Below are 48,380 nucleotides of genomic sequence, written 5' to 3' on the forward strand. Positions count from 1 at the left end.
CGTTGCTTGCCTTTCCTTGAATCCTTCTGCCTTCCTGGCCTGGCGGGCTACCCCGTCGAAGTGGTGCGCATTCTACAGTTCGACAGAAACAGATCAAGCGCTTTTTGCAAAAAACTTTCCGTTCGCGCAGATATTGAGCAAAACTTACTAAATAAGCTTGTTAAAGCGCATTCCACATCGCCTTAGTTGTTTAGTTGGCGTTATGTAAATTAATCGGTAACATAGCGTTGCCATATCATTTTTTAATTACATTTTAGGTAGTTACATGAAATCACCGGTTCTTCTTTATATAGTAATTGCAGGCATACTGGCCGTGCTCGGCTATTTCCTTCTGCCGGCACAAGCAGTAAATGCAAATCAGGCATTAGCTATCGGCTTGTTTATTAGCGGAATACTGACCCCACTGATAGCCAGCCAGTTCATGCGACAAGCACAGGCCACCACCAATGCAGATAATAACCAAGGTGACGATGCCAAGACTTTATATGTGGGTAATCTGCCATATCGGGTCAACGAGCAAGATGTGAAAGCCCACTTTGGAGTGCATGGTACCGTTATATCAGTAAGACTGATGAAAGACAGACGTACAGGTAAACGTAAGGGTTATGGTTTTGTGGAAATGTTGGGCGATGTCGAACAAATCGTCCGTACACTCAACGATACTGAGTTCCAGGATAGAACACTGAAAGTACGCATGGCCAAAGATAAGCAGGAAGAGTAGAAAACAAAAAAGGTCCGCAACGCGGACCTTTTTTATGCTTGCTGCCCCGGTTCTTTGGGCATAACAGGCTGGGACATAGGTAAGTTGTCCAGCAGCCGTTGATTAAAACTGTGAAATCTATTTATCGCCTGCAGCAGGTCTGGCGTATCGACTTCCAGCATTTGATTGACTAACCCCGTGATTAAGTTGTCATACGATGACGGGTCATATAGCTGTTGCTTAGTTTGCTCTACCACCTCAAGCATTCTTTCCAGGTAATGCGATACTGGCTTAGCGTAGCCTTCCATTTCTTTGAACTTATCATCCCCTAACTGAACAGCTTCATAAGTTTGGGTTACCTTGAATTGTTCCTGACGGCTCATTTGTAACGCATACCCGGTCAATTCAGTTTCATCAAATCCTAGCTTGAGTGCCTGCTCAAAAGCTTTCTCTACATCACCATTAAAGAATTCATCAGCCAGGTCTGCGGTCTTATCAACCAATTCACCTATAGCCCTGAGCTCATCTTCATCCAGTTCCCCTTCGACCGAGAACCCAAAGCCATTTTTCTCGTAGAACAATGCGTTCTGCTCAGCTCGGACAGCCAGGTTATTGGACTGGGAATCTCCAGCATGAGGTTTCTTATCCTCATCATTGGCCTCTGCCTCTTTCTCTGTCTGGCGCACTATCGTCAAATTGCGGTTCAATTCAAACTGCCGTAGCGCGTCAAAACTGATTCTGACTTCATCACCATCTCTGGTACGAATGGTCAGTTCGCTACTATCCTGACGGCTGTAACTCAAGGATTCAGAGTAATGAAGCGCCGACACCTCTTGCTCATCTTCCTCTTCCGAAGAACCAAAGATCTCTTTTTCCAGATCGCTGATCCCTTCTTCTATTAATTCCCGACTCTTCTTAATGCCATCGGCAATTTCGTCATTCATAAAGCCGGCCAAATCCTTTTCAGCCATTTGAATTCCCTTAAGCACACCGCTACGGGCCTGCTCAAACATCCCTGCCAGTTCTTCTTCTTCCATCCCCTTTGCCTGAGCGTGCCTTATGGCACCGCCAACAAAGCGCAAAACGTTCTTGGCAACTTCCTCAAAGTCAAACAGAGCGCTGTTGTCTGACTCAGGCTGACGTACAGGCAGGTTGGCTCGTTTATCATCAAGCACTAGACTTTGATTCAATGCGCCTGACAAAATCTTTAGGCCAATAATACGCCGCGACTCAGCCGAATTCGTTAAAGTGACTTCATTTGCTTGCTGATCCTTCGGTTGCCGAATCCCATTATCCTTGGATGGGCCATTTGGCTCCGAACGATCAACATGAGGCGCACGTTGTTCAAGCCGCGCCTTTAGTTCGCCTAGATTCATGTTGATATCCTCAATACCTCTCGACTTATTATCGACCAAAGATGCTCAACTTTTAGCCTACCCCAGCAAAAAGTTTACCTGAAAACCTCAAGCTATAATGCAGACAAGGTTTGCGCATCTATGTAAACACTTTACAATCTGCCGCCTTTACGTGGAGGTATCATGCGACCAACAGAAATAGATAGCCGTCAATATGAGGCCCAACTGGCAGAGAAAGCCGAAATATTGAGAAGCTTGTTCAAGCAACACGCTATGCCAGCGTTGGAGCTGTACCCATCCAATCCCCTCCACTATCGTATGCGTGCTGAATTCAGAGTCTGGCATGATGGTGAAGACCTCTACCATATAATGTTTGATAGCCAAACCAAGGAAAAATACCGGGTCGATCACTTTCCTCCGGCCAGCAAGCTTATCAATGAGGTGATGATTGATTTACTCGAACTGCTGAAACCCAACGACACACTCAGACGCAAGCTTTACCAGATCGACTACCTTAGCACCTTGAGCGGTGAAATACTGGTCACTTTGGTCTATCACAAGCCGCTTGATGAAGAATGGCAGCAAGAAGCACAAAAACTTCGCACCATCCTGCGTAACAAATACCAGCTAGATATAGTAGGACGAGCCCGCAAGCAAATGGTGCTCCTGGAACGCGACCATGTCATTGAAGCGTTGGACATAAACGGGCGCACTTATCAGTTTAAGCAAATAGAGAATAGCTTCACTCAGCCTAATGCCGGAGTGAACTGCCAGATGATTGGCTGGGCCCTTGATGCTACCAAGGATCTAAGCGCTGATCTGCTTGAGCTTTATTGTGGGTTAGGTAATTTTACGCTGCCTCTGGCACAAAACTTTGAACGGGTATTGGCCACTGAAATTTCCAAGGCATCGGTAGAAGCGGCCAATTACAACGCCAAACTGAACCAGATAGATAATGTCACTGTGATTCGGATTTCTAGTGAGGAATTTACCGAAGCACTACAAGGAAAACGCCAATTCAAACGTTTAGCAGGAATACAACTAGAAGCGTTTGATTGCCAAACCGTTTTAGTTGACCCTCCAAGAGCTGGGCTAGACCCAGATACCTGTAAGTTGGTCAGCCATTACCAAAATATTCTGTATATATCGTGCAATCCTCAAACCTTATTGGACAATCTTGAGACACTAGGGCAAACCCATGAAGTTACCCGCTTTGCCCTATTTGACCAGTTTCCTTACACCCACCATGCGGAATGTGGCGTCGTGCTCAAGAGAAAAGCCTGAACCTGTTACTTGCTTGCATAAAAGGCCGCCCCTCTGGCAATAAAGCGTAGCTGCTGATTAAGCCTTTGTGCATGTTCTTTCCGTTGTGCGACAGTGGCGTCGATAGCTTCGGCGCCGGCACTGAAAACCAACTTGACCATTGCTTCTGCTTGTAAACTCGCCAGTTGACGATTCAGCCCCGTGTGACTGGCAGTATAGTCGGTCAGCTCTTCGATGAAATGCTGGATCTCACGCAATACGGCTGCCCTGAAGGCAGGTGACGTGCCCGAATGCTCCCGGAGCAACAAGCGAAACTCATTGCTATTGGAGACGACAAACTCCATAAAAGTATTGACGGAAGTGCTAATGACCCCGCCCCCAGCATCAATTCTGGATCTGGCCTGACGCATAAGTTGTCTGAGAGCCAAGCCAGCTTCATCCACCAGCGTTAGCCCCAATTCATCAATATCTTTAAAATGGCGGTAAAAGGACGTTGGTGCTATGCCGGCAGCCCTGGCAACTTCACGCAAGCTAACACTGGACAAACTGCGCTGCTCATCTAACAAGTTAAACGCCGCATCTATAATAGCGCGGCGAGTTTTCTGTTTTTGCTGCTGACGGGTCATCATACTAACGGCAGGTTCAAAAGCATTTGAGTTTACCATTAATTTCGCCCTATCAAACTAGGTTGATTGTCAGCATTGGCTTGCCAAGACAACCTGAACTGGCTAAATTAGCGCACAACTGTACGCTCAAATTTTTTAACTGATGCAAAAACCCGCCTTGATTCTGACCAATGTATTGTTGTTTATCATTACCAGCCTGATCAGTCTGATATTGGTTCCCATGGAAGCTTACCTGCATGGCTTCGACGCTGTCGAGGTTGTGGCCTGTATTGTACTTATCTGGTTTTCGGGATTATCCATTACTGCGGGCTATCACAGACTGTGGTCACACAAGGCCTATGATGCTCATCCGTTTGTCAGGGTTATACTAGCAATCGGTGGCGCCCTGGCCCTGCAAAACAGCATCTTGCACTGGGCATCTGATCATAGAGTTCACCATAAGCACGTAGACAATAATGATAAGGATCCCTACTCGGCCGGTCTTGGCTTTTGGTATTCACATATTGGCTGGATGCTGCGCGAATACCAAGCGAGCCGTTATCACAATTACGATAATTGCCGGGATCTTCAGAAAGATAAGATTGTTATGTGGCAGCACAATCACTATCTGGCTATCACGCTTTCAGCCAACTTCGGCATCCCACTCTTACTCGGCTGGTTAAACGGCGATATCTGGGGCATGCTGCTGATTGCCGGAGTCCTGCGACTGGTAATCGTTCATCATGTCACATTCTTCATCAACTCACTGGCACATATATGGGGAAAACAAACCTATACCGACAAAAACAGTGCCAGAGATAATGGAATATTAGCCTTCTTCACCTTTGGTGAGGGCTATCATAACTTTCATCACATCTTTGAGTACGACTACAGAAATGGAGTGAAGTGGTGGCATTTCGATCCCACCAAATGGCTCATTCGCTTACTTTCCTGGTTTGGACTGACATATAGTCTACGACGCTGCCCTGAAGAGCGAATCGAAAAGGCCAGGGTTGAAATGCAACTTAAGAGAGCTCAACAGCAGATCGCCAGCCGACCCGACGCTCAGCTTCTCACCGAACGCGTACAGAACGAGTATGAGTTGTTGCTGCAGAAAATGTCTGACTACTACGCGGTCAAGAAGCAGCGTCTGGATGCCAAAAAGCGTGAACTGCTAGCCAATTATGAAAAACTGGAATTGGACTTCAAATATCAGGAGTTGAAGCAAACACTGGAATTAGCCAAACGTCGATGGCTGGAAGTCCATACCCTACGATTTGCATGAGACTAAAGTTGGCTTCCCTGGCAAAGGGAAGCCTTGCTTTCCACATCAATCTCGGTAAGGCTATGAATCTACTTCTGTTTGTCGGAGCCAGTCGTTGTCAGCCAGCACAATCAAGGGAAAAAAAGCCCAATCATCTTCATTTCAATTCGATGCCGTAGTTATCGGAACAGGCCCCGGCGGTGAAGGCGCCGCCATGCAATTGTCAAAGGCCGGTAAGCAGGTGGCCGTTATTGAACGACATGAGTCAGTTGGCGGCGGTTGCACTCATTGGGGAACCATCCCCTCGAAAGCGTTGAGGCACTCAGTTAGTCGACTTATCGAATACAATGCTAATCCCCTGTTCAATGATGCCGATCGCAGCCGCCACCTTACCTTCAGTGAAATACTCAAGCACGCTGGTTCCGTTATTCGTGAACAAAGCCGGCTGCGCGGCAGTTTCTACGATCGCAACGCGGTTAAAATTTTCCACGGCGAAGCGGCATTTGTTGATGCACATACGCTAAAAGTTACCAGAGAAGACGGCTCGATTGATCACATTACCGCCAAGCAGATGGTTATCGCTACAGGCTCTCGTCCTTATACCCCAGGCGATATCGATTTCTCGCACCCGCGCATCTACAACAGCGACTCTATCCTGTCGCTTAAACACGATCCTAAATCCATTATTATCTATGGTGCCGGCGTAATAGGTTCAGAGTATGCCAGTATTTTCAGAGGGTTAGGCGTCAAGGTCGATTTAGTTAACATGCGCGACCGTTTGCTTTCCTTTCTTGATGCTGAGATCTCTGATTCACTGAGTTACCACCTGTGGAATAACGGTGTGGTTATCCGCCACAACGAAACCTACGAAACTGTAGAAGGGCGTGACGACTCCGTGATCTTGCATTTAGCCTCGGGCAAAAAAATGCGTGCTGATTGTCTGCTTTTTGCCAATGGCCGCACAGGTAACACTGACATGTTGAATCTTAGCGCTTTGGGCATCAAGGCGGATTCACGAGGGCAAATCAGAGTAGATGAAAACTACAAGACCGAAGTGGACAACATTTATGCGGTAGGGGATGTCATTGGCTATCCCAGCCTAGCATCGGCGGCATATAACCAGGGCCGTTTCGCAGCCCAAGCCATGCTAAGCGGAACCTGCCCATCCAGCTTAGTAGAAGATATTCCCACCGGTATTTACACTATCCCCGAAATCAGTTCGGTGGGAAAAACAGAGCAAGAACTGACAGCAATGAAAGTGCCATATGAAGTTGGCAGAGCCCAGTTTAAACATCTGGCACGTGCACAGATAGCCAATACCCAGGTAGGCAGCCTGAAAATTTTGTTCCATCGTGAAAGTAAAGAAATACTGGGTATTCACTGCTTTGGCGAGCGCGCATCTGAGATTGTGCATATCGGGCAGGCCATCATGCAACAAAAAGGGGATGCGAATAGCATTGAGTATTTCATCAATACCACTTTTAACTACCCTACTATGGCAGAAGCATACCGGGTTGCGGCAATCAATGGATTAAATCGAATCTTCTAGCCAGGGTGCTATATGCCAAAAACAAAAAACCGGGCTTAGCCCGGTTTTTGTTTATCTATTAACCTTTACTTGCGGTTAGCGGCAAGTAAAGCTGCACCATCCAGCGCATCGCGGTGAGCTACCACTTCTATCAGATATTTTTCTGGATAGAATTTGACAGTCGCCATAACGTTTTCACTTTGCGATTCTGAACGCTGATAAATAGTCTGCTGTACATCTCGGTACTGCATATTCTGGTTGATTTTACTTTCAACGCAGTCGCTATTTATCGCCAGGGTATCACTAGCAACACAATCAAATAGCTTGTTTGACTGTTCTGCCGCTTGCACCATACTGCTTGCAGCTAATAATGAAATCAGGATTGTAGATTTACGCATAACAGACTCCTACAACAACTCAACTTAGAGCGTATATACATTTTTGCAGTTTTCTATCTTGAATGCAATTTATGCCAAGCACATTTTTATGACAATAATATGACAACCATTTAGGAAGAGGGGATCAGTGAAAGATAAAACCATCGCGCTATTACAGGAAGTACGGCAATGTCGCCTGTGTGAGCCAGCGTTGCCTTTGGGCGCCAATCCTGTGGTTAGAGGAACCCAGGAAGCAAGATTGATGATCATAGGCCAGGCTCCAGGCACTAAAGTACATCACAGTTCAATCCCCTGGAATGATGCGTCGGGTGAACGACTAAGAAACTGGCTGCAGCTACCTTCGGACAAATTTTATGACCAGAGCTTGGTGGCAATTATGCCAATGGGGTTCTGTTATCCTGGCAAAGGAAAAAGTGGCGACCTTCCTCCCAGAAAGGAATGTGCGCCAACCTGGCATAACGCTATACTGAATACCTTACCAGCACGCAGGTTGACACTGTTAATCGGCCAATATGCCCAGCAGTATTACCTTCAGGACAAAGTGACACTGACGACGCGTCTGCAAAACTATCGACAGTACCTGCCCGAGTATTTTGTGCTTCCCCACCCTTCACCACGAAATAATATCTGGTTAAAACGCCATCCTTGGTTCGAAGAAACGCTTTTGCCAGATCTTCGACAACGAGTCTCTTCGCTGTGGGAATCAGATTAACCTATGTCTAATTTCTGACCTGGTAATTATCCAAAAAGACCTGTAACTCGTCGAAGGGCATGGGTTTCGCGTATAAGAACCCCTGAGCTTCATCGCATCCCAAACGGAGCATGTAGCTAGCCTGTTCACGCTTTTCTACTCCTTCCGCAATGGTCTGCAATCCAAGCTTATTACCCAGGGTCACTATGGTTTCAGCAATAAATGCACTCTTGCCCGCATTGACCTCACTCACAAACGAGCGGTCGACTTTCAATCTGTCTAGCGGCAGTTTTTGTAGATAACTCATGGACGAAAAGCCGGTACCAAAATCATCGATAGCGATAGTGACACCAAACTCCTTAAGCGCTTTTAGCGAGTCCACCACGATTTGTGGCTCGTCCATCACAACACTTTCGGTGATCTCCAACTCCAGAGACTTGGGATCTATGCTGGTTTGAATCAGGCACTGTTTAACCAACGAGATAAACTGTGGGTCACGGAATTGCGGCATGGAGATATTCACAGCCACTCTCAGTTGCGGGAAGCCTCGTTCATGCAACAGCCTTAACTTATTGCACGCTTCTTCTAGTACCCAGGCACCAATATCAATAATCAACCCACTGTACTCAGCCAGGGGAACAAATACCGCGGGAGAAATGTAGCCACCTTCTTGAGCTGGCCAACGTAATAATGCCTCCATCCCAACTACGGATTCACTGACCAAATCCACCTGAGGTTGATACCAGAGCTCTAACTTTCGCTCGGCAAAGTCAGAACGAAGTTGCCGGATCATGCCCAGCCGCCAGGTTGTCTTCTCTTCCATTTCTGGCGCGTAGTACTCGTAATTGGCTGTCAGGCTTTTCTTAGCGCGATTTAACGCAATGTTGGACTGTTTGAGGATATTCAGACCATTATTTTCCTCATCCAGCAAACGACACAAGCCAACAGTGACGTTTACCGGCAAGGTATGATCGCCAGCCTTAAAAGGAGAGTTAAAAACATTGGTAATGTATTCAGGGCAAACCTTATTATCACGACCGATCAAGCCAAATACATCCGCACCAATTCGACCCATTTTTACTTCTGGGCCCATGGCACCTTGCAGTCGCTCTGCAATAGCAATCAATAATAAGTTACCCGCATCCTGGCCCAAGCCATCGTTAATATCAGAAAAGTGGTTCACATCCACCAGTGCAGCAACCTGGTTATCCAGCTCAAAACTGCTGTTCTGCATTTGATCCAGCATATTGATGAATTCGTTGCGATTGGGCAATTTGGTCAACATGTCCCGGAATGCAGCGTTACGGAGCTGGTGAAACAGGTTCACATTTTCATAGCCAACCGAGATGCTGGACATAAAGACTTCCAACAACTGACGATGCAGCACATTTATTGCAAAGCCTACCTGAACATACACTGCAGCCTCATACCCACTGCTGTTCATATACAAAACAGAAAAATCTTTTTCGTAGATGTGGTCTCTTTGTTTCAAGCACTTGGCCACTTGCTCGACAATTTTTTCGTCGTGGATGCTATCCAGACGTTCATTAATATAGGACGCAAAGGGACCAGCCGCCCCTAACACATAGACACTGTCGTCGTCTTTATCCAGCACTGAGCCAGCCCTGGCACATACCACTCCGCCAGCATCCAGCCCAATCAAGGAGCTGATTTGCGTCACTACGCCTTCGCAGAAGCCCTTGATAGAGTGCTCTTCCAACAGGTTAGCGGCCGATGCGATGATCTTCTCCAGTCCAACCCGACTTTGGTTAATGGTTAATATTTGTTGGTAAGAACGTAGAGAAGCGATGATAGTGGTGACAAGTTTGCTGCGAGTTAGCTCTGTTTTGGTTTTGTAATCATTGATGTCATATTCTTTAATCACACTTTCTTCTGGCGCATAACCGGGTTGCCCGGTTCGTAGAATAATCCTCGGCTCGTTAAGCAGTAGTTCTTCCCGCATACGCCTGGCTACCTGCAACCCGGCATCATCGGTTTCCATGACCACATCCAGCAGCACGATAGCGATTTCACTACCATGTTCACTGAGCACATTAAGAGCCTGCTCTCCTGAATAGGCATGCATAAAATTCAGGCGCCGACCATTCAGCACTAAATCCGCTAAAGCCAACCTTGTGACCGAGTGGATTTCTTCATCGTCATCAACAATAAGGACATTCCAAGCGTCGCTTGATTCTTGTTCATCTGCAGAAACTTCATCTTCTTCCAGAAAAATCAGCTCATCATTTTCGTAATTTATTTGACTCATCTGCCTTTCCGCGACCCGAACCAAGTGGCCAACTCATCCTCTCTTGACTAACAATATCCTAATATCCAAGAAAGAGAAACTTTAACCAAGGGGGAAGAAAGTATCTATCTGGGTGTTAAGGTTGGAAAAATTAGGAAGTGAAGAAGAAAAAATTTTAATTGGAGCTTAGAGCGTGTTGACCTTTTGAGTATAGATTTTGTTCAAATCCAGTCCCTTCTGGTCACGACGCCGGGCTGCAGGCTTAGTGGGCCTAAGTCAAAGCCCGGCAACACAGAGCAGGAGGGGCTGGGTTGTGACCCCTTCCGGCAGCGCTTGTGGGCCCTTTCTACGGCGTTTTACGAAATACCTCCTTGTATTTCGCCGAAGGCCAGCAAAGCTGTTCAAGTCCGTTCCATACGGACTTGTCACTCACTCATGTAGAATAACTACACCACGTTCGCTCTGCCTTGTATAAAGGGCCCACAAACTGCTGCAAAATCATACTCAAAAGGTCAACACGCTATAGGTAAACAACACAGACAACCATGTATAACTTAGCATCTACTGGCCAATCCCTGCTGTAGTCCCTATGATGACAAAGAATAACAGATGATGTGATTGGATAGAGTATGAATAAAATTGATCCTGCATCCAATGCGGCCCATATGGCACACATAACCACCAACACATCGTCAAAGCGTAAAGACCCTTCGACTTCTTCTGCACATCAACCTCAAGCGGCGTCATCAACGCTGAAAAACAAAATGCAGAACTGGTTTGCCCAGGCCGGTATCAGCCCACCAAATGCAACAGAGCTAGGATTGGATGCACAGCGCAAGGTGCAAAGACGTAAGATCATCCAACAGCAGCGCCAACTGCGTAACCTGGAGAGGATACTGTCACTCGCTTTAGAGTTTTCGCCCGCACAGGGACAAGAAGAAAACCTGGATCCCGACTGGTTTTTCAGCTTTATCAAGCTGGCCGAGGAGATCCACTCCCCTACCATGCAAGAGTTGTGGGCCAAGATTTTTGCCACAGAAATAGGCCAACCCGGCACATTCTCCCTTCGTAGCCTGAATATATTGCAACAGTTAACACAGCGTGATGCGCGGATATTTTCGCTGGCGGTCAGTTTAGCCAGCAGAAGGAGCGGCGATTACAGCCCAAGATTGCTGTTTGGTTATTACTATAAGCCCAGTTTGCTGTCGATGATGGGACTTAAACGCGGCGGCCAGCTGAACTTGGCGCAATTTGGTCTGACATACCCGGATTTACTGGCATTAATGGACTTAGGGCTGATTTATAACAGCGAAATAGAGTCTGGAGAACTAAGTACCCAAAAGCGCAACGAATGGCGGATTGGTGGGGAAACATTGCACATGACGCCGCGTAATCGCGGCACATTACTCAACTACTACAAATTTACCGCCGCAGGCGCCGAGTTATCCAGGCTGGTGCCCGTTAAAGCCCAGCCTGACTATATCAACATATTAAAGCGCACCTTTAACAGCGCATTTGATATTCACTAAAAAGATGCGTTAGGTTAAATACCATCCCCGAACTCATGTAACCCACACTCGCGCTTAAGACCAAAGAATCGGGTGTCCTCCTCCGTCATACCCGCCTCCAGCGGCCTTGATGTATGCCAGTCTCCAACAGACACATAACCTTGCTCCCACAGCGGATGATAAGGTAAGCCATTGTCCTGCAGGTAATAGTGCACGTCCTTATTACTCCAATCCAAAATAGGGAACACTTTGAAACGCCCCCCGGTTAGCTGTAAATAAGGCAACTTCTCTCGACTGCTGGACTGACTGCGACGCAAGCCAGAAAACCAGGTCCCCACCTCAAGCTCTTTTAAAGCGCGCTGCATAGGCTCCACTTTATTTAACTTGTTGTATGCCTCAATACCAGGCAGCCCCTGCTCCCACAGCTGGCCAAACTTGCGTTCCTGCCAAGCCGGTGACATATCTGCGCTGTAGACTTTCAGATTGAGGTTAAGGGTTTGGCTCAGCTCATCAATAAAGTCATAGGTTTCCGGAAACAAGTAACCAGTATCTGTCAGCACAACAGGAATATCAGGCTGTGCGTGGGTCACCAGATGCAACATCACGGCAGCTTGAATACCAAAGCTGGATGACAATACCGCCTGCCCAGGTAATTGTGTCAGCGCCCATTGCACCCGTTGCTGAGCCGTCATACCTTCCAATTGAAGGTTAATGTCAGCCAATTCTTCTCGGCTGATATCGGTACTCAAAGTAGACTGAGTTTTAAGTGCAGCATTAGTCATAAAAATCCTTAGCGGAATTTACCACCGGCTTAACCACACCAGCGCGAATCACAAAATCACCAAAACTTTCTTGTGTATGACGCTGAGCTGCCCATTGGCCAATCAGGTTATCCAGTTCCTGCATAATTTCCTGCTCGCTGATATTCTCGCGATACATTCTAGGAATGCGGGTACCAAAGCGATCCCCGCCCAGATGCAGGTTGTATTTGCCAGGGCCCTTACCCACCAAACCTATCTCTGCCAGCATGGCCCGGCCGCAACCGTTAGGGCAGCCGGTTACCCGAAAGACAATATGCTCTTCAGCCATACCATGCTTTGACAGGAGTTGCTCCAATTCAGTCACCGCGCCTGGTAAGTAGCGTTCAGCTTCGGCCATCGCCAAAGGACAGGTAGGTAATGCCACGCAAGCCATTGAGTTTTGACGTTGTACGGTAACATCCGGCTCAATTAAGCCATGCTCGCGGGCTATCTTTTCAATCTCAGCTTTTTGCTCTGGTGCAACACCGGCCACAATCAGGTTCTGATTCGCGGTTAAACGAAAATCGCCCTGATGAATTTTGGCTATTTCTGCACAGCCTGTTTTCAGTGGCTTGCCTGGAAAATCCAGAATACGGCCGTTTTCAATAAATAACGTCAGGTGATGTTTGCCATCCACACCTTCCACCCAGCCAAAGCGGTCACCACGACCAGTAAACTCATACGCACGACTTGGGGCAAAAGCGACACCCGCGCGTTTCTCAACCTCAGCCTTGAACGTTTCCACCCCCACTCGCTCAAGGGTGTACTTAGTTTTGGCATTCTTACGATCGCTTCTGTTACCCCAATCACGCTGCGTACTCACTACTGCTTCAGCCACAGCCAGGGTTTTATCCAAGGGGATAAAACCAAAATCGTCAGCTTTGCGCGGGAAAGTCGCCTTGTCACCATGGGTCATGGCCAAACCGCCACCCACCAGCACATTGAATCCAACGAGTTGGCCATTCTCGGCAATGGCTACAAAGTTCAAATCGTTAGCATGCACATCAACGTCATTTTGCGGCGGGATCACTACGGTAGTCTTAAACTTACGCGGCAAATAAGTGCTGCCCAAAATGGGTTCCTCATCTGTCGTTTCCAGCTTCTCTTCATTCAGCCAGATCTCAGCATAGGCGCGCGTCTTGGGTAGCAAGTGCTCACTGATTTTCACCGCCCACTCATAGGCTTGCTGATGAACCTCGGACTCCACAGGATTCGAGGTACACAGGACATTACGGTTCACATCTCCAGCGGTGGCAATAGAGTCAAGACCAATGCGATTGAGCATTTGGTGCATAGGCTTAATATCTGGCTTTAGCACACCATGGAATTGGAACGTCTGCCTTGTTGTCAAACGAATGCTGCCATACAAGGTGTGTTGCTCGGCAAACTCATCAATGGCCAACCATTGCTGAGGAGAAATAATGCCTCCCGGCAGACGACAGCGCAGCATCACATTGTGTAAGGGTTCCAACTTTTGTTTGGCACGTTCGGCACGAATATCTCGGTCATCTTGCTGATACATACCGTGGAAGCGAATCAACTGGAAATTGTCGCCGTTAAAGCCACCAGTCAAATCATCTTTAAGATCCTGCGCGATGGTACCGCGCAAGAAATTACTCTCCCGCTTGAGTCGCTCGTTGTCGGAAAGCTTTTGTTCCTGATTGTCACTCATTAGTACACATCTCTCTGATAGCGCTTCGCTTTGCGCAGGTCATTCAAATAAGTTTCGGCTTGTTCCGCGGTGAATCCGCCTTCTGCCGAGATAATCTTTAGCAAGGCATCATGAACGTCTTTGGCCATATGGTTAGCATCGCCACACACATACAGATGAGCGCCCTGCTGTAACCAGGCAAACACATCCTTGCCTTGTTCCAACAAACGATGCTGAACATAAATTTTCTCAGCCTGATCACGTGAAAACGCCAGACTAACTTTGTTTAGCAAGCCGTCTTTTACCCAACGCTGCCATTCCGTCTGATACAGGAAATCCTGGGTAAAATTCGGGTTACCGAAAAACAGCCAGTTTTTGCCTTCGGCTTCCTGCGCTTCACGCTCTTGCATAAAAGCACGGAAAGGCGCAATGCCGGTGCCAGGACCTACCATAATTACTGGTGTATTAGGGTCGGCCGGCAGCTTGAAGTTATCGTTGCTCTCCACAAAGACTTTCACAGCCTGGCCTTCTTCCAATCTGGAGGACAAGAATCCCGAGGCGCCACCTTGCCTGGTTTGGCCATCGTTTTCGTACTCCACCAAGCCGACGGTGAGATGTACTTCGTCCTCAACTTCTGACTGACTGGATGCAATGGAATACAGTCTCGGTGTGATAGGTCTTAGCAAAGCAGCCAATTGCTGCTCATCCAATTTGCCAGGATGGGCTTTAACAATATCCACTATCTGGTGGTTGGCCAGATAATCGCGCAAGACCCCTTTGTCTTCGATCAATTGGCGTAACGCCTCGCTTTGCACCAACTCAGCATAGCCTTTAACAAAGGTAGGATAGCTTTGGGTAAGCTCAAATTTGTCAACCAGTGCATCTTTGAGTGAAAGCTGCTCATCCCCGACCTTAACTTGAACTTCACCGTTCAAGTTAAGACTGTTTAACAATTCATCCACCAGCTTAGGATCATTACTGAACCAAACGCCCAACGCATCACCAGCCTGGTAACTCAGGCCCGAGCCTTCCAAAGAAATTTCTATATGGCGAATATCTTTTACCGAATTCCGGCCGGTAATCTTTTGTGATGTCAGTAACTCAGCAGTAAAAGGATTCTTCTTGCTGTAGTGATTTGCTTGCTGGCCAGCCAAGCTTAAGCCCGGCATAGCTACGACTTGCCCCTGATTGGCTGATTTCAATTCGTCTTTCAGCTGCTCGGTTAGGCTTTCACGCCAGGTTGTAACCTGGCCATCGTAGTCAACGTCACAGTCTACACGGTCAGTCAAACGCTCGGCGCCAAGCGCTGCCAAGCGTTCGTCAAAGTCCTTGGCTGTCTGACAGAAAAACTCATAGCTGCTGTCCCCTAGGCCTAGTACTGCATACTTAAGCTTTTGAAGTTTTGGCGCTTTTTTGCTGGCCAGAAACTCATGTAACTCGGCCGCATCATCAGGTGCTTCACCTTCACCATGAGTACTTACCACAATCACCAAATGAGTTTCATCTTTAAGACGCTTACTCTTAAAGTCAGCCATATTGAGTAATTCAACGCTCAGGCCTGCGGCTTCAGCAAATGCTTTGTACTCACTGGCAACACCTTTTGCATTCCCGGTCTGAGAGCCGTACAAAATAGTCAGCTTAGCCGCGGAAGCCGTTCCCACCGCTTGTGCCACTTGAGGTTGATGACCTTGAGCCAGCCCTGCTAGATAGCCGCTCACCCAGGTAAGTTGATTACCATTTAATGGCGCAATGGCCTGATGCAACGCTGACCACTGTGTATCGCTCAGGACTGAAACAGGCACGGATGCCTGAGATGTAGATGAAGACATAATTACGCTAATCCTATTCTCGTTGAGTGTAGGTTAGCGAGGTGGCTCAAGAACCGGAAAGAATTAAATCAAATTCGTTATTACGGAAAGTGATAAAATCAGTTTTTTATATAAAATTTTGTTGAACCTTCCCTGGTTCAATCAACACAAGAATCAAAAGTGCAGTTCTACACCGGCAAAAACGCCCTTGAACTCCATATCGGTATAAATGTCATCCATATCGTCCAGCTCGAGCAGGTAAACGCGATACCCCAGCTGCAAGGTCATATCCACGGCGATATTGTCCAGTAAACTATAGGTTACCGCGGCCTGATAGTCGTACAGCTTATTGTCATCCAAGGCCAGAAAGTTACCTTGTGCCTGTAGCGCCAATCCGGTTAACGGCATCCCGACTTCGACCTTTCCATAAAGCAGCGGCACGATACCAGAGAAACTCTGCTCGGTAATTTGGCTGCCAGCACTTGCCATCAGCACCCCATCCACATCCCGTCCAGTCAATCCGACATCCAAACTAAGGATATCGTTATCAAAGATTTCGTAATAAAGGGTGTAGTCAGTGCTATCCATATCCAGCGCACCATTGAGATCGGTACCAGCGGCAAAGCTCTCTCCTGCGAATGAAAAAGAAGAGCTTAGAAGGGAATTACCCTGTGTTTCGATATTCTGACGGCTGATTTTGATATTCGGGACCAGCGGGACAGGGTGTTCCAAAGCCACATAATAAGATGCTAAGGTTTTATCTTTAAAAGAAAAATCCGTCACCGATTGACTGTTAGCAAAGCCCCCTTCAGCTTCTGCTCGCCAGCCCTGCGCCCCAACATATAAACCCAGCAACGTATCTGCCTGGGCGGGCACTACAAAAGAAAAAAGGGCTAACGGCAATAACTTTTTCAACATGTTTTATCCTTGGCTAAGTAATTCATTAAGGTCGATAAGGGCCGCATCCGCACGCGAAATGTAGTTGGCCATAACCAGCGAGTGGTTAGCAACCAAACCAAAACCGCTACCATTGAGAATTATCGGGCTCCAAACAGTCTGTTGCGTGGCTTCTAACTCACGAATAATCTGCTGGAGGCTAACCGTAGCATTTTTCTTTTCCAGCACATCGGCAAAATCTACTTCCACCGCCTTAAGAAAATGCAGTAAGGCCCAACTGGCACCGCGCGCTTCATAAAACACATCATCCAGCTTCCACCAACTGGTCTTAAGATATTGAGAATTACGAGATGGCGTAGACTGGCGTGCATTTGGGTCGCCGGCCAGGTCGGTATTCAGTCGCTCCTGGCCAACGCTGGCACTGAGTTTTTGCGACAAGCTACCCAGGCGCTTTTCGGCCTGCTTCAACCAATCCCTCAGATTGTCAGCGCGGGCATAAAACTGAGCGCTATCATCCATTGGGCTGGCAAGCTTAGCCAGGTAGCGCTCCAGCGCTTCGATACCTTCACCGTATTCAGACTCTGCCGGAGGCAACAGCCAGTTACGGCTGTCGGTATTAAACTTTGGTTGGGCTACCAATAGATCCGGGTTTTCCATGGATTGAGACTGTGACCTACTAAGGTCTTTACGCATGGCCAGACTCAGATCCCGCACCATTTCCAGCACACCGTATTCCCAGGCGGGCATATTATCCATCATCACTGACGGGGGCATCACGTCATTGGATAAATACCCTCCGGGTTTGTCCAATAAGGTTCGACTGACCCTAACCAAAGTGGCAGTAGTGACATAGCCCGGAACAAGTTGCACACCTTTTTGCTGGGCATCATTTTGCGCATGGACTTTCACATCAAAGGTGTCAGGTTCACCACTCCAATACACCGCCAGCAAATAAAACAACACCAGCAACACTGTCATTGCCAGCAATAAGGTTCTTGTACTCAAATACTGTCTCATGGGTACTCCCAATAAGGTAATTAATGATGGTGGTGAGAGTGATCGACTTCAGGCATTGCCGCTCGAACCACTGCACTGACTTTAATCTGTTCACCATCGGCAAACATTAGAGTAAAGGGAACCTGTTGGCCTTCTTTAAGCGGTGTTTGTAAACCGAACAACATCAAATGCAAACCACCGGGCTGAAAGGTAAGTGTCTGACCTGCTGGCACAACCACTTGCTGCTGATGAACCATCTTCATCATGCCATTGATCATTTGGTGATCATGTAGTTCTGCCTTTTTCACTGCATCACAGCTAGCCCCAACTAACACCCGCTCTTCAGCACCCGTATTGGTTAACGAGAAATAACCGGCGGTATTGGGTACTCCTGGGGGTAGCAAGCGCACCATAGCGTTATCGACTTTAACCTCACCAAACGCAAGGGTAGAAACACCGAAAAGCAAGACTGTTAACATGAAACGCATGCAGCAACTCCTGTTGAGATTATATGAGTTTAATCCTTCATTCTCGGGAATTATTCAGGAATTCTGTGCGAATGCCAATGACCCAGCGCATGAATCGCCGGGTCAGCAGGCTAAACTTGATCTGTGGTTTTTGCGTCACGCACCAGCCATACGATGATCAGGACGCCCAGCAAAGCAGGCCAAAGTGCCCCAATTCCGGCAATAAGCAGCGCGCCAAGTACACAAATGAACACAAAGGCCATAGCCCCTATAAGGCTAACGGCTAACATCAGGCCTAGTACGATAAATGTAATTGCCAATAACACGCCGCCGACCAGGGTCACAGCAGGAGACATTAGATCATCATCCAGATATAGATGAACATGTCCCCAAGAGTCCGCCACCATGCCCAAACAATATACCAGCAAGGTGGCAATCAAAACGGCGATAATTAAATTCTTAAACATGGGTTACCCCTTATCGAGCCGGTAGTACCATTGCTGCAATGATGTAAGCCACCAGCACCACCACTGGCAGGTGAAAGAAAATCACCAGCGCAGCCAAACGTATTAACCAAGGTTCCGTTCCCCAATGCCTGGCCAAGCCTGCACACACACCTGACACTTTGGCGCGGATCTTATCTTTACGAATGCGTTGATCGTCATACAAAATTGTCATGTTCTTCTCCTGTTAAAATCCGCAAGATAGGCGGGGGCAAGGCCCCCTTAAGCTACCTTCTTGTGTAACTTCTGCTTCAGCGCATCCAGCTCGGCCTGCATTTTTTCGTCGGCCTCCAACTGTGCAAACTGAGCATGCAAGCCAGGCTGACCGGCGGTCAGATCATAGGCCTCCAATTGCGCTTCAAGCTGCTCAACACGATGTTCGTAATGATCAAAGCGTTGCATGACCTGCTCTACCTTGTGTGTATCATTGCTAACTTTGACCTTCAGCCTGGCCGCCACCGACTCCTCTCGCATAAGCAAGGTTTTCTGTTTAGTGCGGGCCTCGCTTAGCTTCTCCTGTAGACGCACACTGTCTTGCTGCAATTGTTCCAAGGCCTCCTCGGCCTGCTGAAGCTCAGCGGCCAGTTGCAACGCTTGCTGTTCAAGCTTGTGCTTCTCTGTAAGGGCCAGTTTGGCAAGATCTTCTCGTTCTTTACCTAAGGCCATTTCGGCTTTGCTCTGCCATTCCAGAGCCTGCAGATTCAACCGTTCAATCTTACGCTGCAGATCTTTCTTAGCCGCTAGGTTACGGGCCGCAATGGCACGCAGTTCGACTAAGGTTTCCTCCATTTCCTGCACAATCAGACGGATAACCTTTTTCGGATCCTCGGCCTTATCTAACAGGGCATTCAGGTTCGCTTGTACAATGTCATTCATTCTTGAAAAGACACCCATTTCACTTCCTCCACGCTTATTGCCCTCAGTCATCGGGCTATCACTAAATCACTCGTAATAGCTATTACAAGCCTTGTGCCAACTCTCAAGAAACGACTATCACATTGTTTTAATTGATTTTTTTAAAACCATAAACCTGCACCGGAATTAGACTTTATCTTCTCTTAGTTATAATTTGGTCAAATCGACTATACCAATAGCTAATTTAACCAACTCATACGATTGAAGGGTGTTTAGTGGCTTATTGCGGGCTAACAAGCAATCCGTTTACAGCGCGACGAAAGCGCATTTCTGAAGTACGAGAAGGGTTTTACTCTGTGCCAATGGGAGCTGGGAACTGGGAACTGGGAACTGGGAACTGGGAGCTGGGAGCTGGGAGCTGGGAGCTGGGAGCTGGGAGCTGGGAGCTGGGAGCTGGGAGCTGGGAGCTGGGAGCTGGGAGCTGGGAGCTGGGAGCTGGGAGCTGGGAGCTGGGAGCTGGGATAGCGTAATAAAAAGGTAGCTCAAGAAAAACGAAAAGACGGTCTTACCACTTAGTGACCGTCTTGGGGTGAAAAGGTTGGCGGCTTAACCAGCAAACGTTCGACGTAGCTAAATACTAACGCACCAACCAAAAATGCCATTAAAGGTATCAGCAGCAAACTGAGCAAATGCATCTGATCCAACATAGGCTTACTCGGCTTGTTTAGCTGGTTCAGGTTGCACCTTTTCACTGCGCTCAACCAACTGCACTGCCTGACCCTCATCCTCTTGCAGAGTCAATGCATCAGCCGCTTTGCTAACAGCCTCTTTGACGCTATTGGCCATTTCCTGAGAAGTCGCGCTAACGGCCGAGCTAAGTATGTTAGATACAAGCTCCTGCATGGATACTTCGGCTGTCTGTGCAGAGGCACTCATAGAGGAAACCAACAACACAGCTGCGGTAGTAAGTTTCATTTTGTTAAACATAAAATTCTCCAAATCGGTTCATGTGTTAAGTCGCAATAACTGACGGAATAGTTGTTGCGAGACACATGCCAACTCGAGAAAAAAACATAACAACATGAAAAATATAAGTTTTTTTATTTTAGACCAGCGAATGGCAGCTAGCTCAAAAATAAAGCAGCCCACTAAATAGTTATAATCACAATTTAGTGGTCAAATACACCAAATCGTATTACTCACGTCCCTTCATACCTGCCTGACGGGCTTCCAACGCATCCAATAGCAAGCCGCCGTCTACCGCTTTTGTGCCGTTTTCACTCAAATAGCGTCGCCAAATTCGACCACCAGGCTGCCCCTGAAAGATACCCAACATATGTCGGGCGACATGCCAGACCCTTGCGCCCTTAGCAACCTGCTCATTCACATAAGGCACCATAGCTTCGATTACACTTTCACGCTCAGGCACACCATGCTGATCGCCATAAAATTCGCTATCTACCGAGGCAAACATATAAGGATTGGCATAAGCTTCCCGGCCAATCATCACGCCATCCTGATAACTAAGGTGTTGTTTAGCCTCTTCAAGGGTTTTGACCCCGCCGTTGATCGTCAGGTGCAGGTGAGGGAAATGCTCTTTCAGCAGATATACCCTGTCGTACATTAACGGTGGGATTTCACGGTTCTCTTTGGGGCTGAGTCCTTGCAACCAGGCTTTTCTGGCATGAATAATAAAAGTATCACACCCCGCATCGGCAACCCGACGAATAAAGTCGTCCAAATGGGCGTATTCATCCATATCATCTATACCAATGCGGCATTTCACCGTTACCGGCACATTGACAGCGTCCTGCATAGCGGAGACACAAGCTGCAACCGTTTCTGGTTCTGCCATTAAACAAGCGCCAAAACGACCATTTTTCACCCTATCGGAAGGACACCCCACATTGATGTTAATTTCATCGTATCCCTGCTCCTCAGCTCGTCTGGCGCACTCGGCCATGTCGGCTGGGTTCGAGCCGCCCAGCTGCAGAGCGACAGGATGTTCGTCGCAGTTAAAGCCAAGGTAATCGCCCTTGCCAAACAAAATCGCTCCGGTTGTCACCATTTCTGTGTACAGCAAGGTGTGTCGGGTAATACGCCGCATAAAATAGCGGTAATGACGATCCGTCCAATCGAGCATGGGCGCTATGGAAATTCGACGGTTGAAAGAAATATCAGCCATGAGAGACTTTAACCCTTAAATAACAACAGCTTACCTTTTCTTTCTGGCAAAACTGGAAGAATACAAACGGCGGCTTTTGGCATCAAGTTTCCCTATTTTCCCCTCCCCGGGGGAACAAAAACCCCTTTTTTGGGGAACAAAAACCAGGGGGTGCCAAAGGGCAATTATACCATTTCAATACACCAGAGAAAGAACGGCAACCCGTCCTTCGATAACGTAACAAAGAAGAAACGGACTGAATGATGCTTTCTATGGTGCGTTAATCAGAGGATTACTGGCCACTTTTGTCGTGGTCTGGAAGGAATAGCACTTCTGCTTGTTTGAGCGGCCTGACATCGCCCACTCCCTTGCATTCAGCCTAAAGCCTGGTCAAATAAAGACACCCGCAGTGGCCAATGAGAAAACAATCTCAATGCGGTTAACGAGTCAGGCGGATACTGCCTTTTTAGCAACCGGATAACACGCCTTTTCACAATACGCGACTATGCTACACTAGCCCCAGAGTGCTTAGCTGATCGTAACCAAATGAATCACCAGAAACTAATAGAAAAAGCCAGACGATATTGTGAAGGTAAAGGCGCTAGATTTACCCTTTTACGCGAAAAGGTGTATGGCCTGTTACTGCAAAAACAAGGCGCCACAGGTGCTTATGAATTATTGGACGAATTAAAGGAAACGGAGAGTTCGGCCAAGCCGGCGACCGTTTATCGCACTCTGGATTTTTTACTTGAGTTTGGCCTGGTTCACCGCCTGGAATCGACTAACGCTTTTGTGGCTTGCCATCATTTTGGCTGTAATCACCCAGTTCAGTTTCTGATTTGTGACACCTGCGGGGAAGTGCAAGAGATCCAGTCTGAGGGCCTAAAAGAAACCCTGGACAATCAAGCCAAGGCTTATGGATTCAAAGTGGAGTCTCAGACTATTGAAGCTCATGGCACTTGCGCCAGTTGCCAGAGTTGAACGAAATAAACATAAATAACAAACTGTTATCTGGCTATCAGGCTAGACTTAGGTCACGCTGTTGACCATAGTTAATGGGCTGTTCTGCTGAACACTGAAGCCTGTCAGCTGTAGGTTAAAATGACAGTGATGTATTAAGTGCCTTAAAGGCACGCCAGACAAGGTTAAATAACAACCATGAATGTTGAATTTATAAACCCCTTTATTTCTTCGTTAGTCAATGTGCTGGAAACCATGGCACAGACCAAGCTCCAGCCCGGCAAACCCAAGAAAAAAGGTGATGAAGTGGCGGTGGGTGATGTGTCTGGCTTAATCGGCATGGTTGGCCCACAGGTGAAAGGGTCTTTCTCTATCTCTTTTGAGGAGTCTCTGGCACTGGAAATCATGCAACGCATGCTGGGTGAGAAGCCTGCGAAGATAAATGCAGAGGTTACCGATATGGTGGGTGAAATCACCAACATGGTAACAGGTGGGGCAAAACTGGAGTTGTCAGGCAAAGGCTACGACTTTGATATGGCCACGCCCATTGTGGTGTCCGGCAAGCAACATACCATTACTCATAAGGTTGACGGCCCTAAAATAATCCTGCCCTTCAGTAGTGACGCCGGTTCTGCCTACCTGGAGATCTGCTTCGACAAATTATGAGCCAGTGGCATCAAAAGACCATAGGCTTAACGGCCAAATCGCGCGGATTTCACCTGGTCACAGCAGAAATAACCGAACAACTTGCCATTCTGCGCGATTGTCAAATTGGTATACTGCATCTTCTACTGCAGCATACCAGCGCTTCGTTGACCCTTAATGAAAACGCGGACCCCACCGTGAGAGGGGATTTCGAACGGTTCTTTAACCACAACGTGCCCGAGCACGCGCCTTATTTCCAACACACTTACGAAGGCCCTGATGATATGCCGGCCCATTTAAAAGCCAGCTTATTAGGGACAAGCCTGACAATACCGGTCAATAACGGCAAATTAGCGCTGGGTACCTGGCAAGGGATTTATCTGGGTGAACACCGTAACCAAGCCACCAGCCGCCGTGTGATTGCCACCCTAAACGGCCAGTTTCGCTAAGCCGCAAAAGCATTCCGATGCAAAATAACTGATGACAGGGTATTTCCAGTTCTTTCCCGAACTTGGTACACTACAGCCAGCAGCCATCAGAGCTCGCCCTCCATAATATCCTTCTCCTCGTATGAGGAGGTGTTGCCGACACAGCAAGGCAACTGACCTTCAGGAATAAGTAGTAACTGCTGAATTTTTGATTACGCTTGTATAGGCGTGTTTATCATTAAGGGACCACCATGAAAAATAATTCCTTAGCAACTGCTCTTATTCTGAGCCTGATTCCAGCCTTAACACAAGCTAACGAGCCGAGTGAATACGAAGGCTGGGTAGCGGGTTTCGGCGAGTACTATAAAGTAGACAGCGACAAACCATTGCCTTTAGGCGGATTAGATGACGGCACTGGAATAGGTGCAGAACTCGGCTTCAGATTCACACCCAACTGGGGTGCCAGGATCGAATGGTCTCATTTGAATCTTGATTCAGATTCGCCCCTGATTGACGATTCTGGTGACCGCGTTGGTATTGATGCGTTGTATTTTCTTGATCAAAAACAAACCTATGTTTTCGGCGGATTTAAACACGAGAATCTGCAAGAAAATTACCGCATGATGAACCTGGGGTTAGGTCGCCATTGGGATCTAACCGAGAAGTGGAAGCTGGTTACAGAAGCTGCAGCTTATTATGATTTCGGTCAAGACTTCAAAGACTACAGTGTTAAGCTGGGTCTGGCTTACACCTTTGGTAATAAGTCCAAGCCAATGCCTGCCTCTGAGCCGGTAGTTGCGCAAACTGCAGCACCAGTGGTAGAGCAACCTAAAGATTCAGATAACGACGGTGTTAACGATGCCCAAGATCGCTGCGCTAATACACCAAGCACCGACAAGGTCGATGCCCAGGGCTGTAGCATCTTTATGGAAGAGAAAGTTGAAACCCGACTGGACATTCTGTTTGCTAACAACAGCTATGCTGTCAGCAATCCAGACGATGCACAGATTCAGGTATTCGCCCAGTTTATGCGTCGCTTCCCAAACACCAAGGCGGTAATTGAAGGACACACGTCAGCCCCAGGAGACAGCGCGTATAACCAAAGCCTGTCAGAAAAGCGGGCTAAAGCGGTCAGACAGTTACTAATTGACCGCTACGACATTGATGCTGGACGTTTGGAAGCAGTAGGGTATGGCGAAAGCCGCCCGCTGGATTCAGGCAATACCGCAGATGCACACAAGCGTAATCGTCGTATTCACGCGACAGTAAGCGCCATGGAAAAGGTAAAGGTTACCCGCTAACTTTCCACTAAAAAGGGCGCCATTCGGCGCCCTTTTTATATTCGCAATCAAGCCACAAGGCTAATACTCATCAGCTATCTCTGGCCCGGCATAATTATCAAAGCGTGAAAACTGTCCCTGGAACGTTAAGCGACTGGTTCCAATCGGACCATTCCGCTGCTTACCAATAATGATCTCTGCCACACCTTTATATTCACTGTTCTCGTGATAAACCTCATCGCGGTAGATAAACATAATCAAGTCAGCATCCTGCTCGATAGAGCCTGATTCACGCAAGTCAGAGTTGACCGGGCGTTTATCGGCACGTTGCTCCAGGCTTCGGTTAAGCTGAGAAAGTGCCACCACAGGAACTTGCAATTCTTTGGCCAATGCCTTGAGTGAGCGAGATATTTCAGCAATTTCCAGAGTACGGTTATCGCTTAATGCCGGTACTTGCATAAGCTGCAAGTAATCCACCATGATTAACGCCAGGCCGCCCCGCTCTCTTGCCAATTTACGCGCACGGGTACGCACTTCCATAGGTGTTAGCCCTGAAGAATCATCCACAAACAGGTTATCTTTATCCTTCAGCATGGCCATGGTGTTGGAGATTCTAGCCCAGTCCTCATCGTCCAGTTGTGCGGTACGAATACGGGTTTGGTCAACCCGGCTAAGCGACGCCAGCATCCTCATCATGATCTGTTCGGCCGGCATCTCCAGACTGAACACCAGCACCGGCTTTTCTTCCAGTAACATGGCATTTTCACATAGATTCATGGCAAAAGTAGTTTTACCCATGGACGGACGAGCGGCCACGATAATTAAATCTGATGGCTGTAACCCGCTGGTCTTCTTGTCTAAGTCTTTGTAGCCGGTGGATACACCAGTGACCTCTTTGTTGTTTTTAATCAGCGCTTCAAGGCGGTCAATGGTATTCGTCAGTATAGATTCTACATTTTGCGGCCCTTCGTTCTTTCCTGAACGCTTCTCCGCAATTTCAAATACCTTACTCTCGGCTAAATCCAACACATCCGAACTGGTGCGACCTTCTGGGTTGTAGCCGGTATCGGATATTTCGTGGGCTACCCCGATCAGCTCACGCAATACCGCACGCTCTTTAATAATCTGAGCATACGCCACCACGTTGGCTGCGCTTGGCGTGTTCTTCGCCAACTCCCCTAGATAGGCAAAACCACCAACAGCGTCCAACTCGTCTTGCTGCTCAAGCAGATCAGAAACCGTGATCAGATCAACCGGCTGGCTGTCACCCAATAATTTGAGAATGGCACGGTAAATAGTCTGATGCGCGCGATTATAAAAATCCTGCTCGATCAGTACTTCTGCAACTTTATCCCAACAGTCAGGTGCAATCAGCATGCTACCTATCACAGATTGCTCTGCCTCAATCGAGTGGGGAGGGATCTTGAGCTTTTCGACTTTGGTATCACGCTCTTTATGAGAAACGACTTTCACCTGTCACCATCGGGGTTGTTTGCCATAGTGGTATTATGCGTCATTCGCCGTCGTTAGCCCATAACAAAAACAGGCCCTTGGGCCTGTTTCTTTTACTTACTGCTCAAAGATATTCGCCCACTGACGGTGGAAATACGCACCTTGGCAGGACTGTCACCGGTACGAAACTTTAGCCATCTCCCTGGTCCATATTTGGTTTTCTCCATTTTGTCGTCACTCAGGTGATTAGTAAAACGTCCACCAGCATGTCCTTCCAGATCGAAACGGGCAGAAATGTTTTTCTGGAACGTCAAATCCACCCCACCACTCACTGTGCTGCCGGTAATTTCTCCGTCATCCAGCAGAGTCAGACTAATGCTGGCATCGCCACTCACCGTTTGTATAGAAAGCCGCTCCACCTTATCCAGCGCTAATTTCACCTCAGAGGTTACATTTTCTACTTTCACTCTCGGGGCCGAGCTGCTGGCGACCACCTCGCCATTCACCGATTCATAACGTACTTCAGGGCCTTGAGAGTCTTTATCTTTGATCTCGCCATTGACCGACGACAGTTTGATATCGCCATTCAGCCCTGCGCTGTCAATTCCACCGTTAACGGTTTCAATGCGAATACGACCTTTAATATCTCGCACCGCAATTTCGCCATTCACTGAAGACAACTCTACACCGCCATACACTCCTTCTGCGCGTAAATCGGCATTCACTGTGTCATACGTCAACAAACTCTGGTTTGGTACAAAAATCTGTAGATCATCCCCCTTGGCGTTTTTCCATTCATGCCAATTCCCCTGAGGAACTTTGACCTTAACAATTATTTCGTTGCCGTCCCGTTCAAACACCAACTTCTCGGCCCGTTCATCCAACTCACCGAACACTTTCACCTGGTTCTTATCCCATCCCTTGATGACAGCCTGACCACTGATATGTTCGACTCTCACCCGACCATCGGCCTTGGCTTCTAAACTAAGATCCACACGTTCTCCCGCTAAACACCAGGTGCTTAGCGATAGCAATCCCGCTGCAATAAGAAATCTGTTCATACGTCACTTCCTATATTGTTTGCCATGCAGGCGCATGCACCCGCTCAATTAAATCAATTTGCTGTTGATATACTTGTTTCAACATTTTCAACAATGCCGGATTATCAGGCTCCTCTTTAAGCGCCAGCTTTATGGCCGCAGCGGCATCATCCAGTTCCTGAACCTGTTGCTGCCAGTTGTCTGTTAGCGCTGGCTGGTTGGCATAAGAAGCCAATAACCTCTGCTTCTGCTGCTGATACGGTTCACTCAGCACAGTTACCAATTGCTCAGTTCGATCACCTCCCTGCATCTGGTTGAACCCCAGCCATCCGAACAATCCAATCATCAAAAACGCCGCTGCCATACTCTGAAAGGCCCAACTGTTACTTTTAGGCTGGCTATCCTGCTCGTGATTCAAGGCATGCTCAATTCCCGGCCACAGGTCTCGCTGCGGCTGTATCTCTTTTGTCAACTGAGCGACAGAGCGCTGCAGCTGCTGTTCAAATTCTTTATTGCTCATAACCCATCCACTCTGACAAAAGCTGCTTAGCCCGGTGAAACTGCGCTTTGCTCGATCCAACCGCCATATCCATTATCTGCGCGATTTCTTCATGCCGATACCCTTCAATGGCATGTAACACAAACACCATTCGGGCGCGTTCCGGTAAGCGTTGAACCAAGCTATCCAAGTCAACCTCGCCAGCCGATCCTGGTGCCACTTCATGCATCGCCTCACTGTTTTCCAGGTTGAACATCCGCTGCCACCAGCCGCGTTGCTTACGTAAATACGACACACAAACATTCGACGTCACTGAATGCAGCCAGGTACGAAACTTGGCTTCGCCACGAAAGTTGTCCAATTTTCGCCAAAGCTGAATAAAGACCTCCTGGGTCACATCTTCAGCCAGGGCTCTGTCCGCCGTCAGCCGATAGCACAAGGCATACACCTGTCCCAAATGCTGTTGGTAAAGCATCTGATAAGCTTGCTTGTCACCTGCTTTGACGGCCTCAATAAGATTAAGCACTGCTCGTTCGGCAAAGTGCTCCTGAGCATCAACAAGCTGTCCCTGAGTTTGCAATGTGCCACCACCATTATTATTGTCTTGTTGGTTATGTCGCAGGGTAAGGTAGGGAAGTTTAAAGCGACAAAACTTTTTTCTTTATTTAACACCTGCGGAGTACAGGAGCTGAATTTGCCCAAAATATATACTTATATGGTCGCAGGCCCCAGTAAAGTCCCCATTCGGACTGGTCTTACTGGAAATCACACGCGGGATAAGGGATGATCCGCCACATTATTCAGAGACTGGCAATGCCAGAACGCAGGATTGGTTTGATGACATCTAAAAAACGCCCTTTGTACCTCCCCTATGCCGGCCCTTCCCTGCTGGAAACCCCTTTGCTTAATAAAGGCAGCGCCTTTAGTGCTGAAGAGAGAAAAGCCTTTAATCTTAACGGATTACTTCCGCCTCGTTATGAAAGTATCGAAGAGCAGGTAAGTCGTGCTTATATGCAGTACTCCAGTTTTGATACACCACTGAATAAACATATTTACCTGCGAGCCATTCAGGATAATAACGAAACCTTGTTCTACCGCCTGCTGGCCGATCATCTGGAAGAGATGATGCCGATAATCTACACACCAACAGTGGGGGATGCCTGTGAGCAGTTTTCGGATATTTATCGCAGTTCACGCGGCCTGTTTATCTCCTATGCTGAGCGCCAGCATATGGATGATATTCTGCACAACGCCACTAAACGCAAGGTAAAAGTCATAGTCGTCACCGACGGCGAACGCATTCTGGGATTGGGCGACCAGGGCATCGGCGGTATGGGTATCCCCATAGGTAAGCTGTCTCTGTATACCGCCTGTGGCGGCATCAGTCCCGCCTACACTCTCCCCGTTATGCTGGATGTGGGTACCAACAACGAAAAATTGCTGGCCGATCCAATGTATATGGGCGCGCGTCACAAGCGTATCAGCCAGGAAGAATATGACGCCTTTATGGAAGATTTTATCCGAGCGGTGAAGCGTCGCTGGCCGGATGCCATGATCCAGTTTGAAGATTTTGCCCAACAAAATGCCATGCCTCTGCTAAATCGTTATCGTAACGAAGTATGCTGCTTTAACGACGATATTCAGGGCACGGCAGCAGTGACAGTAGGCACTCTGTTGGCAGCCTGTCGTACCAACGGCGCCAAGCTTTCTGAGCAAAAAGTGGTATTTGTGGGTGCCGGCTCAGCGGGTTGCGGTATTGCCGAGCAGGTTATCCAACAGATGTGCGCAGAAGGTATCTCTGACGCTCAGGCCAGAAGCCAGATCTTTATGATCGACCGCTTTGGACTGCTCACTGACGGGATGGAAGGACTGCGTGATTTCCAGCAGGCACTGTGTCAGTCAAAAGAGAATATTTCCGACTGGAACTTCAGTGGCGAATTCGCTTCCTTGCTAGATGTGATGCATTGCGCCACCCCCGACATTTTAATCGGTGTTTCAGGCCAGGCCGGCTTGTTTACCGAGCAGGTCATCCGAGCCATGAAACAAGGGTGCGGCTTACCCATTGTATTCCCACTGAGCAACCCATCTAAGCAGATAGAAGCCAGGCCAGAACAAGTTATTGAGTGGACCGAGGGTGAGGTTATCATCGCCACCGGTAGTCCGTTTGAACCCGTTGTCTACCAAGGTAAAATCTATCCCATTACCCAATGTAACAACAGCTACATATTCCCAGGTATTGGCCTTGGGGTACTGGCCACCAAGGCCAAGCATATATCCGACGAAATGCTGATGGCCGCCAGTTCTACACTGGCCAACGCCTCGCCTTTGGCAAATAAGGGCAAGGGTGCCTTGCTGCCCCCCTTAACCGAGCTGGCTCAGTTAAGTAAAGATATCGCCTTTGCGGTTGGTAAAGTGGCTCAACAGCAGGGACTGGCGCTGGAAATGTCTGACGACATGCTGCAGGACAAGATCAACGCCAACTTCTGGTCTCCTGCTTACCGTCAATACCGACGCACCAGCATCTAATCAGATTGGCGGTGCTTTGCACTAAATTGCTTAAGCGCCGCCAAAGCTTCTTCAGCCCTCTCGGCTGGCACGAATAAGTGATCGTGGAAAAATGCTGACACCGGGTTCACCCCCATACCTAATGCCGCCAGGTGGCGGGTTATACTGGCCAAAAAGCCCACCGCCTCCAAAGAGGAGTGCACATTCAAGGTAATCATCCGACAGGCAAACTCATAGCGAAGCCCCAGCTCCTTGGCTTGTTCTATTGGCAAGATTGCCGTCCAGCCTTCCTGCTCTTCAAATAGCATTTTCGCTCCTCTAGGCAATGGCTCATCATGGGAAAGATAAGCAAACACATAACGCGCTTCATCCAGTGAAGGTTGCATGCTACCAATCAGTACATTCAAATCGCGGATAGCCGACATTTCGCTCTCCTTTAATGGCTGAACTTTAATAGCAGGATACCGCTGGCCAGCAATAACAACGCCAAGGCTTTCATCCAGCCCAGCCCTTCACCCAGCCAAATAATACCAACCACAGCAGCCCCCAGCACGCCGATGCCAGTCCACACCGCATAGCCAACGCTCAGCGGCAGTGTACGCAAAGCCATAGCCAGCAGACCCAAGCTGAACAGCATAGAGACGATGGCAATAATAAGATAACCTGGCTCAGACAAGCCTTTGGATTGCTTAAGGGCCACAGCCCAGACAACTTCAAGTAAACCGGCGACAAACAGAATCAACCAAGCCATCAGTGATTACTCCACTATGGCAGGGTCGTCCCTGCAAAAAAGCCTTATGCGCATAATGCAGACAGGGTCGTCCCTGTCAGGCGGGGAGGCCATTAGAGCAAAGCATGCTAAGCGGGTCAAGATTGTTAGGTGCCGGACTGGCTGCTATACCTGTTTATACAGGCTTCCATAATGTCAGTTTGAATGGTTACCCTTGTTCGCCATAAAGACCGCTGCCAGGTCTGTTTGAGACCCAACTGTTCTGCAACCTGGGGGCAAACTAAGTTATTGATTATGGGGCTTGGTGGTGTGGCAATGCTGGTAGCACTGGTCTGGAGTCTGGCCGGAGCCTGGCTGATCCTGCCCTTTGCAGGGTTGGAAGTGAGTTTGTTAGCGTACCTGGCCTATAGGGTCTGTAGAGACACTTATAACCAGCAGGTTCTGCACATAGAACCCGGCCATGTGGTACTGACACAAGGTCGATATCGTACCGTCAAACAGTGGCGCTTGAAACGAGCACAGAGCAGCTTTGTCATATACGCTCCAGCTCACTCGCTTTCTCCCAGACAGGTTGAACTTAGAGACCAGCACCAATCCTGCAGGATTGGTGAAAAACTCAACCAACAGGATACGGAACAACTAATCGATATCATCACCCACTTGGAAATCCCCTATCATATGACAGGAAAAACAAAGATCACTGCCATGCAGGATTGGCAATAAGACGATGCGTTCAGACAACAAAATTTAGACATAAAAAAAACCGCCATATGGCGGTTTTTTTAACAGCGTGGTGCTTAGGCTTCAGCGATAACGATCACTTTAACTTGAGCAACAACTTCTGAGTGAAGTTGCAGATCCACTTCGAACTCACCGCACTCACGCAGTGTGCCGTGTGGCAGCTTAACTTCAGCTTTAGATACTTCAACGCCAGCAGCAGTCAGGGCATCGGCGATATCACGAGTACCGATAGAACCGAACAGCTTGCCTTCGTCACCAGCAGGAGAAGCAATAGTTACTTCAGCCAGCTCAGCAACTTTAGCAGCACGGGCTTCAGCAGCAGCCAATTGCTCAGCAATCTTAGCTTCCAGATCAGCGCGACGCTGCTCGAACTTCTCAACGTTGTCCTTAGTGGCAGGCACAGCCTTACCTTGAGGGAACAGGAAGTTACGGGCAAAACCTGATTTTACAGTGACTTGGTCACCCAAACCGCCCAGGTTGGCGATTTTGTCTAGTAGAATGATTTCCATCTTTGCTACCTCTTAGTTACGCCAACAATTACTTGTGAGAATCAGTGTAAGGCAACAAAGCCAGGAAGCGCGCACGCTTAATGGCAGTTGACAACTGACGCTGATACTTGGCACTGGTACCGGTGATACGGCTAGGAACGATCTTACCGCTCTCAGTGATGTAGTTTTTCAGCAGGCCAGTGTCTTTAAAATCGATCTGCTGGATGCCTTCTGCCGAGAAGCGGCAGTACTTACGACGTCTGAAAAAACGAGCCATCTTCTAGTCTCCTAATCTGTTATTCCGCGTCAGCTTCTACAGCTGCTCTGTCTTCACGCTTCTCGCGACGCTCTTCTTTAGCCATTGGTGAAGGCTCAGTAACAGCGTTCTTAGTGCGCATAACCAGGTTACGCAACACGATGTCGTTGAAACGGAAAGCAGTTTCCAGTTCTTCAATCGCAGCAGCTGTCGCTTCAGCGTTGATCAGAACATAATGTGCTTTGTGCAGCTTCTCGATAGGATAAGCCAGTTGACGACGGCCCCAGTCTTCCAGACGGTGAATTTGACCACCATCGTTCTTGATGATACCGGTATAACGCTCGATCATACCTGGAACCTGCTCACTCTGGTCGGGATGGACCATGAAAATAATTTCGTAATGACGCATGTGTGCTCCTTACGGTTGTAGCCTCTCGCAGCTCAGCCAGACTGCTTAAGACAAGGAACTAAAATAGTTAGGCTGAATAAGGGCGCGCATTGTATATAAAGCACACTGCTGACACAAGCAAATTCTGTCTGTGAAGGCGTTAAAAACGCTGTTTCACTAGGCCATGGGTAAGGGAAGTGGATAATTGCCGTAGAAAGTAAGTTAAACAATATTTGCCGTTCGCTTTCACCGACTTTGCTCACACAACAGCGCCTTTAGCAGAACTCTCTATTGGTATTGGTGAGAAGACGGGGCAAGAGACAATGCCGCTTGCCCCTTAAACTCAATGGGACTGGGACTTTAAAACCAACTCCACCTCCCTCCAATCAACGATTTTAAAGTTTTGGGGCGCCCCGGGCATTTGGTTGCGACCATCCTGAACCACCAGCAGCCCATTGGGGTAATCTGCGCCAAGATTTGCCGAGGTGACTTCCAGTCCATCGGTTTCGGACACACCATCTAATCCTTTAAGTAAATCAAGACCTATGCGAAACCGGCCCAGATAACGAAAGTCAGGTTCCAGCGCATAGGCCAGATAACTGTCATTACCCTGACTGGAAACCACCAAGATAGCCTGCTCGCCCTGGCGATAAATCCCCATGCCCTCAACGTCGGCATGCAAGTGTTCACCGGTTTTAGCCATTTGTTCCAGCGGCGTATTGACTGGTTCTGCGCTCGTGCGCCAAACTCCTTCGGCCTCCTCGCCCAAATACAGCATGCCACTCACATCGTCAGCAACACAGCCCTCCGGTTGACTGGCAACCGCGAATTCTCTCACCAGTTTGGCTCCCAATTGCCCTTCATGCCCGGCAATACGGTACTGCTGGAAACGCCCATCGGTATCGTTAATAAACACATAAGTACCCGTTTGCGATTGGTACATGCACAGGCCATAGACTTCGGTGAGGCTTGTTGGCGCCTCCAACAAATGACTGACATGACCAGAAAGTGGGTCTATACCAAACAGGCTGATACTGTTTAAAGTGCGATTGCTCGCGGCAGCCAAATCCATAGCTTTCCCATTAAGAGAAAAGCCCTGACGCACATCCACATTGTTAAGCCTCCCCACAAGCAAACTTTGTAATAAACTGCCGTCCAGTCCGTATACCATTAACCCTGCGCGCTTATCAGTACCCAGAATCCGGCTCTGGCCTGGCTCTTTGTTATTCAGCCAGATGGCAGGGTCATCAGCCGCATCGCCAAAGCGAGCCACCGGGGTGGTTTGTGCGCTTGGGCTGACCTGCGCTAACTGTTCATCTCTGCGCCCTGAAGATTGCAAGTACTCACTTATCACCGAGCTCACATAAGCATCCTGATCTTCATCGTAAAAAGTGAGTTGTAGCCCCTGCTCACCGACCCAGACACCTACGGCTTCAGGTTCTTGCACACCGCTGATTTGCCAATGCTTTGCCTCTGCGTCTTTTTGGTAGCCTGACAGGCTGCGGGCTTTCGGACTGATAACCAGCAAAGTACCATCATCGATCAACGCCAGATCGGTTATCTCGCCTCGCAAATCACCAAATGGCGCAAGCATTGCCACAGGTTCACGCACGGGGTCTGACTCCATACTGGCCGGATAGCGCCACACGCCAACATTTTCCTCTGCCACATACAAGCTGGCAGAGGCCGTATCAGCCACACAATCCTTGGCATTTAATACACCAGGGAATTCCCTGACCTTAATATCCACCAGCTGCTGACGCTGTGCATCGTAAATCAACCGCTCATGGGCCATCCCCTGCACATCCAGGCTGAACATAGACAAATGTCCACTTTGTGGATGGGCATAGATACACAAAGTCTCAAGCTGCGCATCCTGGGTGGGTAAGTCAGTTAACCAGCGTAGTTCGGGCTTTTGCCAGTCCAACGCCAGTACACGGGTTTTTGCGGACTCATTGTCTACACTAACCACCAAGTCCACCAACTTATCGCCTACCTGAATGGAAGGCTGCCAGGCAAGGGTTTCAAAGTTACCTGCAAAGCTGGCTCGCACCTTTTTTTGCTCATCCAGCAATAATAACCCACGACTTTCACTGGTTATGAGCCAGAACTGACTGCTGCCGTGAACCATAGGTTGTACTTGTTGACCTTGCAGGTTCTCGGCCTGATAAAAAGGTTCGGTTTGCAGCACCACTTCCTGTGCAACGGCCGCGCCTGCGCTCAAGAGCAACGTGAGCGTACTTAGATACTTTTTCATAGTCTTAAATTCCAGGGCAGGAGCCAAACTCCTGCGTTTGATTACAGCGTCCAGTTAAAACCTAGCTCGAAAGTACGGCCGTATTCTTCGTACTGGGCGTTAACACTGCGGCGGTCAAAATAGTGGTAGTAAGGCTCATCATTAAGATTGATGGCGTTGAAATAGAGGTGCATTTGCGGACTGAAGTAATACTTGCCGCTGAAATCCAATTGTTGGTGAGCGTCTTCCATGCGCAGCATATCCCCGTCGATCTCTTCCAGATTCTCACTCTTATGGCTTAAGGTAAGACGCAAGCTCCACTGCTCATTTTCATAACCAAAGGTAAGATTACCTACTTTGTCTGATTGATTAGGCAGGCTGGTTTCAAAGCGCTCACCGTCCAGCAAGGTTATCGCTTCAGAATCCGTCAAGGTGGCATTGGCGGCAATCAATAAACCGTTATCAAAGCTTTTCACCCAGGACAGTTCGACGCCCTGCACTTTGGCACTCTCGCCATTAATGGGCTGCGTTACTTCTTCATAGCCCTGCCAAGCTTCCAGATGAGATACATCGGCTAAGATCACGAAGTTATCAATGTCCTTGTAGAAATATCCCGCAGACAACACGCCGATATCCCCAGGATAATATTCAAGGGACAGATCCAGGTTGGTGGATTCAAATGGCTTCAGCTCAGGGTTACCAACCTCCGCCTCACGCTCAGTATCGAAACCACCTTCGTCATTCTCTTCTGTTTTGGACTCAATGATTTGAAAGGCAGCCGAGTCTTCGAACTTAGGTCTGGCAATGGTTTGCGTATAAGCAAATCGACCAATCAGCTGATCACTAAACTCGTAGCGCATATTCAAACTGGGTAACAGGTGGTGATAGTTTCGCTCGCCCTGCCAGGGGCTGTTCACCACGTTTTCTTCGCCGCTTTGCTCATCTTCGATAAGCTCGACACGCTGGCCGTGCGTAGCAAAGTCCGTCTGCTCATACCTAAGTCCGGCAACCAGGCGTAAGTTGTCGAGATCTATTTTGCCCATCAGATAAGCGGCCAGAATATCTTCATCACTCTGATAGGAAGCCCCTTTTGACTCCAGTTCAGAGTCAAGTGCTGCAAGCTCCAGATTGCTTCTGTTGGCAGAGAAATAGTGACGTAACGCCTGACGATTCAAACCCTCGCCAAAGTCTCCCAACCCCCAATCGGGTGTACTTGCGGCAAACTGCCCAGCATCCAGCTCATCAAAGTCACCATCGTAGATAAAGATATTGGCATTGGTTTGTTTTTCCCTGCTACGGTACTTACCGCCAAACTTAAGCTGTGCCGAGTGGCCCGCCAACTCGAAATCGTGGCTGATATCCAGCTTAAAACTCAGCTCGTTATCTTCAGAGAAATTATCTTCGAACGAGATCTCATCGACTTCATAATTTGCCAGTGACTTGGCAGCATTATCCTGCTCTATAGCGGGAATTTGCCCTTGAAAGTCTGAATTAATGGCAAAACCCTCACCCTTGAATTTGTAATACAGGGCTTCAGGTTCATCCTCTGACGATTCGGCATAACCAAGTTGGTAGCTCAGGTGCCATTGTTGCAGTTGGTGCTCGCCGCCTGCGGTAAAAGACAGAATCTCCTGTTTCTCATATCTGTCTTTACTACTACGTTCTACCTCCGAATCATCACCATCGAAAGTAAAGGCATTGGCTTGACGGTATTCATCATCCGAAAAACGGCTATATAAGGAACGCAGATAATACTGATTATCGAAGTCCGGGCGAAAATCCAGGTTCAGCGCCCCGCCAATGCGTTTGCGGTTGATCTGATAAAAGCGTTGCTCAATTTCGTCATCACCATTGCTTTCAATATTGTCTGAGCCGAAGTCCCGGTCAAACCAGGACAAGGCCACTGCCACACCCAGCGAATCCTGTAATCCGGCAAAATCCATCACCTCGGTATAACTCCCTGACACTTTCGGACTGGTTTCGCTACGCAGTTCGTTGCGGCTGGCCTGTACCGTCAGACTGGCACTGCGTCCTGCCCGGTCAAAGGCACTCAAGCTTTTCACTTCCACTGAACCACCAATGGCATCGGCATCCATATCGGATGTCACCGACTTGGTCACTTCCAATCCTTCAATCAGTTCAGAAGGGATCACATCCAAAGCCACCGAGCGCACTCCAGCTTCTGGCGAGGGGATATTCATGCCGTTGATGGTGACATTATTGAGGTTAGGGTCAATGCCGCGAATACCCACAAAACGGCCTTCCCCCTGGTCGCGTTCAATGGATAATCCAGGTAAGCGCTGCAGTGCTTCGGCGGCATTCTGGTCAGGGAATTGTCCGATTGCATCGCTGGATACAATAGACTTCAGATTGTCGGCGCTGCGCTGCATATTAAGCGCATTGGCCTGCCCAGCTCGCTGTCCATAAACAATCAACTCATCCAGTTTTGGCTCATTCAGGCCTAAGCTAAAACGCTGCTGCAGAGTTTCACCGTCCAGAATACGCACCTTGTGTTCGCTTTTAGGGGCGCCCAGATAGCGAATTTCCAGGGTATAGTCGCCAGGAGGCAAGGCATTAAAGCGAAACGAGCCGTCACCTTTGGTCACGGTGCTGATATTGAGTTCTTTAATACGGATGCTGGCGCCTTCAAACCAAGCTTTGTTGTTGGCGTCTCCCAAACGACCCAGCAAGTTGCCGTCTTCAGCTATTGCCTGAGCACTGATCATGGCCGCCATACAGGCCAGCGCCACTTTACTTTTGTATATTTTCATCTGCGAGCCTCATTGATGTGTGTGGTGTCGCAGGCACGCTAAGTTTTGTAAATGACGTATTTATGACAGCAAGCTAAGCCCTGACGAACAACGATGCCACTAACATAGAAAATGGCACCATTCTCGGTACATGATGAGCTGATATGACCCCCCTTTTATCAGCCTTGACTCAGGTAAGGTGTATTTTCCCTTTGCTGACGGGTGGGGCGCGATCACATTTATGTCATCTGCCTGAGCCAAAATGACCCTGCTTTGTGCTTTTGACATGCATTAGCATCCGCACATTCCACGGCCTCGGATATGTTATGAACTACTCGCTTTTACCGCTGCACCGCACACGCATCTGCCTGGTGTTATGTATTGCTCTGGCTGCCATTTTACTGAGCCTCACACAAGGTCAGCTCAAAACCTGGCCGGAGATATCCTGGCTGGATATAACCGGCGAAGGCGGCGTAGCCGTGCTCACTCTGGTATGGCTGTTTTTTCTTTTTGTCAGCCGCCCTCCGGGGCGGGTGACTGATATGCTGGTTGTTGGGCTGAGCTGTTTTATGTTTTCTGCTTTACTGGATTTATTGGATGAATTTATCCGGCAAGAGAACGGCCATTGGCTAAGCGTGGTGGAGTCGATCCCGGCCCCTTTCGGTATGATTATGATGACCTGGGCCTTGTATCAATGGCATCAGGAACAACTCACCCTGAATGCGCAGCTCAGGCGTAGAGAAGCGCAATCACGTCAGCATCACCAGGTGGACTGGGTGACCCGCCTCTACGATGCCGACTATTTGCGAGCACACTTAGCCAAGCAACTACAAGTTAGTCATAGCCTGTCAGTGTTAATGCTGGATATTGATAACTTTGATCAGTTCAATCGGCGTTATGGCGGTCAAGAGGGTGACCGGCTGCTGCGCGAGATGTCAGAACTGATCCTGATGAATATCCGTCAATCGGATTTAGCCTGTCGATATGCTGGCGACAGATTCATCGTGCTACTCCCCGATACACCTCGTCCCGCCGCCATCACACTGGCAGCGCAAATCAAAGAGTCTATTCGACACTTCGCCTTTAAAACCCGTGAAAACGGTGAGACCGTGTTCCATACACTAAGCAGTGCTTTGGTCAGTGCGGTAAACACCGATCAGGTCGAGCCCCTGCTGCAGCGCTTAAACAGGCAATTGGAACTCAGCAGGCAAGGGAGCTAACCCAACAGTGAAGGCCTATGCTGCGCTGGATGACAAGTATTTCCCTGCTCAACAGATTGCGGCAAGCCTGATTGATCTTGCCGCCAACCGGGGGGTAGACCGAAATAAATTGCTGCGCGGAACCTGCATATTCTATGAAGACATGCGCGAAGGAACGTCACTGCTTTGCGCTTCACAAATGCTACGGTTAATGGCCAATGCCAGGCAACTGATGCCCGGCAATGACGCAGCCTTCCAGCTTGGTCGACGATTATTCCCGGGACATTACTCCCAGGCGTCCAACCTACTTTTGCAAAGCCAGAATTTGCGAGATGCTTTCAGACTCTATTCTCTGGTAAAAATGCAATTATTTCCTTTTGTCCAAACGCGTTTGTATCGCCATGAACAATGCTGCTTCCTGCTGCTTGATGATGCCATTGGCTGCGGTAACGAATATCAGTTTGTGATTGAAACTTACTGCGCAGCGCTGGTCTCAGCTTGTCGCTTGCTGCTTGGACAACGTATCCCTTTTCACTTTGATTTTCCTTTTCCCCGCCCCCGCTACATTCAAGAGTTTGAAGAAAACCTGGGCTATAGGCTGCGCTTTTCTCAGCCGTTCTTGTGCATCCGATTTGACCAGCGATATCTGCATTATGCTTGTCCACAAGCCAGCCAAACCTTGCGGTGGCATGCCCTACGACAACTTCACCGCTCCTCACAAGCACCACGACTGGGGTTTCTGGAAGTAATACGTCAGCACATCATCAATGATAAAAACACCAACCTTCAGGAAATTGCCGCGGCGTTGGTCATCAGCCCGGCTACCCTTAAACGACGATTGAAACAACATGGCACCAGCTTTATGCAGTTACAGGACGAAGTGCACCGACAACAAGCTTTGTACCTGTTGCACGTTAAGGGTTTGAATAATGAAGATATTGCCGCGCAAATGGCGTTCAACGATATTCCCAATTTTCGCCGCGCTTTCAAACGTTGGACAGGGTCAACCCCTAGTCAAGCTAGATTAAGCTGGAAGTTAATTGATTTTTCCGGTTGAAAAACCATCTGCCAGGAGTAAAATCTGCGGCCCGTTTAGTGAAAACTTCACTATACTTTCACACTCGTTAAATACTGCGTCGGTAGGCTGATGCAGCCGTAGTGTATTTCGGCATACAGTATTGAAAGGATTTGTATATGCTCGTGCTCACATTACTTTTTGCAGTAGTGGTATTTCTGTTGCTGTACTCTTTGGCTCAAGATAAAGGCAAGAACACCAAGCACTTTCGTAATATGGAAGACTCATTGAGTGCTGATGTGTCTATCAAGAAAAAGACCCTGCGTATGGGCGACTCGTTGTTTTAGCATCTTGTTGCTGCCGGGTGCAGCTCAGCCCGGCAGACTTTCCTTCCCCCGTCAGCCTGTTATTCTGTGCCTCATCTCTTGTTTTGTTGACTAAGCACTCTATGCGATTTGGCCCTGGTTTACTGATCACAGCAGCATTTATTGGTCCCGGCACTATTACCACTGCCAGCCTGGCTGGTGCCAACTTTGGCTTCAGTTTACTGTGGGTGCTGCTGTTCGCTGTAGTCGCCACCATTATTTTACAGGGCATGGCAGCCAAACTCGGCTTAGCCACTGGGCAGGGCCTGGCTGAATCTCTCAGATCACAACTCCCTGAAGGCATACCCCGATATTTGAGTACATTCCTTGTGGTCAGCGCCATAGGTATAGGCAGCGCCGCTTATGAAGCCGGTAATCTAACCGGTGCCGCTTTGGGTTTGAATGCCATTTTCTCAGGTTCAGTACAAGGCTGGGCGCTGCTACTCGCCACTATTGCCGCTTTGCTGTTGTACAGTGGCAAGCACAATATGTTGGAAAAAGTGCTGATGGGGCTGGTCATTTTGATGAGCATTGTCTTTATCACTACCATGTTTCTGTCTCGCCCCGATCCGGCAGCGTTATTATCAGGTTTGTTTACCCCCCAGATTCCGGATGGTGCACTAACCACCTTGCTAGCCCTGATCGGCACGACTATTGTGCCCTACAACCTGTTTTTGCATGCCAGTGTGATGGCCAAACGAAATACGGCTGACTGGCAGAAAGATCTGACTAGCATGAATATGGACAATAGCCTGTCAATTGGCTTAGGCGGATTGATTACACTGGCGATTGTGGCCACTGCCAGCGCAACCTTTTATGGCAATGCCCTGGCAGGAAGTCCCAACAACGCTGCCAGCATGGCCAACCAACTGGAACCTTTACTAGGCTCGGCTGCACAAGCATTCTTTGCAACCGGCCTGTTTGCAGCCGGATTAACTAGCGCTATTACCGCCCCCTTGGCTGGCGCTTACGCGGTATGCGGCATGCTTGGATGGTCTACAGATATGCGCTCGAGACCATTTCGGCTGGTTCTGCTTAGCATTTTACTGTGCGGAGTCATCGGTGCAGGTTTATCTATGAGTCCGCTGGCCATTATCTTGTTTGCCCAGGCCACCAATGGTGTATTGCTACCTGTGATAGCCCTGTATTTACTCTGGTTAATGAATCGTAAGGCTTTATTGGCTGAGCATATCAATGGCAATCTAGCCAACCTGGCTGGCACTATCGTCGTGTTATTTCTGTGTGCCCTTAGTGGTTACAAGCTTTGGTCTCTGCTCTGAAGGTTCAGAGCAGTACTAAGTCATCCCTGTGCACCACTTCTTCATTGCCAGCATAACCAAGCACGGCTTCCAGTTGTTGGCTTTGCAGACCGGTTATCTTGCTTAGATCCGTCGCCCCAAATAGGCTTAGCCCAATCGCCAGCAACTCATTTTCAAAACATATTTCAACCGCATCACCTGCCGCAAAATGACCATCAACAGACAACACCCCAACCGGTAGCAAGGAAGCTCCTCGTTTAGTCAGTGCTTGTTTGGCCCCAGCATCAATATGCAGCTTACCTTTGGCTTTTAAACTATGTCGCAACCACTGCTTTTTTGCTCCGCTACGCGACAGAGCAGGAGCAAACACCGTCCCAGGAACCTGTCCGTTTGCAAGGGCTGAAAATGATGCAGCCTTGTACCCATTTACGATTAACGTCTGAATACCATTGGCACTGGCTTTTTTAGCGGCCTGCAACTTTGTTTGCATGCCTCCGGTGCCCACCGACGAACCACTGCCTCCGGCCAGCGCCATTATCTCTTTGCTAACAGATTGAACTGATGTCAGTAACTTGGCCTGAGGATTACTCCGTGGATCAGCATCATATAAACCGTCCACATCAGTGCAGATAATCAGGGTATCGGCATCAGCCACCAAGGCGACCAGCGCACCAAGATTGTCGTTATCCCCAAATTTCAGCTCTTCGGTCGCCACCGAGTCATTCTCGTTTACGATCGGCAAAACCTGATGGGCCAATAATTCACGAATGGTGCTCTTAATATTCAGGTAACGATCGCGGTCTCTAATATCACCATGGGTCAGAAGGATCTGCGCAGTTGGAAAGTCAAATAACCGAGCCCAGTTTGCCATCATACGGGTTTGTCCCACTGCGGCCATGGCTTGCTTCTGTGCCAAGGTTGGTTTGTGCTCAGCGCTCATTACGTTACGCCCAGCAGCGACAGCGCCGGAGGAGACTAATACCACTTCCTTGCCCTGACGACGGCTGGCATTAATAAACTGGGCAAGCGCCAACAGATATTCTGTCCTGCATCCGGCCCCATCTGGGGCAATCAACGCACTACCGACCTTAATGACGGCGCGTTGCCAGTTAAATTTTGTTGTTGCTAAGTCTACCTGACTCATGAGCCTGCCTGGATTAACTTTGAGATATAACGAGGGTGCGCATAAAATACGTTGCTTGTTCGGTCTAAGGCAATATCAAATGTGGCGAATTTTTATAGGCTTGTTATCGATAGTAGGTTATACCCTGAACACCCTGTTCTGGTTCGTGCCCATTATGCTGCTCTCCGTTCTCAAACTTATCCCCATTTCTGCGTGGCAGCGCCTGCTCAGTAGCCTACTGGACGGATGCGCCTCAGCCTGGATTAGAGTCAATACGCTAAACCAAAATCTGACCAGTCGTGTACATTGGGATGTAACGGGATTGGAGAATCTAAAACGTAAAGAGTGGTACCTTGTCATTGCTAACCACCAGTCTTGGGTAGACATTCTGGTATTGCAGCGGGTATTTAGCGGCCGCATTCCTTTTTTGAAGTTCTTTCTCAAGAAAGAGCTGATTTGGGTGCCATTTCTGGGACTTGCTTGGTGGGCCTTGGATTTTCCTTTTATGCGCCGTTATAAACGAAGTTTCTTAGAGAAACATCCTCACCTAAAGGGCAAAGACCTGGAGACCACCCGTCGTGCCTGCGAGAAGTTCAGCCATATTCCAGTCAGCATTATGAACTTTGTGGAAGGAACACGTTTCACTTCAGCCAAACAACGCCTGCAGGAGAGTCCTTTTCAGCACCTCTTGCTTCCCCGGGCTGGCGGCATTGCATTTGTGTTAAGTGCCATGGGCAACAAGTTGCATAAGCTATTGGATGTCACTATTCATTATCCACAAGGCATACCTAGTTTTTGGGATTTCGCTTGTGGAAAAGTAAAAGATATTCAAGTTCGCGTTCATGTGATGTCCTTAGAAAACCTGATGCCCGAGGACTACTTCGAAAATGCAGAGCATCGCCAACTGTTTCAAGGATGGCTCAATCAACACTGGCAAAGCAAAGACAACGCCCTGAAACAACTCGCAGCGGGCCAGCAATGTTGAGTATGTTACCGGGTATAGTGCTGCTGCCCTTCCATGCACTATTTCAGATCCTTAATCTGATCATATGGGGCTCAGTGATTATCCTGCTTGGCCTGATCAAGCTTATCAGCCCTATTACTGCACTAACCCACATCATTAACCGCTTACTAAATGCCGCACTGCGAGGCTTCGCACTTTGTGCGGTTGGCATAATTAACCTGTTTAACAAGGTTGAATGGGATTATCAGATTGAAGGTACGCTCAGGCAAAATGGTTGGTATCTGGTCATGGCTAACCATATTAGTTGGTTGGACATCATATTATTAATGCACTTTTCATGCGGACGTATCCCAGCAACTAAGTTCTTTATTAAACAAGAGCTTATCTGGATGCCCTTTATCGGCTTAGGCGCCTGGGCGTTAGATATGCCCTTTATGCGTCGCTACAACGCCGAGTTCCTCAACAAGCACCCTCATCTGAAAGGAAAAGATCTGGAAGCCACAAAAAAGTCTTGTGAGAAGTTCTGCACTATCCCCACCACAGTCATCAATTTTGTAGAAGGGACTAGATTCACAGAGCAAAAACATCGTAGTAAAGGAAGCCCCTACAACAACCTGCTATCCCCAAAAGCAGGTGGCGTCGCCTTTACCCTGGCATCAATGGGTGACCTCTTTGACGACATTATAGACGTAACCCTTGTCTATCCTAATAATCGCCAACATGTCATGATGGATATGCTATGCGGAAAACTGACCAAAGTTGTACTCAGAGCAAAAGCGATTCCGCTGGCAGAACAATTGGTCGGAGATTATCAAGAAGACGATGAATTTAGACAACAGTTTCAGGGCTGGCTAAACCAGCTTTGGCAGGAAAAGGATAGCCTTATCCAACAACTAAGGGACAATAACTAGGTGAAAGAAAAGCCCACCCAAATCAGCCAGTTGCTTTTAGACAGTTTCAGTCAATGGGGATTAGACATTAACCCCAGTTCTCCCCTTTTTTCCCTGTTTTCATTGCTGCTTCTACTCGGTGTTTGCTGGCTATCCTTTAAAATTACTCGTCGCCTGTTCAGTGGTAAGTTAGCACGCCTTATTCTCGCCACTAAAGCAACCTGGGATGATGAACTGCAGCGCCATCATTTCTTCCGGCGTGGTGCCCATCTAGTCCCCGGCGTGATGCTTTATGTACTTTGTCCGTTATTGTTTGCCCACGCGCCGCTGCTACAAGCCTTACTGCAGAAGCTGGCCTTTATTTATATCCTTTTGACCATGGTGATGGTAATGAGCGCGGTGCTTAACACCATTGAGGATATTTACGACGCATCCAGACTCGCCCAGCGGGTTCCTATCACCGGCTTTATCCAGGTTGGTAAACTGGTTCTTGCGCTGATCGCTATCATACTTATCGTGTCTAATCTGCTGGAGAAATCACCAGTTCTGATTATGTCAGGCTTAGGTGCGGCGGCAGCAATACTGCTATTGGTATTCAGAGACACTATTCTCGGTTTTGTGGCAGGTGTGCAGATTGTTGCAAACCGCATGGTAAACAACGGCGATTGGATAGAGCTACCCAAGTACGGTGCGGATGGCACCGTATTGGAGCTAGGACTCACCACAGTTAAAGTCAGAAACTGGGACAATACTATATCTACTGTCCCTACCTACGCGCTGATCGGCGATTCAGTCAAGAATTGGCGTGGGATGCAGGAGTCAGGCGGACGTCGGATAAAGCGCGCTATCAACATAGATATTCAGAGTGTCCGTTTTTGTGATCAGGACATGCTGGATAACTGGGAAAAGATACGCTTTATCAAAGACTACATAAGTGAGAAGAAGCGTGAACTATCCAAATACAACCAGGACAACAGCATTACCGAACAGGATCTGCTCAACGCCAGACGACTGACCAATATCGGTACCTTCAGAGCCTATATGGTCAGATATCTGCAGAACCATCCAAAGATAAATCAAGATATGACATTGATGGTTCGTCAGCTTGCACCAACCGAGTTAGGTCTGCCATTAGAAGTTTACTGTTTCAGCGCTGACAAAAACTGGGTCAACTATGAAGGCATTCAGTCTGATATTTTTGATCATCTACTGGCCATGTTACCCAGCTTCGGGCTACGGGCTTACCAACGAGTGAGTGACAGACCGGCCACCCATTGATGTTAACGAAAGGTAAACAACAGAACAAATCGGTTCAACGGCATTGACTAAACGACAGCCTACTGTAGGGTGAATTTTACTTATCTCAAACGTTATTTGATGTGTAACCTTTTGAATAGAAATCTAATTTTGAACAACCGAGGCTAGTAATATTATGATTAAAAAAACCTTAGTCGTGGCCATGTCGGTGTTACTTGTGGCCTGTCAAAATGACGAGCCGCCTGCAAGCACTCAAGCAGTCAGCCAGGCAGTAAGTACACAAACTCGCTTAGTGCCCTATCCCACTTCTATTTCTCAGTCTGCTGGTCACTTTACCTTGCCAGGTGAAATTAAACTGATCAGTGATAAGAATGCCCCAGACAGCGCGGCAGCAATTTCGGCTTTGCTCTCTCAGCTAGGTATTAAGCAGGGCCAAAATGACAACGCTGTCATTAGGCTGGAACTAGATCCTTCTTTGTCACTCGGCGACGAAGGTTACCAATTGACCATTAATCAAGGTGTCCAAATTAAGGCAGCAAGTGATACCGGGTTATTCTATGGGGTACAAAGCCTACGTCAGCTATTACCCGCAAAGCAGCATGAGCAATATGTTCTCCCTAACTTACAGATTGAAGACCAACCCCAATATGCCTGGCGAGGGAGCATGTTGGATGTGGCCCGTAACTTCCAGAGCCTTGATTATCTGAAACAACATATCGAGCGGATGGCAAGCTTTAAACTCAACAAACTGCATTTGCATTTAACCGATGATCAGGGATGGCGACTGGAAATCAAAAGCTGGCCTAAGCTAGCGACTGTAGGAGGTTCTACCCAAGTGGGCGGTGGCCCTGGTGGATACTACACTCAGGAACAAATGCGGGAATTGGTTGAATTTGCAGCCCAGCATCAAGTTGAAATCATTCCTGAGATCGATCTTCCTGGTCACACACAGGCTGCGATAGCTTCTTATAATGAGCTAGCCTGTGGTTACGTGACAGAAAGCTCAGTTCAAAACCAGTGTAAAGACGTAGTAGGTGATGCCAGACTGGGTCTGTATGAAGGAACCTGCGTTGGCTTTAGTGCACTGTGTACGAGCGAGAAACCAGACCTGACCTACCGCTTTGTGGAAGATGTATTAACCGAAGTAGCCGCAATATTTCCTTCCAAGTATCTGCATATAGGCGGAGATGAAGTACTTAATGAAGAAAAGTCTAGTTTCGCGGGCTTTATCACTCAGGTCGACAAAATAGTCGCGTCATTAGACCGTGAAGTACTTGCCTGGGAAGAAGCTTCAGCAGGAGATATTCGCCCTAGCTCATTACTGCAACTTTGGAATGATAACTACGATATCCAGCCAGCCTTGGATAAAGGCATCCATCTGGTGCTTTCTCCTTGTAGTTACACTTATCTTGATCATGGTAACTATAATGGACAGCCTGAGACTTACACTTGGTGTGCCAAAGAAGGCATTCCCCTCGAGCGGGTTTATAGCCTGACGCCTGAAAATTACACTCAAGCCGTCGGCGTAGAAGGGGCGATGTGGTCCGAGCTGGTTCGCGATGGAGCTACCGCTGATAACAGAAACTGGCCCCGTCTGGCAGCGATTGCCGAGGTAGCCTGGACCCCTAAGGAGCAACGTAGCTATCAGCAATTTACCGAGCGCCTATCAAGCCTGCGCGGCCATCTTGACCAGTTGAATGTTCAGTATCACAAAGAACCCCAGCTAAACTGGCAGTAATAAACCTAATAGCATAAGCCCGGCTTTAAGCCGGGCTTTTTATTTCCTTTAGCCTTATTAAGACCCTCTACACCTTTTGCTACGCAGCGCCATCAGTAAGACCTCCTACGCCTGTCAGTAGATATGTAGTCAAATACGCTGAGCTTAGATAGAAGTGAAGTTGAGCAGCCTATAGAAACAGCCTCCCGAAAGGCCTGTGGTCGCTCTCTATTCAGACCATTCAGGAAAGCAAAATACATGCTTGAAAGGAAGGTAGATACAGTGCTTACTTCTCTTCGGTATAAGCAAGGCATTGCATAAAGTGCTAATCGGATAGAAACATTCGTCAGGAGACTCTTGCTGATGAAGGGCGCAGGGCCTGGTGATGCTAAGTAAGCTTTGATAAACCCAAATCATAGGCAATAAAAAAGGGCTATCCACTTGGATAGCCCTTCTTCGTATTGGGAGCCTGGCGGTGTGCTACTCTCACAT

At 48.3% G+C, this 48,380-nt stretch carries 49 protein-coding genes; 21 read left to right on the forward strand and 28 right to left on the reverse strand.

The window, feature by feature from the left end; genetic code table 11:
* Both IEX02_RS20440 and IEX02_RS19895 read left to right on the forward strand, forming a co-directional pair.
* Positions 1–186 (forward strand): hypothetical protein (locus tag IEX02_RS20440; RefSeq protein ID WP_229702311.1); only part of this gene is annotated, 186 nt, incomplete at its 5' end.
* Between the two features lie 79 nt (positions 187–265).
* Positions 266–721, forward strand: coding sequence for an RNA recognition motif domain-containing protein (locus tag IEX02_RS19895; RefSeq protein WP_188699221.1), 456 nt, complete (start codon positions 266–268; stop codon positions 719–721).
* Positions 722–753: 32 nt separating this feature from the next.
* On the opposite strand, the gene IEX02_RS19900 is transcribed toward IEX02_RS19895, so the two are convergent.
* Positions 754–2,076 carry a DUF5610 domain-containing protein gene (locus tag IEX02_RS19900; RefSeq protein WP_188699222.1) on the reverse strand — a complete coding sequence of 441 codons (1,323 nt, stop codon included), beginning with the start codon at positions 2,074–2,076 and terminating at the stop codon, positions 754–756.
* A 162-nt stretch (positions 2,077–2,238) separates the two neighbouring features.
* On the opposite strand from IEX02_RS19900, the gene trmA reads away from it, so the two are divergent.
* Positions 2,239–3,339 carry a tRNA (uridine(54)-C5)-methyltransferase TrmA gene (trmA, locus tag IEX02_RS19905; protein ID WP_188699223.1) on the forward strand — a complete coding sequence of 367 codons (1,101 nt, stop codon included), beginning with the start codon at positions 2,239–2,241 and terminating at the stop codon, positions 3,337–3,339.
* Positions 3,340–3,344: 5 nt separating this feature from the next.
* Here the strand turns inward: trmA and fabR are convergent, their stop codons facing one another.
* Positions 3,345–3,944 (reverse strand): HTH-type transcriptional repressor FabR, encoded by a 600-nt coding sequence (fabR, locus tag IEX02_RS19910; protein WP_188699264.1) that lies wholly within the window; start codon positions 3,942–3,944, stop codon positions 3,345–3,347.
* 142 nt (positions 3,945–4,086) lie between these two features.
* Between fabR and IEX02_RS19915 the strand changes: the two genes are divergently transcribed.
* A complete protein-coding gene (locus IEX02_RS19915) occupies positions 4,087–5,208 on the forward strand; it encodes an acyl-CoA desaturase (RefSeq protein ID WP_188699224.1) in 1,122 nt (373 codons plus the stop codon).
* Positions 5,209–5,317: 109 nt separating this feature from the next.
* A complete protein-coding gene (sthA, locus tag IEX02_RS19920; RefSeq protein WP_188699265.1) occupies positions 5,318–6,736 on the forward strand; it encodes a Si-specific NAD(P)(+) transhydrogenase in 1,419 nt (472 codons plus the stop codon).
* 65 nt (positions 6,737–6,801) lie between these two features.
* On the opposite strand, the gene IEX02_RS19925 is transcribed toward sthA, so the two are convergent.
* Positions 6,802–7,113, reverse strand: coding sequence for a hypothetical protein (locus IEX02_RS19925; protein ID WP_188699225.1), 312 nt, complete (start codon positions 7,111–7,113; stop codon positions 6,802–6,804).
* 127 nt (positions 7,114–7,240) lie between these two features.
* Between IEX02_RS19925 and IEX02_RS19930 the strand changes: the two genes are divergently transcribed.
* Positions 7,241–7,825 (forward strand): uracil-DNA glycosylase family protein, encoded by a 585-nt coding sequence (locus IEX02_RS19930; protein WP_188699226.1) that lies wholly within the window; start codon positions 7,241–7,243, stop codon positions 7,823–7,825.
* Positions 7,826–7,832: 7 nt separating this feature from the next.
* On the opposite strand, the gene IEX02_RS19935 is transcribed toward IEX02_RS19930, so the two are convergent.
* On the reverse strand, positions 7,833–10,073 hold the full coding sequence (locus tag IEX02_RS19935) for a bifunctional diguanylate cyclase/phosphodiesterase (protein ID WP_188699227.1): 2,241 nt from the start codon (positions 10,071–10,073) through the stop codon (positions 7,833–7,835).
* 608 nt (positions 10,074–10,681) lie between these two features.
* Between IEX02_RS19935 and IEX02_RS19940 the strand changes: the two genes are divergently transcribed.
* Positions 10,682–11,581 (forward strand): TIGR03899 family protein, encoded by a 900-nt coding sequence (locus IEX02_RS19940; protein WP_188699228.1) that lies wholly within the window; start codon positions 10,682–10,684, stop codon positions 11,579–11,581.
* Between the two features lie 14 nt (positions 11,582–11,595).
* On the opposite strand, the gene IEX02_RS19945 is transcribed toward IEX02_RS19940, so the two are convergent.
* The 12 genes from IEX02_RS19945 to dusA form a co-directional block, all read right to left on the reverse strand.
* On the reverse strand, positions 11,596–12,342 hold the full coding sequence (locus tag IEX02_RS19945) for a phosphoadenylyl-sulfate reductase (RefSeq protein WP_188699229.1): 747 nt from the start codon (positions 12,340–12,342) through the stop codon (positions 11,596–11,598).
* The gene (gene cysI / locus IEX02_RS19950; RefSeq protein ID WP_188699230.1) at positions 12,335–14,032 is read right to left on the reverse strand and encodes an assimilatory sulfite reductase (NADPH) hemoprotein subunit; all 1,698 of its coding nucleotides are present in this window, start codon (positions 14,030–14,032) and stop codon (positions 12,335–12,337) included. Before cysI ends, IEX02_RS19945 begins: the two co-directional genes overlap by 8 nt.
* Positions 14,032–15,840, reverse strand: a complete 1,809-nt coding sequence (locus IEX02_RS19955) for an assimilatory sulfite reductase (NADPH) flavoprotein subunit (RefSeq protein WP_188699231.1) — start codon at positions 15,838–15,840, stop codon at positions 14,032–14,034. The genes cysI and IEX02_RS19955 overlap by 1 nt, the downstream gene beginning before the upstream one ends.
* A gap of 153 nt (positions 15,841–15,993) precedes the next feature.
* Entirely contained in the window at positions 15,994–16,737 is a 744-nt protein-coding gene (locus IEX02_RS19960) for a TIGR04219 family outer membrane beta-barrel protein (protein ID WP_188699232.1), read from the reverse strand.
* Positions 16,738–16,740: 3 nt separating this feature from the next.
* Complete coding sequence (locus IEX02_RS19965; protein WP_188699233.1) at positions 16,741–17,733, reverse strand: DUF2333 family protein; 993 nt, start codon at positions 17,731–17,733, stop codon at positions 16,741–16,743.
* Between the two features lie 20 nt (positions 17,734–17,753).
* A complete protein-coding gene (locus tag IEX02_RS19970; RefSeq protein ID WP_188699234.1) occupies positions 17,754–18,200 on the reverse strand; it encodes a copper chaperone PCu(A)C in 447 nt (148 codons plus the stop codon).
* A gap of 110 nt (positions 18,201–18,310) precedes the next feature.
* Positions 18,311–18,646: a hypothetical protein gene (locus IEX02_RS19975; protein ID WP_188699235.1), complete on the reverse strand. Its 336-nt coding sequence runs from the start codon at positions 18,644–18,646 to the stop codon at positions 18,311–18,313.
* A 10-nt stretch (positions 18,647–18,656) separates the two neighbouring features.
* Positions 18,657–18,857 (reverse strand): PspC domain-containing protein, encoded by a 201-nt coding sequence (locus IEX02_RS19980; RefSeq protein ID WP_188699236.1) that lies wholly within the window; start codon positions 18,855–18,857, stop codon positions 18,657–18,659.
* A 47-nt stretch (positions 18,858–18,904) separates the two neighbouring features.
* Positions 18,905–19,609, reverse strand: coding sequence for a phage shock protein PspA (gene pspA, locus IEX02_RS19985; RefSeq protein ID WP_308422512.1), 705 nt, complete (start codon positions 19,607–19,609; stop codon positions 18,905–18,907).
* A gap of 500 nt (positions 19,610–20,109) precedes the next feature.
* Positions 20,110–20,244, reverse strand: a complete 135-nt coding sequence (locus tag IEX02_RS20510; protein ID WP_268237446.1) for a hypothetical protein — start codon at positions 20,242–20,244, stop codon at positions 20,110–20,112.
* Positions 20,245–20,248: 4 nt separating this feature from the next.
* Complete coding sequence (locus tag IEX02_RS19990) at positions 20,249–20,524, reverse strand: hypothetical protein (RefSeq protein WP_188699238.1); 276 nt, start codon at positions 20,522–20,524, stop codon at positions 20,249–20,251.
* Positions 20,525–20,732: 208 nt separating this feature from the next.
* Positions 20,733–21,722: a tRNA dihydrouridine(20/20a) synthase DusA gene (gene dusA / locus IEX02_RS19995; RefSeq protein ID WP_188699239.1), complete on the reverse strand. Its 990-nt coding sequence runs from the start codon at positions 21,720–21,722 to the stop codon at positions 20,733–20,735.
* A 525-nt stretch (positions 21,723–22,247) separates the two neighbouring features.
* On the opposite strand from dusA, the gene IEX02_RS20000 reads away from it, so the two are divergent.
* The 4 genes from IEX02_RS20000 to IEX02_RS20015 all read left to right on the forward strand — a co-directional run bounded on the left by IEX02_RS20000 (position 22,248) and on the right by IEX02_RS20015 (position 25,035).
* On the forward strand, positions 22,248–22,682 hold the full coding sequence (locus IEX02_RS20000; RefSeq protein WP_188699240.1) for a transcriptional repressor: 435 nt from the start codon (positions 22,248–22,250) through the stop codon (positions 22,680–22,682).
* Between the two features lie 177 nt (positions 22,683–22,859).
* Positions 22,860–23,327 carry a chemotaxis protein CheX gene (locus tag IEX02_RS20005; RefSeq protein WP_188699241.1) on the forward strand — a complete coding sequence of 156 codons (468 nt, stop codon included), beginning with the start codon at positions 22,860–22,862 and terminating at the stop codon, positions 23,325–23,327.
* Positions 23,324–23,755: a secondary thiamine-phosphate synthase enzyme YjbQ gene (locus IEX02_RS20010; RefSeq protein WP_188699242.1), complete on the forward strand. Its 432-nt coding sequence runs from the start codon at positions 23,324–23,326 to the stop codon at positions 23,753–23,755. Before IEX02_RS20005 ends, IEX02_RS20010 begins: the two co-directional genes overlap by 4 nt.
* A 230-nt stretch (positions 23,756–23,985) precedes the next feature.
* Positions 23,986–25,035 (forward strand): OmpA family protein, encoded by a 1,050-nt coding sequence (locus IEX02_RS20015; protein ID WP_188699243.1) that lies wholly within the window; start codon positions 23,986–23,988, stop codon positions 25,033–25,035.
* A gap of 60 nt (positions 25,036–25,095) precedes the next feature.
* On the opposite strand, the gene dnaB is transcribed toward IEX02_RS20015, so the two are convergent.
* The 4 genes from dnaB to IEX02_RS20035 form a co-directional block, all read right to left on the reverse strand.
* Positions 25,096–26,487 carry a replicative DNA helicase gene (gene dnaB, locus IEX02_RS20020; protein ID WP_188699244.1) on the reverse strand — a complete coding sequence of 464 codons (1,392 nt, stop codon included), beginning with the start codon at positions 26,485–26,487 and terminating at the stop codon, positions 25,096–25,098.
* A gap of 92 nt (positions 26,488–26,579) precedes the next feature.
* Entirely contained in the window at positions 26,580–27,527 is a 948-nt protein-coding gene (locus IEX02_RS20025; RefSeq protein ID WP_188699245.1) for a DUF4097 family beta strand repeat-containing protein, read from the reverse strand.
* A 10-nt stretch (positions 27,528–27,537) separates the two neighbouring features.
* A complete protein-coding gene (locus tag IEX02_RS20030) occupies positions 27,538–28,026 on the reverse strand; it encodes a hypothetical protein (RefSeq protein WP_188699246.1) in 489 nt (162 codons plus the stop codon).
* The gene (locus IEX02_RS20035) at positions 28,016–28,585 is read right to left on the reverse strand and encodes an RNA polymerase sigma factor (RefSeq protein WP_188699247.1); all 570 of its coding nucleotides are present in this window, start codon (positions 28,583–28,585) and stop codon (positions 28,016–28,018) included. Before IEX02_RS20035 ends, IEX02_RS20030 begins: the two co-directional genes overlap by 11 nt.
* Before the next feature lie 257 nt (positions 28,586–28,842).
* Between IEX02_RS20035 and IEX02_RS20040 the strand changes: the two genes are divergently transcribed.
* Entirely contained in the window at positions 28,843–30,531 is a 1,689-nt protein-coding gene (locus tag IEX02_RS20040) for an NAD-dependent malic enzyme (protein WP_188699248.1), read from the forward strand.
* On the opposite strand, the gene IEX02_RS20045 is transcribed toward IEX02_RS20040, so the two are convergent.
* Both IEX02_RS20045 and IEX02_RS20050 read right to left on the reverse strand, forming a co-directional pair.
* Positions 30,528–30,935, reverse strand: a complete 408-nt coding sequence (locus IEX02_RS20045) for an ACT domain-containing protein (RefSeq protein WP_188699249.1) — start codon at positions 30,933–30,935, stop codon at positions 30,528–30,530. The genes IEX02_RS20040 and IEX02_RS20045 overlap by 4 nt on opposite strands.
* Before the next feature lie 11 nt (positions 30,936–30,946).
* A complete protein-coding gene (locus IEX02_RS20050; RefSeq protein ID WP_188699250.1) occupies positions 30,947–31,261 on the reverse strand; it encodes a DMT family transporter in 315 nt (104 codons plus the stop codon).
* A gap of 183 nt (positions 31,262–31,444) precedes the next feature.
* Between IEX02_RS20050 and IEX02_RS20055 the strand changes: the two genes are divergently transcribed.
* Complete coding sequence (locus IEX02_RS20055) at positions 31,445–31,963, forward strand: DUF2244 domain-containing protein (RefSeq protein ID WP_188699251.1); 519 nt, start codon at positions 31,445–31,447, stop codon at positions 31,961–31,963.
* 74 nt (positions 31,964–32,037) lie between these two features.
* On the opposite strand, the gene rplI is transcribed toward IEX02_RS20055, so the two are convergent.
* The 5 genes from rplI to IEX02_RS20080 all read right to left on the reverse strand — a co-directional run bounded on the left by rplI (position 32,038) and on the right by IEX02_RS20080 (position 38,120).
* Positions 32,038–32,490, reverse strand: a complete 453-nt coding sequence (gene rplI, locus IEX02_RS20060; RefSeq protein ID WP_188699252.1) for a 50S ribosomal protein L9 — start codon at positions 32,488–32,490, stop codon at positions 32,038–32,040.
* A 28-nt stretch (positions 32,491–32,518) separates the two neighbouring features.
* Positions 32,519–32,746 (reverse strand): 30S ribosomal protein S18, encoded by a 228-nt coding sequence (gene rpsR / locus IEX02_RS20065; RefSeq protein ID WP_102798780.1) that lies wholly within the window; start codon positions 32,744–32,746, stop codon positions 32,519–32,521.
* A 19-nt stretch (positions 32,747–32,765) separates the two neighbouring features.
* On the reverse strand, positions 32,766–33,134 hold the full coding sequence (gene rpsF / locus IEX02_RS20070) for a 30S ribosomal protein S6 (protein WP_188699253.1): 369 nt from the start codon (positions 33,132–33,134) through the stop codon (positions 32,766–32,768).
* A 322-nt stretch (positions 33,135–33,456) separates the two neighbouring features.
* A complete protein-coding gene (locus tag IEX02_RS20075) occupies positions 33,457–35,370 on the reverse strand; it encodes a phytase (protein ID WP_188699254.1) in 1,914 nt (637 codons plus the stop codon).
* A 41-nt stretch (positions 35,371–35,411) separates the two neighbouring features.
* Positions 35,412–38,120: a TonB-dependent receptor gene (locus tag IEX02_RS20080; RefSeq protein ID WP_188699255.1), complete on the reverse strand. Its 2,709-nt coding sequence runs from the start codon at positions 38,118–38,120 to the stop codon at positions 35,412–35,414.
* Positions 38,121–38,425: 305 nt separating this feature from the next.
* Here IEX02_RS20080 and IEX02_RS20085 point away from each other — a divergent pair, with 305 nt between their 5' ends.
* From IEX02_RS20085 to IEX02_RS20100, 4 genes are all read left to right on the forward strand, one after another.
* The gene (locus tag IEX02_RS20085) at positions 38,426–39,319 is read left to right on the forward strand and encodes a GGDEF domain-containing protein (RefSeq protein ID WP_188699256.1); all 894 of its coding nucleotides are present in this window, start codon (positions 38,426–38,428) and stop codon (positions 39,317–39,319) included.
* A 7-nt stretch (positions 39,320–39,326) separates the two neighbouring features.
* Positions 39,327–40,355: an AraC family transcriptional regulator gene (locus tag IEX02_RS20090; RefSeq protein WP_188699257.1), complete on the forward strand. Its 1,029-nt coding sequence runs from the start codon at positions 39,327–39,329 to the stop codon at positions 40,353–40,355.
* Positions 40,356–40,492: 137 nt separating this feature from the next.
* On the forward strand, positions 40,493–40,660 hold the full coding sequence (locus IEX02_RS20095; RefSeq protein WP_188699258.1) for a hypothetical protein: 168 nt from the start codon (positions 40,493–40,495) through the stop codon (positions 40,658–40,660).
* Positions 40,661–40,761: 101 nt separating this feature from the next.
* Positions 40,762–41,958 (forward strand): Nramp family divalent metal transporter, encoded by a 1,197-nt coding sequence (locus IEX02_RS20100; RefSeq protein WP_188699259.1) that lies wholly within the window; start codon positions 40,762–40,764, stop codon positions 41,956–41,958.
* Positions 41,959–41,962: 4 nt separating this feature from the next.
* Here the strand turns inward: IEX02_RS20100 and proB are convergent, their stop codons facing one another.
* Positions 41,963–43,081 carry a glutamate 5-kinase gene (gene proB, locus IEX02_RS20105; RefSeq protein WP_188699260.1) on the reverse strand — a complete coding sequence of 373 codons (1,119 nt, stop codon included), beginning with the start codon at positions 43,079–43,081 and terminating at the stop codon, positions 41,963–41,965.
* A 79-nt stretch (positions 43,082–43,160) separates the two neighbouring features.
* On the opposite strand from proB, the gene yihG (IEX02_RS20110) reads away from it, so the two are divergent.
* The 4 genes from yihG (IEX02_RS20110) (at position 43,161) to IEX02_RS20125 (ending at position 47,909) form a co-directional block, all read left to right on the forward strand.
* Positions 43,161–44,045 (forward strand): 1-acylglycerol-3-phosphate O-acyltransferase, YihG family, encoded by an 885-nt coding sequence (yihG, locus tag IEX02_RS20110; RefSeq protein ID WP_188699261.1) that lies wholly within the window; start codon positions 43,161–43,163, stop codon positions 44,043–44,045.
* A complete protein-coding gene (gene yihG, locus IEX02_RS20115; RefSeq protein ID WP_188699262.1) occupies positions 44,039–44,935 on the forward strand; it encodes a 1-acylglycerol-3-phosphate O-acyltransferase, YihG family in 897 nt (298 codons plus the stop codon). Before yihG (IEX02_RS20110) ends, yihG (IEX02_RS20115) begins: the two co-directional genes overlap by 7 nt.
* Positions 44,936–46,192 (forward strand): mechanosensitive ion channel family protein, encoded by a 1,257-nt coding sequence (locus IEX02_RS20120; protein ID WP_373285048.1) that lies wholly within the window; start codon positions 44,936–44,938, stop codon positions 46,190–46,192.
* A gap of 154 nt (positions 46,193–46,346) precedes the next feature.
* Positions 46,347–47,909: a beta-N-acetylhexosaminidase gene (locus IEX02_RS20125; RefSeq protein WP_188699263.1), complete on the forward strand. Its 1,563-nt coding sequence runs from the start codon at positions 46,347–46,349 to the stop codon at positions 47,907–47,909.
* The last annotated feature ends 471 nt before the right edge of the window (positions 47,910–48,380 follow it).

This window comes from Bowmanella pacifica, assembly GCF_014645355.1.
GTDB lineage: Bacteria > Pseudomonadota > Gammaproteobacteria > Enterobacterales > Alteromonadaceae > Bowmanella > Bowmanella pacifica.

Coding starts and splice junctions, on each gene's coding strand:
- IEX02_RS19895 (WP_188699221.1), top strand. CDS start 266: ATGAAATCACCGGTTCTTCTTTATATAGTAATTGCAGGCATACTGGCC.
- IEX02_RS19900 (WP_188699222.1), bottom strand. CDS start 2,076: ATGAATCTAGGCGAACTAAAGGCGCGGCTTGAACAACGTGCGCCTCAT.
- trmA (WP_188699223.1), top strand. CDS start 2,239: ATGCGACCAACAGAAATAGATAGCCGTCAATATGAGGCCCAACTGGCA.
- fabR (WP_188699264.1), bottom strand. CDS start 3,944: ATGACCCGTCAGCAGCAAAAACAGAAAACTCGCCGCGCTATTATAGAT.
- IEX02_RS19915 (WP_188699224.1), top strand. CDS start 4,087: ATGCAAAAACCCGCCTTGATTCTGACCAATGTATTGTTGTTTATCATT.
- IEX02_RS19925 (WP_188699225.1), bottom strand. CDS start 7,113: ATGCGTAAATCTACAATCCTGATTTCATTATTAGCTGCAAGCAGTATG.
- IEX02_RS19935 (WP_188699227.1), bottom strand. CDS start 10,073: ATGAGTCAAATAAATTACGAAAATGATGAGCTGATTTTTCTGGAAGAA.
- IEX02_RS19940 (WP_188699228.1), top strand. CDS start 10,682: ATGAATAAAATTGATCCTGCATCCAATGCGGCCCATATGGCACACATA.
- IEX02_RS19945 (WP_188699229.1), bottom strand. CDS start 12,342: ATGACTAATGCTGCACTTAAAACTCAGTCTACTTTGAGTACCGATATC.
- cysI (WP_188699230.1), bottom strand. CDS start 14,032: ATGAGTGACAATCAGGAACAAAAGCTTTCCGACAACGAGCGACTCAAG.
- IEX02_RS19955 (WP_188699231.1), bottom strand. CDS start 15,840: ATGTCTTCATCTACATCTCAGGCATCCGTGCCTGTTTCAGTCCTGAGC.
- IEX02_RS19960 (WP_188699232.1), bottom strand. CDS start 16,737: ATGTTGAAAAAGTTATTGCCGTTAGCCCTTTTTTCTTTTGTAGTGCCC.
- IEX02_RS19965 (WP_188699233.1), bottom strand. CDS start 17,733: ATGAGACAGTATTTGAGTACAAGAACCTTATTGCTGGCAATGACAGTG.
- IEX02_RS19970 (WP_188699234.1), bottom strand. CDS start 18,200: ATGCGTTTCATGTTAACAGTCTTGCTTTTCGGTGTTTCTACCCTTGCG.
- IEX02_RS19975 (WP_188699235.1), bottom strand. CDS start 18,646: ATGTTTAAGAATTTAATTATCGCCGTTTTGATTGCCACCTTGCTGGTA.
- IEX02_RS19980 (WP_188699236.1), bottom strand. CDS start 18,857: ATGACAATTTTGTATGACGATCAACGCATTCGTAAAGATAAGATCCGC.
- pspA (WP_308422512.1), bottom strand. CDS start 19,609: ATGACTGAGGGCAATAAGCGTGGAGGAAGTGAAATGGGTGTCTTTTCA.
- IEX02_RS20510 (WP_268237446.1), bottom strand. CDS start 20,244: ATGTTGGATCAGATGCATTTGCTCAGTTTGCTGCTGATACCTTTAATG.
- IEX02_RS19990 (WP_188699238.1), bottom strand. CDS start 20,524: ATGTTTAACAAAATGAAACTTACTACCGCAGCTGTGTTGTTGGTTTCC.
- dusA (WP_188699239.1), bottom strand. CDS start 21,722: ATGGCTGATATTTCTTTCAACCGTCGAATTTCCATAGCGCCCATGCTC.
- IEX02_RS20000 (WP_188699240.1), top strand. CDS start 22,248: ATGAATCACCAGAAACTAATAGAAAAAGCCAGACGATATTGTGAAGGT.
- IEX02_RS20005 (WP_188699241.1), top strand. CDS start 22,860: ATGAATGTTGAATTTATAAACCCCTTTATTTCTTCGTTAGTCAATGTG.
- IEX02_RS20010 (WP_188699242.1), top strand. CDS start 23,324: ATGAGCCAGTGGCATCAAAAGACCATAGGCTTAACGGCCAAATCGCGC.
- IEX02_RS20015 (WP_188699243.1), top strand. CDS start 23,986: ATGAAAAATAATTCCTTAGCAACTGCTCTTATTCTGAGCCTGATTCCA.
- IEX02_RS20025 (WP_188699245.1), bottom strand. CDS start 27,527: ATGAACAGATTTCTTATTGCAGCGGGATTGCTATCGCTAAGCACCTGG.
- IEX02_RS20030 (WP_188699246.1), bottom strand. CDS start 28,026: ATGAGCAATAAAGAATTTGAACAGCAGCTGCAGCGCTCTGTCGCTCAG.
- IEX02_RS20040 (WP_188699248.1), top strand. CDS start 28,843: ATGACATCTAAAAAACGCCCTTTGTACCTCCCCTATGCCGGCCCTTCC.
- IEX02_RS20045 (WP_188699249.1), bottom strand. CDS start 30,935: ATGTCGGCTATCCGCGATTTGAATGTACTGATTGGTAGCATGCAACCT.
- IEX02_RS20050 (WP_188699250.1), bottom strand. CDS start 31,261: ATGGCTTGGTTGATTCTGTTTGTCGCCGGTTTACTTGAAGTTGTCTGG.
- IEX02_RS20055 (WP_188699251.1), top strand. CDS start 31,445: ATGGTTACCCTTGTTCGCCATAAAGACCGCTGCCAGGTCTGTTTGAGA.
- rplI (WP_188699252.1), bottom strand. CDS start 32,490: ATGGAAATCATTCTACTAGACAAAATCGCCAACCTGGGCGGTTTGGGT.
- rpsR (WP_102798780.1), bottom strand. CDS start 32,746: ATGGCTCGTTTTTTCAGACGTCGTAAGTACTGCCGCTTCTCGGCAGAA.
- rpsF (WP_188699253.1), bottom strand. CDS start 33,134: ATGCGTCATTACGAAATTATTTTCATGGTCCATCCCGACCAGAGTGAG.
- IEX02_RS20075 (WP_188699254.1), bottom strand. CDS start 35,370: ATGAAAAAGTATCTAAGTACGCTCACGTTGCTCTTGAGCGCAGGCGCG.
- IEX02_RS20080 (WP_188699255.1), bottom strand. CDS start 38,120: ATGAAAATATACAAAAGTAAAGTGGCGCTGGCCTGTATGGCGGCCATG.
- IEX02_RS20085 (WP_188699256.1), top strand. CDS start 38,426: ATGAACTACTCGCTTTTACCGCTGCACCGCACACGCATCTGCCTGGTG.
- IEX02_RS20095 (WP_188699258.1), top strand. CDS start 40,493: ATGCTCGTGCTCACATTACTTTTTGCAGTAGTGGTATTTCTGTTGCTG.
- IEX02_RS20100 (WP_188699259.1), top strand. CDS start 40,762: ATGCGATTTGGCCCTGGTTTACTGATCACAGCAGCATTTATTGGTCCC.
- proB (WP_188699260.1), bottom strand. CDS start 43,081: ATGAGTCAGGTAGACTTAGCAACAACAAAATTTAACTGGCAACGCGCC.
- yihG (WP_188699261.1), top strand. CDS start 43,161: ATGTGGCGAATTTTTATAGGCTTGTTATCGATAGTAGGTTATACCCTG.
- yihG (WP_188699262.1), top strand. CDS start 44,039: ATGTTGAGTATGTTACCGGGTATAGTGCTGCTGCCCTTCCATGCACTA.
- IEX02_RS20125 (WP_188699263.1), top strand. CDS start 46,347: ATGATTAAAAAAACCTTAGTCGTGGCCATGTCGGTGTTACTTGTGGCC.